43 protein-coding genes and 1 pseudogene (1 of these 44 running past the window's edge) are annotated in these 57,671 nt (G+C 69.4%); 21 read left to right on the plus strand and 23 right to left on the minus strand.

Annotated elements, in window-relative coordinates; genetic code table 11:
• Nucleotides 1-100: 100 nt before the first annotated feature.
• Both AB0N03_RS44630 and AB0N03_RS44635 read right to left on the minus strand, forming a co-directional pair.
• Nucleotides 101-391, minus strand: coding sequence for a transposase (locus AB0N03_RS44630; protein ID WP_364386192.1), 291 nt, complete (start codon nt 389-391; stop codon nt 101-103).
• An 89-nt stretch (nt 392-480) separates the two neighbouring features.
• Nucleotides 481-4,377 carry a hypothetical protein gene (locus AB0N03_RS44635; RefSeq protein WP_364386194.1) on the minus strand — a complete coding sequence of 1,299 codons (3,897 nt, stop codon included), beginning with the start codon at nt 4,375-4,377 and terminating at the stop codon, nt 481-483.
• A 476-nt stretch (nt 4,378-4,853) separates the two neighbouring features.
• On the opposite strand from AB0N03_RS44635, the gene AB0N03_RS44640 reads away from it, so the two are divergent.
• Nucleotides 4,854-9,647: a hypothetical protein gene (locus tag AB0N03_RS44640; RefSeq protein WP_364386196.1), complete on the plus strand. Its 4,794-nt coding sequence runs from the start codon at nt 4,854-4,856 to the stop codon at nt 9,645-9,647.
• On the plus strand, nt 9,648-11,312 hold the full coding sequence (locus AB0N03_RS44645) for a phosphotransferase (RefSeq protein WP_364386198.1): 1,665 nt from the start codon (nt 9,648-9,650) through the stop codon (nt 11,310-11,312).
• A gap of 27 nt (nt 11,313-11,339) precedes the next feature.
• Here the strand turns inward: AB0N03_RS44645 and AB0N03_RS44650 are convergent, their stop codons facing one another.
• On the minus strand, nt 11,340-12,044 hold the full coding sequence (locus tag AB0N03_RS44650; RefSeq protein WP_364386200.1) for a hypothetical protein: 705 nt from the start codon (nt 12,042-12,044) through the stop codon (nt 11,340-11,342).
• A gap of 199 nt (nt 12,045-12,243) precedes the next feature.
• Here AB0N03_RS44650 and AB0N03_RS44655 point away from each other — a divergent pair, with 199 nt between their 5' ends.
• On the plus strand, nt 12,244-14,019 hold the full coding sequence (locus AB0N03_RS44655) for a trehalose-6-phosphate synthase (protein ID WP_364386202.1): 1,776 nt from the start codon (nt 12,244-12,246) through the stop codon (nt 14,017-14,019).
• A 125-nt stretch (nt 14,020-14,144) separates the two neighbouring features.
• Here AB0N03_RS44655 and AB0N03_RS44660 read toward each other — a convergent pair whose 3' ends face one another.
• Complete coding sequence (locus AB0N03_RS44660; protein ID WP_364386204.1) at nt 14,145-14,510, minus strand: hypothetical protein; 366 nt, start codon at nt 14,508-14,510, stop codon at nt 14,145-14,147.
• A gap of 797 nt (nt 14,511-15,307) precedes the next feature.
• Between AB0N03_RS44660 and AB0N03_RS44665 the strand changes: the two genes are divergently transcribed.
• A complete protein-coding gene (locus AB0N03_RS44665; RefSeq protein ID WP_364386206.1) occupies nt 15,308-19,903 on the plus strand; it encodes an RHS repeat-associated core domain-containing protein in 4,596 nt (1,531 codons plus the stop codon).
• A 222-nt stretch (nt 19,904-20,125) separates the two neighbouring features.
• Nucleotides 20,126-20,293 carry a hypothetical protein gene (locus AB0N03_RS44670; protein WP_364386208.1) on the plus strand — a complete coding sequence of 56 codons (168 nt, stop codon included), beginning with the start codon at nt 20,126-20,128 and terminating at the stop codon, nt 20,291-20,293.
• Between the two features lie 292 nt (nt 20,294-20,585).
• Here the strand turns inward: AB0N03_RS44670 and AB0N03_RS44675 are convergent, their stop codons facing one another.
• From AB0N03_RS44675 to AB0N03_RS44705, 7 genes are read right to left on the minus strand one after another with little or no spacing between them, the layout of a single operon-like run.
• A complete protein-coding gene (locus AB0N03_RS44675) occupies nt 20,586-21,731 on the minus strand; it encodes a lactonase family protein (RefSeq protein ID WP_364386210.1) in 1,146 nt (381 codons plus the stop codon).
• 30 nt (nt 21,732-21,761) lie between these two features.
• Nucleotides 21,762-22,619: an ABC transporter permease gene (locus AB0N03_RS44680; RefSeq protein ID WP_364386212.1), complete on the minus strand. Its 858-nt coding sequence runs from the start codon at nt 22,617-22,619 to the stop codon at nt 21,762-21,764.
• A 29-nt stretch (nt 22,620-22,648) separates the two neighbouring features.
• Nucleotides 22,649-23,677 carry an ABC transporter substrate-binding protein gene (locus AB0N03_RS44685; protein ID WP_364386214.1) on the minus strand — a complete coding sequence of 343 codons (1,029 nt, stop codon included), beginning with the start codon at nt 23,675-23,677 and terminating at the stop codon, nt 22,649-22,651.
• A gap of 11 nt (nt 23,678-23,688) precedes the next feature.
• Entirely contained in the window at nt 23,689-25,248 is a 1,560-nt protein-coding gene (locus tag AB0N03_RS44690; protein ID WP_364386216.1) for a carboxylesterase family protein, read from the minus strand.
• Between the two features lie 27 nt (nt 25,249-25,275).
• Nucleotides 25,276-25,941, minus strand: coding sequence for a GntR family transcriptional regulator (locus AB0N03_RS44695; protein WP_364386218.1), 666 nt, complete (start codon nt 25,939-25,941; stop codon nt 25,276-25,278).
• Entirely contained in the window at nt 25,938-27,101 is a 1,164-nt protein-coding gene (locus AB0N03_RS44700; RefSeq protein ID WP_364386220.1) for a DUF3500 domain-containing protein, read from the minus strand. Before AB0N03_RS44700 ends, AB0N03_RS44695 begins: the two co-directional genes overlap by 4 nt.
• Nucleotides 27,098-27,901 (minus strand): ABC transporter ATP-binding protein, encoded by an 804-nt coding sequence (locus tag AB0N03_RS44705; protein ID WP_364386222.1) that lies wholly within the window; start codon nt 27,899-27,901, stop codon nt 27,098-27,100. Before AB0N03_RS44705 ends, AB0N03_RS44700 begins: the two co-directional genes overlap by 4 nt.
• Before the next feature lie 409 nt (nt 27,902-28,310).
• Between AB0N03_RS44705 and AB0N03_RS44710 the strand changes: the two genes are divergently transcribed.
• A complete protein-coding gene (locus AB0N03_RS44710; RefSeq protein ID WP_364386224.1) occupies nt 28,311-30,227 on the plus strand; it encodes a hypothetical protein in 1,917 nt (638 codons plus the stop codon).
• Between the two features lie 88 nt (nt 30,228-30,315).
• Here the strand turns inward: AB0N03_RS44710 and AB0N03_RS44715 are convergent, their stop codons facing one another.
• The 8 genes from AB0N03_RS44715 to AB0N03_RS44750 are packed head-to-tail and all read right to left on the minus strand — an operon-like array spanning nt 30,316 to nt 37,762.
• Nucleotides 30,316-30,996: a GntR family transcriptional regulator gene (locus AB0N03_RS44715; protein WP_364386226.1), complete on the minus strand. Its 681-nt coding sequence runs from the start codon at nt 30,994-30,996 to the stop codon at nt 30,316-30,318.
• A complete protein-coding gene (locus AB0N03_RS44720; RefSeq protein WP_364386228.1) occupies nt 30,997-31,848 on the minus strand; it encodes an amidohydrolase family protein in 852 nt (283 codons plus the stop codon). It lies immediately after the preceding gene.
• A gap of 10 nt (nt 31,849-31,858) precedes the next feature.
• Nucleotides 31,859-32,827 (minus strand): hypothetical protein, encoded by a 969-nt coding sequence (locus AB0N03_RS44725; RefSeq protein WP_364386229.1) that lies wholly within the window; start codon nt 32,825-32,827, stop codon nt 31,859-31,861.
• 14 nt (nt 32,828-32,841) lie between these two features.
• A complete protein-coding gene (locus AB0N03_RS44730) occupies nt 32,842-33,657 on the minus strand; it encodes a hypothetical protein (protein WP_364386231.1) in 816 nt (271 codons plus the stop codon).
• 2 nt (nt 33,658-33,659) lie between these two features.
• The gene (locus tag AB0N03_RS44735; protein ID WP_364386233.1) at nt 33,660-35,303 is read right to left on the minus strand and encodes a thiamine pyrophosphate-binding protein; all 1,644 of its coding nucleotides are present in this window, start codon (nt 35,301-35,303) and stop codon (nt 33,660-33,662) included.
• Nucleotides 35,300-36,355 (minus strand): amidohydrolase family protein, encoded by a 1,056-nt coding sequence (locus AB0N03_RS44740; protein WP_364386235.1) that lies wholly within the window; start codon nt 36,353-36,355, stop codon nt 35,300-35,302. Before AB0N03_RS44740 ends, AB0N03_RS44735 begins: the two co-directional genes overlap by 4 nt.
• Nucleotides 36,352-37,194 carry an aldolase/citrate lyase family protein gene (locus AB0N03_RS44745; protein ID WP_364386237.1) on the minus strand — a complete coding sequence of 281 codons (843 nt, stop codon included), beginning with the start codon at nt 37,192-37,194 and terminating at the stop codon, nt 36,352-36,354. Before AB0N03_RS44745 ends, AB0N03_RS44740 begins: the two co-directional genes overlap by 4 nt.
• Before the next feature lies 1 nt (nt 37,195).
• Entirely contained in the window at nt 37,196-37,762 is a 567-nt protein-coding gene (locus AB0N03_RS44750) for an SRPBCC family protein (RefSeq protein WP_364386239.1), read from the minus strand.
• Nucleotides 37,763-37,998: 236 nt separating this feature from the next.
• Between AB0N03_RS44750 and AB0N03_RS44755 the strand changes: the two genes are divergently transcribed.
• The 5 genes from AB0N03_RS44755 to AB0N03_RS44775 are packed head-to-tail and all read left to right on the plus strand — an operon-like array spanning nt 37,999 to nt 43,755.
• A complete protein-coding gene (locus tag AB0N03_RS44755) occupies nt 37,999-38,892 on the plus strand; it encodes a hypothetical protein (protein WP_364386241.1) in 894 nt (297 codons plus the stop codon).
• A 32-nt stretch (nt 38,893-38,924) separates the two neighbouring features.
• Nucleotides 38,925-39,776 (plus strand): amidohydrolase family protein, encoded by an 852-nt coding sequence (locus AB0N03_RS44760; protein ID WP_364386243.1) that lies wholly within the window; start codon nt 38,925-38,927, stop codon nt 39,774-39,776.
• A gap of 5 nt (nt 39,777-39,781) precedes the next feature.
• Nucleotides 39,782-40,843: an extracellular solute-binding protein gene (locus AB0N03_RS44765; RefSeq protein WP_364386245.1), complete on the plus strand. Its 1,062-nt coding sequence runs from the start codon at nt 39,782-39,784 to the stop codon at nt 40,841-40,843.
• A gap of 32 nt (nt 40,844-40,875) precedes the next feature.
• On the plus strand, nt 40,876-42,627 hold the full coding sequence (locus AB0N03_RS44770) for an iron ABC transporter permease (protein ID WP_364386247.1): 1,752 nt from the start codon (nt 40,876-40,878) through the stop codon (nt 42,625-42,627).
• Between the two features lie 12 nt (nt 42,628-42,639).
• Nucleotides 42,640-43,755, plus strand: a complete 1,116-nt coding sequence (locus AB0N03_RS44775) for an ABC transporter ATP-binding protein (RefSeq protein WP_364386249.1) — start codon at nt 42,640-42,642, stop codon at nt 43,753-43,755.
• A gap of 1 nt (nt 43,756) precedes the next feature.
• Here the strand turns inward: AB0N03_RS44775 and AB0N03_RS44780 are convergent, their stop codons facing one another.
• Together AB0N03_RS44780 and AB0N03_RS44785 are read right to left on the minus strand one after the other, a co-directional pair.
• The gene (locus tag AB0N03_RS44780) at nt 43,757-44,446 is read right to left on the minus strand and encodes a GntR family transcriptional regulator (RefSeq protein WP_364386251.1); all 690 of its coding nucleotides are present in this window, start codon (nt 44,444-44,446) and stop codon (nt 43,757-43,759) included.
• A 175-nt stretch (nt 44,447-44,621) separates the two neighbouring features.
• Nucleotides 44,622-44,744, minus strand: coding sequence for a hypothetical protein (locus tag AB0N03_RS44785; protein ID WP_364386253.1), 123 nt, complete (start codon nt 44,742-44,744; stop codon nt 44,622-44,624).
• Nucleotides 44,745-44,840: 96 nt separating this feature from the next.
• Between AB0N03_RS44785 and AB0N03_RS44790 the strand changes: the two genes are divergently transcribed.
• Complete coding sequence (locus AB0N03_RS44790) at nt 44,841-45,587, plus strand: GAF and ANTAR domain-containing protein (protein WP_364386255.1); 747 nt, start codon at nt 44,841-44,843, stop codon at nt 45,585-45,587.
• A gap of 160 nt (nt 45,588-45,747) precedes the next feature.
• Here the strand turns inward: AB0N03_RS44790 and AB0N03_RS44795 are convergent.
• A pseudogene (locus AB0N03_RS44795) lies at nt 45,748-45,933 on the minus strand (GntR family transcriptional regulator); the annotation flags it as partial.
• Nucleotides 45,934-46,116: 183 nt separating this feature from the next.
• On the opposite strand from AB0N03_RS44795, the gene AB0N03_RS44800 reads away from it, so the two are divergent.
• The 3 genes from AB0N03_RS44800 to AB0N03_RS44810 all read left to right on the plus strand — a co-directional run bounded on the left by AB0N03_RS44800 (nt 46,117) and on the right by AB0N03_RS44810 (nt 48,400).
• On the plus strand, nt 46,117-46,833 hold the full coding sequence (locus tag AB0N03_RS44800) for a tetratricopeptide repeat protein (protein WP_364386257.1): 717 nt from the start codon (nt 46,117-46,119) through the stop codon (nt 46,831-46,833).
• Between the two features lie 750 nt (nt 46,834-47,583).
• The gene (locus tag AB0N03_RS44805; RefSeq protein WP_364386259.1) at nt 47,584-48,228 is read left to right on the plus strand and encodes a DUF6338 family protein; all 645 of its coding nucleotides are present in this window, start codon (nt 47,584-47,586) and stop codon (nt 48,226-48,228) included.
• A complete protein-coding gene (locus tag AB0N03_RS44810; RefSeq protein ID WP_364386261.1) occupies nt 48,200-48,400 on the plus strand; it encodes a hypothetical protein in 201 nt (66 codons plus the stop codon). Before AB0N03_RS44805 ends, AB0N03_RS44810 begins: the two co-directional genes overlap by 29 nt.
• On the opposite strand, the gene AB0N03_RS44815 is transcribed toward AB0N03_RS44810, so the two are convergent.
• Nucleotides 48,397-51,924 (minus strand): CHAT domain-containing protein, encoded by a 3,528-nt coding sequence (locus AB0N03_RS44815; protein WP_364386263.1) that lies wholly within the window; start codon nt 51,922-51,924, stop codon nt 48,397-48,399. The two genes, AB0N03_RS44810 and AB0N03_RS44815, sit on opposite strands and share 4 nt — an antisense overlap.
• Nucleotides 51,925-52,570: 646 nt before the next feature.
• On the opposite strand from AB0N03_RS44815, the gene AB0N03_RS44820 reads away from it, so the two are divergent.
• The 6 genes from AB0N03_RS44820 to AB0N03_RS44845 form a co-directional block, all read left to right on the plus strand.
• Nucleotides 52,571-53,224: a response regulator transcription factor gene (locus tag AB0N03_RS44820; protein ID WP_364386265.1), complete on the plus strand. Its 654-nt coding sequence runs from the start codon at nt 52,571-52,573 to the stop codon at nt 53,222-53,224.
• 17 nt (nt 53,225-53,241) lie between these two features.
• The gene (locus AB0N03_RS44825; protein ID WP_364386267.1) at nt 53,242-54,462 is read left to right on the plus strand and encodes an ATP-binding protein; all 1,221 of its coding nucleotides are present in this window, start codon (nt 53,242-53,244) and stop codon (nt 54,460-54,462) included.
• Nucleotides 54,463-54,611: 149 nt separating this feature from the next.
• Nucleotides 54,612-55,055 (plus strand): hypothetical protein, encoded by a 444-nt coding sequence (locus AB0N03_RS44830; RefSeq protein ID WP_364386269.1) that lies wholly within the window; start codon nt 54,612-54,614, stop codon nt 55,053-55,055.
• Nucleotides 55,055-56,107, plus strand: a complete 1,053-nt coding sequence (locus AB0N03_RS44835) for a peptidoglycan-binding protein (protein WP_364386271.1) — start codon at nt 55,055-55,057, stop codon at nt 56,105-56,107. Before AB0N03_RS44830 ends, AB0N03_RS44835 begins: the two co-directional genes overlap by 1 nt.
• Nucleotides 56,104-56,799: an ABC transporter ATP-binding protein gene (locus AB0N03_RS44840; protein ID WP_364386273.1), complete on the plus strand. Its 696-nt coding sequence runs from the start codon at nt 56,104-56,106 to the stop codon at nt 56,797-56,799. The genes AB0N03_RS44835 and AB0N03_RS44840 overlap by 4 nt, the downstream gene beginning before the upstream one ends.
• Before the next feature lies 1 nt (nt 56,800).
• Nucleotides 56,801-57,671, plus strand: partial view of an ABC transporter permease gene (locus AB0N03_RS44845; protein ID WP_364386275.1) — the 5' portion only. Its footprint extends 311 nt past the window's final position; only the first 871 of its 1,182 coding nucleotides appear in the window; it begins with the start codon at nt 56,801-56,803; the stop codon falls past the right edge of the window.

A 57,671-nucleotide genomic window follows, 5' to 3' on the forward strand; every position in this document is an offset into this window, starting at 1 on the left:
CGCCACTCGTAGTAGCCCGAGGTCGACACGTTCAGCCAGGCGCACATCTTGCTGATCGGGAAACGGTCCTTCTCGCCGTCGATGAACGCAAACTTGGCGCTCACCGATACTCCTGGGCGAAGAAGGCCGCAGCTTTTCCCAAGAACTCGTTCCGTACTTTGAGTTCCTGGTTTTCCCGCTCGAGTTCCCGCAGTCGGGCGCGCTCGGAAACCGACAACGGTTCCTCCTTCACTGGGTGCGCCGTGCGATACTGTGCGACCCAGTTGCCGAGCGTGCCCGGGTTGATCCCCAACTCCCGAGCTATCTGCGCGACCGGATGATTTCCGTCGATCACCATCTTGACAGCTTCATCCCGAAACTCGGGAGAAAACTTTCGACGCCGTTCCGGCATTGATCATCCTCCATTCCAGACTGGACCTTATTAGGTCCACTGTCCGGAAAGCAGGAGGCGCGCCACTCTCCGCCGCCGCGCGGGCTTGATCAGCACTGCGGGTCGTAGGGGCGGTCGGGTACGTAGCGCCACCACTCCTGCTCGGTGATCCGCTGGCCGACGGCCGCGCAGATCCGGGCGGCTGCCCGGTCCGGATCGGTTTCCCAGAGCCGGATGGCCTTTTCCGAGGTGCCGGCGGTGAGGGTGTGCCCGTCGGGGGCGAACTCGACGACGAAGACCGAGTCCTGGGCCGCTGTCAGCGTCGCGAGCCACCGCGGAGACCGCGGATCGCTGATGTCCCACGTCCAGATCGTGTGGTCGTAGCCGCCCGCGGCGAGGGTGGCGCCATCGGGGCTGAAAGCCACCGAGTAGACGTAGTTCGTCGCGCCGACGAAGGGGTTGCCCAGCGCTTCGGGGGCGGCGGGATCCTTCAGGTCCCACAGCCGGACTGTCTTGTCCGCACTGCCTCCCGCGAGGAGCCGGCCTTTCGGGGAGAACACGACGGAGTGGACGTAGCCGGCGAACCCTTCCAACGGCTGGAGACGGTGCGGCGAGGCCGGGCGGCTGATGTCCCAGAGCCAGACCTTGCTGTCGAGACTGCCTGCCGCCAGTAGGGTGTCGTCGGCGCTGAAGGTCAGCGAGTACACGCTATTGCCCGGGCCGTCCAGGGTGGCCACCTTGTTGATCGACCTGAGGTCGGTCAAGTCCCAGAGCGATACGGCGTGTTCGTCGGTGCCGACCGCGATGAGGTGGCCGTCGCGACTGAACTCCAGGGTTTCCACCAGGCTGTCGCTCGCGTGCAGCGGCGGGCCGAGTACCACGGGCGCGGCCGGGTTCGACACGTCGAACAGGACCACGAGCCCGTCGTCGAGGCCGGTCGCGGCGGTCCGCCCGTCCGGACTCAGGGCCACCGAGCCGGAGAAGTTGTCACCTGCGTGGGGGTTCGACAGAGCCGCACCGCGCTGCACCGGGTGTGCCGGTTCGGTGGTGTCCCACAGTTCCGTCGTGCTCGATGTGAAGCCCGCGCTCGTGATCAGGGTGTTGTGGTTGACGGCGTACTCCAGCGACAGGACGCTGTTCGCCCGGTTTCCGATCCGCTGTCCCGGCACCGGCCACAGCCGCGTGACGCCGTCGGCCGCCACCGTGGCGAGCACGGTCCCGCCGTCGAGGAACTCCAGGCCGGTCACCGGGCCGGGGTGCGGCAGGGACACGACCACGCGGCCGGTCGTCCGGTCCCAGACCCGGACCGAGCTGTCGGAACTGCCCGCCGCGAGGGTGACGCCGTCCGGTCCGAAGGCGATCGCGTTGACCCGTCCGGTCGCGCCGGTCAGCGTGGGGGCCGGGGCCGGACGGCGGACGTCGCTGGTGTCCCACAAGTAGACGTTCTTGTCGCCGCTCGCCGCCGCGAGCACGTGGCCTTTCGCGGCGAACGCGACGGCCAGGACTTTGCCTCCCGATCCGCTCAGCGGTTCGCCGAGCGGGACGGGACGGCTCGGGTTACCCAGATCCCAGAGGCGCACGGAATGATCCGCACTGCCTGCGGCGAGCGTGTGGCCGTCCGGGGCGAACGCCACTGTCTGGACGAAGCCGGTGAAGCCGGTCAACGTCGCCACGAGCGCGGGGCGTGCCGGATCGGTCATGGAGAAGAGCCCGACCGTGTTGTCCGCCGATCCCACCGCGAGGAGCGTGCCGTCCGGGCTGAACGCGGCCGCGTAGATCGTGTTGCCGAAACCGGCGACCGGGTCGCCGAGCGGTACGGGTCGCGCCGGCTCTTTGACATCCCACAAGTGGATTCGGCGATCACCGCCGCCTGCCACGAGGACGTCTCCACGCGGGTTGAGGGCCAGCGTGAAGATGGTGTCACCCGCCCCGGTCAGGGGCGGGCCCGCCTGGGCCGGTGGTTCACCGGGGCGACGGGTCCACAACTGGACCTGCTTGCTGGTACCGGCGGTCGCCAGCAAGGAGCCGTTTCCGGTCGCGGCGACGGCCTGCAGAACCTGCAGCGGACCGAGGAGCCGGGCCGCGAGCGGGCTCGCGGTGGAATCGAGGAGGCTCGCCCTCGCTTGCGGCGTCGGCGAGATCCGGTACGCGGCGAGGCTCAGTTGCGCGGCCAGTGACACGTCGCTCGTGCGGAACCGATCGGCCTGCGAAGCGAGTTCTCGCGACTGGCTCAAGTCCTGCTGCCGCGCCGACGCTGCAGACTGGGTGACCGCGTAGGTGACCATGGCACTCGCCAGCAGCACGCAGACGGCGATGATCGAGATGAGGCCACGGCGGATTCGGCTCCGGGTGCGCAGGTCCCGCTGCTCCTCGCCGTGGCGGACGTTCGACGCGGTCAGGAACTCGCGTTCGGTGACGTTGAGCAGGTTCCGGTGGCTCGTCTTCTCCGCCCATTCGTTCGCCGCCGCGAGCAGGCCGCCGCGGTAGAGCAGATCCACGTCGGCATCGGCTTCCTGCCAGGCTCGTGCGGCCAGCCCGAGCTTGCGGTGCAAAGCGTGGCCCTCCCGGTCGTCGTCCAGCCAGAGCCGAAGCCGGGGCCACGCGAGGATGAGTGCCTCGTGCGCGATTTCGACGCCGTCCTCGGCGATGCTGAGCAACCGTCCCTGGACGAACCGGTCCAGCACCTCGGCCGAGACCTCGTCGGCCGAACCGTCCTCGATCTCGACGGTGGGTATCCGGCGGCGAGTGTCCGGCAGCGCATCGCCGGTGTGGACGAGGCGCAGGAAGATGCTGCGCGCTCGCGCGCGGGCAGCGGGCTCGAGCTGCTCGTGGATGGCGTCGGCGGTCTGCGCGACCGCCTGCCGGATTCCGCCACAGTCCCGGTACCCGGCCACGGTCAGACTGCCGTTCTCGCGGCGCTCCCATGTCATGCGCAAAGCGTGGGCGAGCAGCGGCAGCGCACCGGAATCACAGGCCGCGGCCGAGCCGGCCGGAGCGAGGTCACGCAGGATTAGGTCGACCAAACCGGGCTCGAGGGACAGCTTCGCCTTGGCGGCCGGGCCGGCGATGACGTCCGAGAGTTCCTCACGGGACATCGGTCCGATGACGATCTGGTCGTCACCGAGTGCCTTGGCGAGCATGGGATCGTCCGTCGCCTGCGGGAAGAAGTCCGCGCGCATGCCCAGCACCACGACCGTCGACGCGGAACCACTGGCGTGCCGGTCGGCGAGGTAGGCGATCGTGCGCAGGAAGGCTTGGCGGTCGGTGTCCCCGACCTCGGCACTGAACAGTTCTTCGAACTGGTCGACGATCAGCACCGCGCCGTCACGGCCGTCGTCTTCGATGCGTTGCCGCAGGGCCGGATGCAGGAGCAACCAGGCCAGGTCCGCCGGTTCCGTCTCGAGTTGCCTTACGACATCACCCTGTTCGGCTCCCAGCAGAGCCGCGAGTCGTACACACGGGTTCGTGCCGGGTGTCATGAACATGGCCAGCCGGTTGCCCTCGCCCGGGGTAGCGAGGGCCGGCATCACGCCGGCCTTCAGCACCGAGGACTTGCCGGCACCGGAAGAGCCCACGACGAACAGCGGGCGGCCACGCGAGGACCGGCTGCGGATTCTGCTCAGGATGAGGTCCGTGATCTTGGCCCGCCCGAAGAACCACTCCGTGTCGTGCTCGCCGAACGCCTCCAGGCCACGGTAGGGGACGGGACCGCCTGCGGGTTCCGGGCCGGGGCGCCTGCGGAGCCGTTCGATAGCGTCGAACCACCTCTCGCAGAGCTTTTCGTCGTGCACCCCCAATACGTCCAAGAGCTTGGCGAAGCTGGCTCCGCCACCGCTTTGGGGGAGATTGCGCCCGCGCACGTAGCCGTTCAGGGTGGCTACCGGAATCCCGGCCCGGCGTGCGGCCTCGCGTCCGCTCAGCCTGGCCCGGCCGCAGAGCTCATCGAGGGCTTTGCCGAATTCCGCGCGGTTGTTGAACCGGCTCGGTTCGATCTCCGGATCGGGCACGAGTCGGAGCTCCTTTCGCCTCGGGCATGATCTTTCCGTACAGATGCGCTGTGTGTAATCAGGAATAATCGAGAAGAGGAACCGGGAGAATTCGCCCGAACGGCCGAACGAGGGTCTGTTTCCGCCCGTACGAGAACGTTCGAGCAACTGTGCCGGGCCCGTACGAAGATGTCCGGGTGTTTCGTGAGACGTCCTGTGAGGCGGTAGATCGCGCTTGACTGGGGGCAACGTCCGGCGAAACGCCAAGACCGAGAGCTGCGGTGTCAGGCGGGCCAGCGGGCATGGGAAACCTTTCGGAATCAGGACCCACCACCAAACCTCGGTGTGCGGGTCTCAGTCAAGGACAGACTCTGGACAACAGGCCGCGTAAACGGACGGGGTGGCGACTTCGTGATCGAATGGGGAAGACGACGATCTTTCAAAGACTCTTCCACGTCACGGGAAACGGTGACCTGCGCATCGAGGGGGTATCGAGAATGATCGTTTACCGGCTGCCCTGTCTGTTGACGGTCGCCGCCTGGGAGAACTGTCTGGGCGGCACCGACCGGCCCTTCACCGACCACGGTGCCTGGCGTCGTCCGGTGGCCGCGGACGGAATCCGCCTCGACTTCTCGTCGGTCGAGTTCGTTCACTTCGAAGTGCTGGCTCGCGCTTTGGTGCTCTTGGACGGGGCCGTCCGCGATCACGTTCCGGCGACCGTGGTCCTGCCCACCGGGGCCCTCCCCGTCACCGGCACGTGCGAGATGGGGGAGCCCACAGGTCACGGGGCCGCCTTGGAATCGATCGAGCGGCAGGCGGCTTGGCAGGCGCGGGCACGGGAAGACGCCCGGGCGTTCATGCGAGACGTCGGTTTCTTCGATGCGTTGCGACCCGCTCATTGGGCCGACGGCGCGGTGTGCGTCGAAGACTCCGCAGCCCCGCAGGCCGACCGGCTTCGGACCGACAGTGCTCCGGGCGCGGGGGCCGAGCCGCTCGCCGAGGCGAAACTGCTCCGCCATCGCCGCATCCTGCCGTTCCGCTGGGTACCGGTCGACGAGCACGGGGTTGCGGGACCTGACGTCGTCAGTGAGGTCCTGCGGCGGTTCACCGGCATGGGCCTGTCACGGTCGGACGCCCGAGCGATCACCCAAGCAGTGCTCGCGGAACTCGTCGAAAACGTCGGCGTGCATTCCCGGGCGGGCTCGGCGGGGCCGGCGCACGCCCTGTTCGCGGCTGTGCTGGTGGACGACGACCTCTACGTCAGCCGCCGAGACGACCTGCCGCGGTCGGCGGGCAGCCTCGTCAGCGCATTGCAGCCAGGAGGCTCCGGCGGTCAGGTGCTGCAACTGGTGGTCGCCGACTCCGGGTGCGGCCTGCTCCGCCGGTTGGGGCAGGACCGCGGCGCCGAAGCATCCCGTCTGGCCGCCCATGATCTCGTGCTGAGCGCGTTCGACCGGTACACCGCCGGCAGCGGGTCGGACGGAAGAGGTGCGACGGCCGGGCTGTGGCGGGTCGCGCGTGTCGTCGGCAGCTACCACGGCAGTGTGATGACGCGGTCCGCCGACGTCGTCGTCGGCAAGGTATACGCGGGCACCGAAACCGAAGACTTCGGCGAACGCCTGACCGCGTGGACACTAGGCACACTTGTCGAGGTCACCCTGGTCATCCGCGACCACCTCACCCGTGCGTTGTCCGTGCCGTGGGCGTGGCGCTCGAGTGCGCACGCCGACGCACTCTGGCAGGTCGTCGCGTGCGAGTTCGACCCGGAACACGGGATCGGGGACGACGACCGCGCCCGTCTCGACGAGGCGGCACTGCTCGCTCAGGACGGCCGCCGCCCGGCTGGCGTGGTGGCAACGACGGCGGTTCGGCAGTCGGGCGCGGGCGCCACCGACATCGCCGTGCAGACCGCGTTGTCCCGCGCTATCGACGTGGCTAGCCTGACGCCTGACCAGGCCGCGGTCGTTCTGGTCTTCCCGAACGCCGACCCCCGGCTCCTCGACCTCAGCGTCGCCGGCCTCAACGCGGACGAGGAGCGTGGCGGCGACCAGATCCAGCGCAACCGGACCCAGAGCCCTATCCTCGTGCTGGGCGCGTCCGGCACCCCGCTGTGGTGCGGGGGTTCGATCTGCCTGCGCGCGGTGCTCGAAGGCTTGACCGCGGCCGGAGGCGCGCTGCCCGTCACCGAGGTCATGCGGCTGTGGGCCGCGGCGGGCCGGGCGGCCGAGGCGTTGTTGCCGACTCTTGGTGCCCATCCGAACCTGGTCACGGTCACCGCGTCCGAGGTCGTCCTGCACGTCTCTGCGGGCGACGCGGTCCGGGCGCTCGGCGAGTACGCCCGGGCCCACCTCGCCGAAGCGATCGAACGGGGTGGCCCTGGTGTGTTCACGGGGTTCTTCCGCACGCCCATGCTGCGCCTGGCCGACCGCTGGATCGACGTCGACCAGCTGGTGGCCGGGACTGTGGGGTACGACCTGGTGGCCTTCCTGCAGGCGCGGGCCGTCGAAGAGGCCGCTCTCCCGGGCCAGGAGCGCGACCGCTCCCTCGTGGTCGCCAGGGCGTCGACGACCTCCACGCCGCTCGCGGCGCAATTGAGTGAATGCCTCTATCGCGACGGCCGCTACTACGACCTGCCCGGAGAGCTCGACCTGGACGGGATCCCGGTCAGCGAGGAGGTGCCACGTCGAGCCAACGTCGTCATCAGCGCCGACATCCTTTCGACCGAGAACACGGCTCGGCGCGCCGCGGCGGCGCTCGTGGGCAAGAGCGCGGTTCCGGTCGCGGTGGCCTGCGTGGTGGACGCCAGGTCGCACTCCGGGCCGATCCGGATCTTCAACCGCGACATCGCTGTGGTGTCCCTGGTCACCGTGGACCTCGGGGGGCACCCGCGGACCAGAGGTACGCCGGTGGACATCGACCCGATACACCGTAGGCCGGTGGCGGCCGGCGAAGTGCCGACGCCGCACCGGACCCCGATAGCCGAGGAGACGTTCCTCGACTGGTGTGCGAGAAATGACGACTCCTTGCGGCTCGGCCACGTGGAAACCATGCCGCGCGCCCGCCACTTCAGCGCTTACCCGCAGATGGATCGTCTGCTGCGCGACGAAAACGTCGGAGACGAGGTGCGCGCCGCGATCCACCGCACCGTGTGCGAGGTCGCGCAGCAGTGGAAATCGGAGACCCCGGGAGTGGCTGACCGGCTCGCTCGTTGCCGGATCTGGCACCCGGGCGTTCCGGACGACTACGCGGGGAGGCTCGCCGGCCTGGTCCGGGAGGTGCTCGTCGCGGACGGAGCGACCGTGACGGCCGTGGAGTCGATCCCCAGAGCCGTGGCCGGCAACCGGTGGACGTTCCCCGCGAGCCTGCCGGCACCTCAGGAACTGGGCACAGTGGTGGTGGTCGACTGGGGCGCGCTGAGCTCCACGTCGGTCCACCAGATGATGCGGCTCGCGGCGGAGGCCGGAGCGTCCGCGATCATGGCGATCGTCCTGCTCGACCAGCTGGGAGTGGAGGATTCGGACGCGCTGCGTGCGGTCAGTGCGCTGCGAGCTCGCCGGAACGGCCGATCCGGTCCGGCCGTGCCGACCGAAGTGCGGTTCCTGGTGACCAGCAGCCTGGGTCGCATGGCCGTCCCCGATTGCTCGCTTTGTGAGATCAGGGACCTGTACGAGGAGTACGCCGAATCGGCTCCGCGTTCCTTGCGCGGCCACGCGAAGAGGCTCAGGGAACGTACTCGGGTGCGGACCCGTGGCGAGATCTTCGGCGAGGTGGCGGTGGACGTCTTCAAGGTGCCGATCCGGGGTGAAGAGATGGCCGACTACCTGCGATGGCGAGGGCTGCTGCTTCGGGCGTTGCGGGAAACATCCGCACGACAGGAGGTACTGGACCGGATCACCGAGCTCGACGAGGTCGATCCGGAAGGAGAACCGCGCACCAAGTGGACGAGGGACGGTCTCTTGCGGCTCACCGCCGCTGAGCAGACCTGGTTGAAACTGCCTCCCCTTCGGTTCGCCGTCGCGCGGGAGCGGCTGGCTGCGATCTGCGAGACCGCGTTGAGCCGATCGCAGATCGGCCACCCGTGGTTCCGGACCCAGGCAGTCATGGTGATGGCCGCGGCCGAGGCTCCGACGTTCGTCGAGCTCCTGCCCAAGCTGGTTTCCCGGGCCGTCGCCCTCGACGAGCGGGAGTTCAGCGATCAGCTTTTCCTCGAATGCCATCGCCTGCTCCGCCGGCCGCTGGAAGACGCGCCGATCGATCACGCCTCGCTGCGGCTGGCGCTCAGCCGATGCCGTGACCGGCTCGAGGGCCTGCTCGGTCCTGGCGAAACCTCGGTCGTCCGCAGAGCCGTGGGGGTTGTGAACGAACTGCACGCGGTGGTCGAGGTGAAGGCGAGGCCGCGCCCTCGCAATCCCCAGCACGGCTGGTGGTTGCTGAAGGAGGACCTCAGCCGGTACGTGCAGGCCCATCGGATGGAAGCTGCCCTCATCCGGGTCCGGGATTTCGTGGAAGACCTCGTCTTCGCTCGGCCGCCCAGCACGCGGATCGGGGAGGCGTTGTCCGATTGGGAGCAATGCAGCAATCAGCTCGGCCAGCGTGCGCTCGTCCACATGACCGTGTTGACCGACATCCTCGCCGGCGACTACGTGTCCGACCGTCTCGGTCAACGGGACCAGCGGCTCCTGCTGGCTGCCATCTCCTCCCCGGACTTTCCCGAGCTCCGGTCGGTGCACGACAGGCTGAAGGACCTGATCGAGCGGAGCTGGTCCCCGGACGACCCAATCTGGCGTCAGGAGCACGCGGAACTACTGGCCCGCCTTCGCTGGTGGCACCGGATGTTCACCGCCACCCACCTCGAAACCTCTCGTACGGCGCTCTTCGTCGAGCTGGTGGATTCCGCGCCGGTCGTGCTCGCCTCCCGCGTCGACCGGACCATGCAGGGGTCGGGAATGGAATTCACCGCCCTGGGGCGCGAGGTCGGTGAACGTACTGAGGCCTTCTGCCCCGGGCCGCTGCTGGAAGAGGCTGTCGCGCACCTGATCGCGAACATCCGGCAGCACGCGATCCCGGGTGCCACACCCCGGGTGGAGGTCGAATACAGCTTGGCCAAGGGGCGGCGAGTGCAGCTGGTCGTCCGCAACACGGCTACGCGACAGAGTGATCACCTCGGGCACGGTCTCCGCTCACTCGACGACAAGCTTCGGCCGTTCGGTGGCTCCATCACCGGAAGGCGCCTCGACGGCGAGTGGACATTTGCGACGGAGATCTCCCTGTCTGTCTGGCAAGGAGCTTGAATGAAATACATTCGCGGACTGATGGTCGACGACCTCGAAAAGAACCGTAACTCGATCAGCCTCCGGCTGAACCAGCAGCTCGAAGCGAAGGGCTGGTCGGTCACCTGGACGATGGTCGGAGACCCGAACGAAGCACTCCGGTTGATCGTCGACGAACCGGCGTTCGACCTGTTCGTGATCGATCTGCTCTTCAACCGAGAGGATCTGGACGACGACGAGCCCCGGGGACTGGAACTGGTCGAGCGGGCGTGCGCGGTCGCGCCCCTCGCCTACGTCTTCGTGATCAGCAATGGCGACAACCACCGTCGCGATCTCTTTTCGCGCGCTGCGGAGCTGGGAGCCCACAAGGTACTGCGGCGGGCGGAGTTCACCACGGAGTCGATGAGCGACAGCCCTCCCGCGGTGGCCGCTGCGATCCGGGACCATCTGCTCGGCAATGGCAGTGTGGTCGAGGTCGACGTGTGCGCCGACGGGACCGACCCGGCGGTCCAAGCCCTTCTCTTCGACGTCGGCAAAGCGACCTTGACCCAGTTGCATCGGCTGATCTTGGAGGTGACAGACGACGTCACGGACACCGTCCGGGTCAAGTGCCTGATACCGGGAGCGTCCGGTGCCAGCGTCTGCACCACGACCGCGCAGGTGCGGCGCGGTCCGACGGTGCATCACGTACTGAAGGTGAGCCGCACCCCCGAAGCGCTGTATCGCGAGACACGCGGCGTCCTGCGGGCGCGTCAGCAGTTGCCGCAGCGGTTCGTCGTGCCGATTCAGCCGGAGTGGCCGGTCGGCCCGGTGAACGGCTGGTACGCGACGGGCGCGCACCTGGACCGGGACGCGTTGCCGCTGCGGCGATGGCTCGGCGGCGGGCCGGCCACGGAGTCGGTGTGCGACCTGTTAGATCTGCTGTTCTCCGATTGCCTCGGCACGTTGTACGACGCGACCGTCGAAGTCTGCAGCTCGACCGCGCTCTCCCTGCTCGCTCTCCGGTATCAGAGGCAGTGCTTCGTGCTGCAGGCGCTGGAGGAACTCGAACCGCTCCTGGTCCATCCCCGAGGAGCTGGGCTCGACGACGTTGCCCAGGTGCTGGCGGACGTCAGCTCGTTCGTCACCGAGCGACGGCTGCCGGGTGTCCAGGAGCGGAACGTGCCGCGGACGAGCCAGGTCTGCGTCGGTCACGGTGACCTGCACGGCGGCAACGTGCTCGTTTACCCGGGGCGGCGGCCGTCTCCCGCGCTCATCGACTTCAGCGAGTTCGGCAAGGCCCATTGGGCCCTGGATCCCGCTCGGCTCGTTGTCGACTTCCTGATGTACGGGATCGACGCGGGTGCGGAGTCCGCGTTCTTCCAGGGATTTCCGGTGTGGCGGCGGCTGGTGGCGGACGTCGGTGGCCTGTCCACCGATCTGCGCGCCGTGTCCTGCGACGCGGCGACGATCGCGTGCCTGGGCGGACTCGGCTGGCTCACCTCCCAGCTGCGGCAGATCTGCTACCAGCTGCGCGATGACGCCGACTTCCGGCGGAACCGCTGGGAGTGGCATCTCGCCCTGGCCAGCCAGCTGCTGCGGATGTGCTACCACGGCGACATGCCGCCACCGAAGAAGGTGGCAGGCTTGGTCGCGGCGCACGATCAGCTGCTCGCCGCCGCGGCCGCCTTGCCCGCGCGGGAGTGACGACGTCGGCCGCGACGGTGTGCGTCTTCATGCGAAAACCGGGTGCTGTCGCAGCAGGGAGCGGACGTTCTCCCCGGGGGTGTGGATCCACGCGCGTGTTGTGACTTCCTTCGCAGCCACACGTACTTCCTGGTACGAGAACGCGTCGGTTCCGCGGTGGCCGTGCCGCACGACGGCTTGGTGGATCACGTCGGAGACGGCGACCGTCAGGTCCGCGCGTGGCCGGCGGACGAGCTCCTCGCGGAGGACGGCCGAGTCGACCAGCCGGCACGTGAGGTTGAGGTCCGTGCCGATCCAGCCGTGCGGGCCGTGGACCACTTCTCCGGCGTGGACGGCGACACGGACTCGGATCCGGTGATCCGCGCGCACCGACTGGTTGTGCACGCGCAACCGGGTACTCAGCGCGGGAACGAACGGTTGCAGCAGTACCGCCTTGGACACGGTTGCCGGGAGGAAGATGATCATTCCGTCGCCTCGGTTCTCGAACAGGAGCCGGGACCGGGGAACGCCTGACGCGCGCAAGGCCGCGTGGACGACGGTGTCGAGGTCGGCCCGGGCCCGGAGCTGGAGCAGATCGGTGCGTGTGCCGAAGCCGGCCAGGTCGATGACGATGATCGACCGGTGCTGCGGATCCCCGTACCGGTCGTGCTGCGGGCCGCGGAAACGCGCCGACAGGGCCGCTGCCGCTGCCGCTGCCGCCACGAACCGGGTACGCGCCATCCGTGGTGCCATGATGAGCCTGCCTTTCGCCGCGGGTGCTGCCGACTCGATCGTGGCGAGACCGCCCGCGAGGTTGACGCGCTGTGGAGCGGACGTGACCGCGGTACACGGACGTGAACGAAACTGGACGTGTTGGGTGCTCCGTTCCCGCTGGTCCTGGTGATCAGGTGACGCTTTTGACAGGCTTGAACGCCGGAGCTGAGGAGGCGCCGTGGCACTGAAGCGCGAGCCGGCACCTGCCGGGGCGATCACCGAGCTGTTCGACCGCCTGCACGACCTGCACCTCGATGCCGGAGAACCCGGGGTCCGCGAGATAGCCACGGGAATCGGCCGGGGAGTCCTGAGTTACACCACGGTGCACAATGTGTTCCGTGGCCCGAAGGTGCCCAAGTGGGGCCATCTGGAGTTGATTGTCGAGCAGCTCGGTGGCGACACCGAAGCATTCCGCCTGCTTTGGCGGACCGCACGCCTCGTAGAACTCGCTTTGCCGGGGCGCCGGGTAACGGAAGACCCTCGGCCACCTGAATCCGCCGGTACGGACCAAGCCGACGCGACCGCAGTGGTGCCGTCCCAACCGGTCGGCGGAGGCGTGGATCGGCAGTTCGACTTCGTCCTGGTCACGAGCAGAATCCCGTTCAGCAACCACAGCAACGGACAGGCGGGCGCGGCGGGAGGCGTCTACGGAGCGGGGCTCGACCAGGTTCTCCGCGATCTCGTGGTCGAGCGGCAGGGAGCTTGGGTCGGCTGGGCCCGTCAGCACGGTGCCGGCGACCCCGAATTGCCGGACGACCTCCCGTGGCTGCCCGTGTCGTTGTCCGGCCGCGAAGTCGAACGGCACCTCGAAGGGCACTGCAACTCGACGCTGTGGCCGCTCTACCACTACGCGATCGAACGTCCCGAATTCCACCGAGCGTGGCGGGACGCCTATCGCGTGGTGAACGAGCGCTACGCCGACACGGTGGCCCGCGCCGCCGCTCCCGGCGCCACCGTCTGGGTCCACGACTACCAGCTTCAACTGGTCCCCGAACTGCTCCGCGCGCGAAGACCCGATCTGCGGATCGGATTCTTCCTGCACGTCCCGTTGCCGCCGCCGGAACTCTTCACCCGGTTGCCGGGACGTGACGAGACCTTGCAGGGCCTGCTCGGCGCCGACGTCGTCGGGTTCCAGGTACCCAGGAGCGTCGGGAACTTTCTCCGGCTGTGCCAGGAACTCCTGCATCTGCGGACGTCGGACGGTTCGGTGGAAGTGGACGGCCGCACGGTGCTGGTCGGCGCCTATCCCGCGTCGATCGACGTCGGCGCGATCGAAAAGGTGGTCGGGCAGTCCCGGATCAGACGACGCGCGCAGCAGATCCGGGCCGAGGTCGGCAACCCCGGGGTGCTGATCGCCGGGATCGACCGTCTCGACTACACGAAGGGCATCGAGCAGCGCCTGATGGCCTACGGCGAGATCCTCAACGACATGCGGTCCGTGGCCGATCCGCCGGTCTTCATCCAGGTCGCGACCCTGAGCAGGGAACGCGTCGCGAGGTACGCGAGCCTGCGCGAACGAGTGGATCGGCTGGCCGGGCACCTCAACGGCAGTTATGGCCGGATGGGCGGGCCGGCGCTGCGGTACACGAACACCGTGCTCGGCTTCGGTGAAGTCGTGGCTCTGTGCCGAGCCGCCGACATCCTGGTGGCGACCCCGTTGAGCGACGGCATGAACCTCGTGGCCAAGGAGTACGTCGCGAGCCGCCTCGACGACCGAGGGGTCCTCGTGCTGAGTGAATTCGCCGGGGCCGCGGCCGAACTCGGCGAAGCCGTCCTGGTGAACCCGAACGACACCGACGACCTGAAAGACGCGATCCTCCGTGCCATCGCCATGAGACCTGCCGAACAGAGTCGGCGGATGAAAGCGATGAGGAAGCGGTTGCGGGTGCACGACGGTCGAGCATGGGTCACTTCGTTTATCACCGCCCTCGAAGGCGTCTCCCGACCGGTCTGACGGACGACGATGAGGGGCCAGATGCGTCGGGGCCGATGTTTCTGTCGTCCGCACCGTGTAGTACGCCGACAGGCGCGGTCACTCGACCTGCAGGACGGTGGCGAACTTGAGTGTGGGGTTATAGATCAACTCGGCCCTCGGACACACGCACTATCTACACCCGGGCTGGTCGTCGCGTAGACGGCCAGCTCTTTTGGTTCGTAGCGTAGCTCCAGGTTCAGGGCTCGGTACAGGCGGCTCATGCCAGCGGTCGTCGCGTCGGCCAGTGTCCCGCAGACGTCGCCGAGTCCGTCAATCCTGGCGTAGATCTCGGCGGCCGTGACGCTCGTCCCGGCCCGAACGCTCTCGATCTGCGCTTTCGCGGCGGCACGTTCCGCCTGTGCCTGGTTCATCGGGTCGACGAGCGCCTCGGGCTCGACGCCGGCCGCGATCGCGGCCTGATACCGCTGTAGCCGTGCCTCCGCGTCCGCCAGCCGGTTTCTCAACCCCACCGGCTTTGGTCAAGCCCAGGATGGGTGATCGTCATGACCGACCTGATGGAGGACGCACGACGGGAATTGTTGAGCATCGTGTGGCCGTCGTTCGCGGAGCAACGACAGTCCCCCGTGTACCGCTAGGTTGAGATCCGCATGAGGAAGTTGGGTCTGGATGCTGCTGAAGTGCTCGACTCGGCGTCCCCTCTGCCCGGTGGCCCCCGTCGGGCAACCGGCTACCGTTCGCGGACGAGGCGAGGAGAAAATTACCGGAAACGGACGTGTGAGGCGGCGTACCTGACGTGCATGGTTCCTTTCGGGAATCAATTGTCCTTGTGGGTAACCACCTCTCTTTTGGTACCTTAGCCTAGATGACGCCCGGGTTGAACAGGCAGCAATCACAGTGGCGAGGTGAATATGGATACCGGCTCAGGGACATTCGACGCCCCGTTCAAATGCTCTCAGGCTACCACGGTAGAACTGCCGACGTCGCTGCCCGGACTGTCGAGCGCATGTCGATGTCAGCAGCGGCGTACAGGCACGCCAGTGACCGGGCGGTGAGCATGCAGCCGGCCGGTCACGCGCGATGCTGCTCAACGTCTGTTTCCGTGTACGCCGAGTACGCATCAGGTGCGGCGCCGACGGAACGCCCGCCGGCGACCTTGAGTTTCAGTCGAATCGGCACTTCGGTTGCGGCGACGTGCCGTTGTCCAATGGGATGTCTCAGCTGTATGTCTTGAGTTAGGGAAAGGCGCTGATCTGGGTTGCGGCCCGGCCGGTCGGGGTTGCCCGAGGCGGGCACTCGGGCAGGTTCGATGTCCTTCGGTACATCATTATCGAGGCTGCAGTGTATGGCCAAAGGTCTGTTGTTAGCGTCGGCCCCAGAGACGTTGAGAGTGTGGGGGAATTTCGCGATGTCCAATCCGTTGGTTGCGCCGGTGAAGGATTCGACGACGGCGGTGTCCGGTGTGCCGCTGCTCGAAGACGCCACCAGCCTCAAGTCGGCGATCGAGAGCGGCGACTGGGCATCGGTCGCGGTGGGGGCCGTCGGCACCGCGCTGGACGCCCTGACCGCCGTCTTGGACCCTTTCGGTGCCGTCTTCGCCGCCGGGGTCGGCTGGCTGATCGAGCACGTCGGCCCGCTCAAGGAAGCCCTCGACGCCCTCGCCGGCAACGTGGACGAGATCACTGCGCAGTCGCAGACCTGGACGAACGTCGCCAAGGAGCTCGAAGGTGTGTCCACCGAACTGGTCGACCTGGTCAAAAAGGATCTCGGTGTGTGGACGGGAACGGCCGCCGACGCCTACCGCGAGCGCGCTGAGGACACTTCGATACTGATCGCCAGCGCGCAGAAGGGTTGCGAGGGTGCGGCGAGTGGCGTCAAAACGGCCGGCGAGGTCGTCGCTGCGGTGCGGACCCTCGTGCGCGACGTCATTGCCGATCTGGTCGGGCACCTGATCTCCTGGGCGCTGCAGGTGGTGTTCACCCTCGGCATCGGCATGACCTGGGTCGTGCCGCAGGTGGTCGCCGCGGTTGCGAAGACCGCGTCGAAGATCGCCGGCCTCACCACCAAACTGGTCAAAGCGCTCAAAGGGCTGGTCCCGCTGCTGAAGAAGGCCGGCACGCTGTTCGAAGACGCCGGCAAGGCGTTGAAGAACATCAAGCCCGGCAACGTCAAACCAGCCGGAAAACCCAAGGACATCACCGCGAGGTCGTCTCCCGAGCCAAATCCCGGTGGCAAGGGTGGCGACTCCACGACGGCCGCCGGCGACCATGGCGGCGGCGGAAACACCCACACGTCCGGCGACCACGGCGGCGACCACAAACCGCCGGCCAAGCACGACCCGCCGGAAAACGAGAGCAGCCGCAGCGGGCCGGACGGCCACACGTCGACGTCGGGCAGCAGCGGCGGGAACGGCAAGAGTGGCACCGGTGACGCAGGCCGCCCGCGCGGCAACCCGGGCGACGGCGAGCGCGGCGGCGGACTGCGCGGACACAACAACGAGCCCGTGTCGAACTCGACGCCGAGCGGCTGCCGCCCGGGCAGCGGCGATCCGATCGACATGACCACTGGCCGGATGATGCTGGCCCAGACCGACGTCGAGATCGACGGCCTGCTCCCGCTGTTGCTGGAACGCGCGCATTTTTCCGGTTACCGCAGCGGGGTGCACTTCGGCGCCGCATGGGCGTCCACCGTGGACCAGAGAATCGAGGTGTCCGACGACCGAGTCGACTTCGCGGCCGAAGACGGGACGCTGCTGGTTTTCCCGCCGCCGGGGGAGGATCGGGTTTTGCCGGTCAACGGACCCGGCTGGTGGCTCTCCGGTTCGGACGCGGAATTCCGGCTGGACCAACCGGATCTGGAACGTACCCTGCATTTCGTGCGGCAGAGCGGCGGGGTGCGCTGGCTCTCGGCTGTTTCGGACCGGTCCGGCAATCTCATCACGTTCGAGCGGAACTCCGAAGGCGTTCCCACCGGGATCCGGCATTCCGCCGGGCACCGGCTGACGGTGGCCTCCGCCGGGGGGCGGATCACCGACCTGGCCTCCGCCGAAGGCGGGCTGCTGGTCCGGTTCGGGTATGACAAGCAGGCCCGGCTGATCTCCGTCGTCAACTCATCGGGCCTCGCCTACCGGTTCGACTACGACGAAGCGAGCCGCATCACGGCGTGGCTCGACCGCAATGGCTGGGGCTACAAGTTCGATTACGACGACCATGACCGGTGCGTGCGGGGCGCCGGCCCAGGTGGCGCTCTGGATTACACCTTCGCTTACGACCCGCAGAACCGGGTCAACCGGGCCACCGATTCCCTTGGTCACACCACGACGTACGAGCTGACCGACGACTTCCGCCTCGCCCGGCAGATCGACCCGCTCGGCGGCGTCGTCGAATTCGCCTGGGACGCTTGCGACCGGCTGCTCGCTCGGACCGATCAGCTGGGCCGCGTCACCCGGTACGGCTACGACGAATCCGGCCTGCTCGTCTCGGAAACCCGGCCGGACGGCTCGGGCCGGGAGATCCGGCGCGACGAGCACGGCCGCATCGTCACCCGGATGGAACCGGACGGCGCCGTCACCTCCTACGGCTATGACGAGGCCGGGCGGCTGGCGTCGGTGACGGATCCGCTCGGCGGGGTGCGCCGGCGCTTCTACGACGACACCGGCCGGCTCGCTGCGGTGGTCGACGAGGAGGGTCGCCGCACCGAAATCACCTGCGATGAGCTCGGCAAACCGCTGCTGCTCAAGGATCCGGCGGGCGGCGTCACCCGCTACAGCTACGACCCGCTCGGCAACCTCGCCGCGGAAACCGACCCGCTCGGCGCAGTCACCCGGTACGAATGGACGGCCGAAGGTGAGCTGTGGCGGCGGATTTCGCCGGACGGTTCGACGGTTCGCTACAGCTACGATGGCGAGCTGAACGCACGGGAGGAAATCGACGGCACCGGCGCGGTCACGCGCACCGACTACGGCCCCTTTGACTTGCCGGTGTGCGAAATTGCCCCGGACGGCAGCCGCGTCCGGTTCGCCTACGACACGGAAATGCGGCTCACATCCGTGGTGAACGAGGCGGGCGCGGAGTGGCGGATCGGCTACGACGCTGCCGGGCACGTCGTGCGGGAAACCGACTTCGACGGGTGCACGGTTTCCTACGTCCGCGACGCCGCCGGGCAGCCGGTGGAGATCCACAATGGCGGCCTGGTCACGCATAGCTCATTCGACCAGCTTGGCCGGCTCGTCCGGAAGCACACCGGGGACGCGATCACCTCCTACACCTACGACCCGGCGGACCGGCTGGTGCGCGCCCGCAACGGCGAGACGGACCTGACGCTGTCTTACGACCGGCTCGGCCGGGTAGTCGCCGAAAGCTGCGACGGCCGGGAAATTCGTTCCGTGCTCGATCGCACCGGCCTGCGCACCGGCCGTCGCACCCCATCCGGGACGGAGTCCGCCTGGACCTACGACGCCGCCGGTGCGCCCGCGCGGCTGCGCACGGCGAGGCGGACCATCGAGTTCGCGCGCGACCGGGCGGGCCGGGAGACCGGCCGGACGCTGGGCGCGGCCCGGCTCGCCCAGACCTGGGACGTCAACGGGCGCCTGGCTGGGCAGGCACTGACCATCGGGTCTGAAGTGCTGGCCCAGCGGCGGGCCTACTCGTACCGGGCGGACGACGTGCTGACCGGGATCGACGATCTGCGCGCCGGGCGGGTGGACTTCGACCCCGACCGGCTGGGCCGGATCACCGCTGTGCGCGGGCAGTCCCGCACCGAGCATTACGGATACGACCGCGTCGGCAACGTCCAGGCCGCCGAGTGGGGTGCGCATCCGGCCGTCGGGCAACGGACGTTCGACGGCGGGCTGCTGACTCGCGCGGGTGCGGCGGGCTACGAGTACGACGAACGGAACAGGGTGATCCGGCGGGGCGGGATGCGGTTCACCTGGAACGCCGACGACCACCTGGTGCGCGTGGACGCGTCCGGTGACGGGCACTGGTCTTACACCTATGACGCGCTCGGCCGGCGTCGGACGAAGCGGTTTGTGAGCTCGGCAGGTGTGGCATTGCAGGAAACGGTGTTCGTGTGGGACGGGATGCTCCTCGCCGAGGAAAGCACCCGGGAATTGGACGGCCGGGTCGTCACGACGGTCTGGGAGTGGCTCCCGGGCGAGGTCACGCCGGTATCCCGCCTGCTCCGCCCGGGTGCCGCCGACGAGCAGTTCCACGCGGTCGTCGCGGACGTCGTCGGCAGCCCCGTCGAGCTGGTCGACGAGGACGGCCGGATCGCATGGAAGGCCGATTGGTCGCTGTGGGGCGTCGGGCAGTCCGAGGGGGACGGGATGCCGTTGCGTTTCCCCGGCCAGTACTTCGACGCCGAGACGGGTCTGCACTACAACCTGTACAGATACTACGAACCGGAAACCGGCCGCTACCTCTCGCCCGATCCGCTCGGCCTCGGCGGCGGCCTCAAGCAGCACGCTTATGTGGCCAACCCGACCGGCTGGCTGGACCCGGCCGGGCTGGCCGCTGCCAAGTGCAAGGGCGGCAAGGCGCACAACCCGACCTTGAACACCAACGCCACGAACGGGAAGAAGGTGGGACAGTCGTACTTCTCCGGCGGCGCCGACACTCCGGTCACCCGGATCAACGACAAACGGTTCGTCGGTCTCCTCGAGAATCTCGCCAAAGGCCGCGGCGAGGAGGCCCGGAGGGCCCAGGAGCTGCTCCGGCAGATGCAGGAAAAGGGCTGGCAGCAAACGGCAGGCATCCACCACGGCGGCCTCGGCGGCGCAGCAGGCGGCGCCGACCCGAGATCGCACATCACGGTCAACGTCGGCAAGAAGGGCTACCACGTCCACGTCGGCGAGAGCCACGGCAAGCTGTTCGGGCAGGACATCACGCCGGATCCGTTCCGGTAGCGGGGTGCGCGGCGGAGTCCGAGCGTCCTTTCCCGGCCCGAAACGGCCGGTCCGGGCATCGGGTACACGTAAGCCAGCTCAGAGCCGCGAGACTGCGGGGAACGGGCTGATGTTCGCTGTGGTAACCCGGAGACGTGCAGCCTCGGGGCAATTCGGTCCCGAGGCTCCTCGACCGGCAAGACCAGGAACATCATCGGTGGAAATCGGCCCGGGCGAGTGAAGGTGTGGCTGACCAGGATCTCGCCGCATCTCATCGGCGCGGTGGCTGGTGAACCGGACGCGGAACACCCCGGCAACTTCGTCGAGGTGGAGCAGGAGGCCGCAAAAGTCATTGTGATCTCGCCTGCGGACGCCCGAGTGTTGCGACAACACGCTGATCGTTGCCGCTGAGGTTGTCGACCTTGGGCTCCTTTTCCGCGGAGGGAAGGTTGGCGTGACGCCGAGACCAATGTCGGTATCAGGTGGCCGGCGCCTCGGTCGGTGACAGCCGCGACGCACGCACCGCCGGATGAATTCCCTGTACCGTGCCACAACTCGACCTAGGGATGGATGCTGCAGGCCGAGCCGGTGATCGGTGATCCACGCGTGGCGTTCCGGCGGGCGGCCGTTACCGGCACGCGCGCCGTCCGCGCCGGACGGTGCCGGCGGGCTTCCAATAGGTCCGGGGAGGCGGCGGCCTGGTTCAGCTGCGGCAGTACGTGATCGAGTCCGGGTTGGGAATCGAGATGAGCTTGCCCGTGTCCGTCAGCGTTCCGGAGCGCTGGTTGACCGCGAAGACGTTGACCGTGCCGCTCGCTTCGTTCGCGACCAGCAGCCACCGGCCGGTGGGGTGAACCGTGAAGCTCCACGGCGTGACGCCGCCGCAGGGCACTCGCTGGATCGGTTCGAGCAGCTTGGTGCGTGGGTCGACGGCGTGGACGACCAGAGAGTTCTCGCCGCGATTGCCGGTGTAGACGAACCGGCCGTCGCGGCTCATCGCCAGGTCTGAGGCGCTCTTCGTGACCGAGGAGCCGGGTGTACCGGTGGACAGGGTCTGACGGCGGGTCAGCGTTCCGTCCCGAGGGTCCCAGCCGAGGGTCTGAACGTCCGCCGTCAACTCGTTCAAGAGGTACACGTTCCGGCCGTCGAGGTGAAAAACGACACGTCGCGGGCCTGAACCCGGCTCCGTGGCGTAAGGCTGCGGGCCGGCTGACAGGGTGCGTGTCGCGCGATCGAAGCGCCGGACGAAGACCCGGTCGGCACCGAAGTCCGCGACCAGGGCGAAGCGGCCGGTCGGATCGAGCACCACGTGGTGCGGGTGCGGGCGGCCCTGCCGGGGGTTGGGGCCGGAGCCGGTGTCCTGCGCGATCGACACCGGCCGCCCCAGCTCGCCCGTCCTCGAGATCGGGAGCGCCGCGGCGAAGCCACCTTCGAAGTTGGCGACCAGAAGCGTGTTCGACGGCCGATCCACCCCGAGGTACGACACCCCGCCGCCGCCCAGGCCCGCGCCGCCGGTGGCCACCTCACTGAGCTTCGTCAGGGCGCCGCTCGCCCGGTCGATCCGGAAGGTGCCGACGACTCCGTCTTCTTCCAGCGTGGCCACGTACAGCAGCGGCAACGTCGGGTGCGGCACCGACCAGTCGGCGTTGGCCTCCCCGACCGGCCCGATCGGCGTCAAGTCGCCGCGAACGGGATCGAACCAGGCCCCGTGGACGAACTGACCTTTCCACGTGCCGATGCAGACGAGGTCCGGCCTGGGCGCCGCCTTGGCCGTCCGCGCGCCGCCCAGACCGACCGCGGACGCAGTCAGGGCGCCGAGAACCGTTCTTCGGGAGAAATTCGACTCCATAGTGGACAGCTCCGTTTCGGGAAACGCGAGTCAGGCCCGCGCCCGGCGCGGGCGACGGGTGGCGAGGCCGAGGCGTTTGAGGGCGTACTTGTCGAGCTGCGTCAGCAGCCCGTTGAGCACCAGCGTGATCGCCATCAGCACGATCAAACCGGCGAACTCGGTCGCGGCGTCGAGGTTCATGGCCGAGGTGAACAGCTCATGTCCCACCCCCTCGGCCGAGGCGATGAACTCCCCGCCGATCACGCCCAGGATGGCCAGCGGGCCGCCGGCCTTGAGCGCGGCGAAGAACGGGGCAGCCAGCGTCGGGATCGTCACGTAGCTGAGGACGTGGTGCCGCCGGCCGCCCATCACCTCGATGATCTCGACGAGTTCGCGGTCCCGCAGCCGCAGTCCCAGGTAGATGTTGTAGAAGACCACGAACGCCACCCCGGTCGCGGCGATGTAGATCTTCGACCAGGAGCCGATCCCGAAGAACAGCACGAACAGCGGCGCGAGCGCGATCTTCGGAACGCCGTTGACCGCCGCGACGAGCGGCTCCATCACCCGGCCCGCCAACGCGAAGGACCCGAGCAGCAGGCCCAGCACCGTGCCCGCCACCACGCCGATGCCGAACCCCGCCGCCACCTCGGTCGACGTCGTCCGGATGTCGATCCACCCCGACTCCGAGCCGAGCAGCGTCCAGAGCGCCTGCCACACCTCGGTAGGCTTGCTGACCGCGTATTCCGGGATCACCGGCCCGCTCATCACCTGCCACAGCACCAGGCAGAGCGCGATCACCGCGAGGCGCAGCAGGACCACCGCGGCCCCTCCCCGCCGGCGGCCGGCGTTCTTCCCCGGGGCGGCCGGGGCCTCGGTCTTCGGCACCGCGGTGTCGGTAGCAGTCACCATCGTCTGCTCCTTTCCTCGTCAGCCACGTCTCACGACAGGTACTTGTTGGTCCAGTTGTCGGCGGTGACCGCGGCGGGCTGCGGCAGCGCTCCCAGCGAGTTGATGAACTTCAGGGTCTTGTCCCAGTCCGCGGTGCTCATCGCGCCGCTCTTCGGCCAGTCGACCTGGTGGAGGCTGGCCTTGACGACGTCGGCCGGGACGCCGGCCAGTGCCTTCTGGGCCGCGGCCTGCACCGCCTCGGAGTCGAGGTTGGCGTTCAGGTAGGCGGTCGCCTGCTGTACGGCGGTGGCGACCTTCTTGGCGACGTCGGCGTGCTCGCTGAGGTAGCTGGTGCGGGCGACCAGGAGTTCGCCGTACCCCGCCTCGGCCGCGGACCACGCGGGAACCTTCACCGGGTCGGCCACCACGATGCCGTCGCCGGAGTGCTGGATGTCCAAAGGCGTCGGCTCCGAGGTGACGAACCAGTCGATCTGGTCGCTCTTCAGCGCGGTCTTGTCGGCGGCCGGGCTCGGCAGGGAAACCCATTTCAGCTTGGTCGGGTCGACCCCGTGGGCCTTGAGGAACAGCCCCGCCTCGGCCTTGGTGTTGGCCGAGCTCGCGCCGCCGGTCGAGCCGGCCAGTGCCTGGGCGACCTGGGCCGCCGGGCTGGCCGCGGTCAGCCCGTGCGCGCTCGCGAACTTCGTGCTGACGACCAGGCCCAGGGGATTCCCGCCGCCGTCCACCGCGATCGCCGTCTCCGGGATGTGCTTGCCGAGGGCGGAGAGGAAACCGGTCGGGCTGTCGTTGAGGAACTGCACGGACCCCGACTCGAGGGCGGAGGCGCCGGTGGACGCGGTCAGCGTCACGTACTTCACCTTCACTCCCTGCTGGGTGAAGAAGCCCTGGGCTTCCGCCACCTGGAACGGGATGTCGAAGATGTTGCCGCCGATGCCGATGGTGACCGTGTCGCCCGAGCCGCCGGCGCTGTCGCCGCAGGCGGTCAGCAACGCCGAGCCGAGCGCGGCGACCGTCAGCGCGGTGAGCGCACGCGTGAACTTCCTTGTTCCGCTGTGGGTCATCAGAACTCCTGTCACCAAGCCTGCTGGGTGGGGAAAAAGCGGGTCCAGAAATCGAGCCGGGCCGGGTCCGCCACCGGAATGGGCCCGAAGTGGGCGCCGAGCTCCATCACGGTCGCCGAGTCCGCCGCGTGGGCCGGCCAGTGCGGCAGGCCGGAGCCGTTGGGATCGCCGGTGGCGGCGAAGTTGGCCCAGTACGCCGACATGATCGCCGCGATTTCGCGGTCTTCACCGGTCCACGAAGCGCCGCCGGGGTCGAGGTTGCCGAAGACGAACTCGATCTCGGAGCTGTGCGACGCCCGGCGGGGATCCTGTCCCTGGGCGGGCGAACGGTGCGTCCAGAAGTAGGTGTAGACGGGCCGGCCGGCGTGCTCGGCCCAGCGGGTGCCCCACAGGTGGGTGGAGATCCGGGCGTTGTCGCGCACGGCGGCGCAGTGGGACCGGGCGGCGTCGTCGTCCGAGGCAGCCGGGTAGAGCAGGAGGAACTCCTCCGCCATCGCCCCGAACTTCCGCCGGGCCGCGGCGACGTGCGCTTCGCGTGTGACGTGCACCGGTGGCGCGCCCGGCCGCAGGACCGGCCCGCGAGCCCGGTGGTCGTCGAAAGCGGACTCGGGGATCGCCCCGCCCTCGTCCAGATTGTTGCCGGCCAGGTAGCCGACGTCGTTCTGCCGCCCACCGGCGTAGGTCTCGTCGTAGCCGGCGGGGAGCACCCAGCCGTCGACGACCGGGCGGAACAGGGGCGGCTTGGCGGTGCTGCCGGTGTCGACGTCGGTGTCGGTGTCGGCCGGTTCGTCGTCGATCAGCTGCTGCCAAGGCAGGGCGCGCAGTTGCGCGAGAGACCGCGCTCCCGCGTACCGGGCGCCGGCCGCTTCGGCGCCGGCCAGGGTCCGGTACGACGTGGCCAGGTAGCGCAGTTCGGGGTCGCGGGCGTAGCGGGCGTGGCTCTGCGCGACGGCCCGGTGGAACAGCCCGGCCGCCAACGGCGACATCGCGAGGAAGTTCACCGAACCGGCACCGGCCGACTGCCCGGCGATGGTCACCCGGTCCGGGTCGCCGCCGAAGGCCGCGATGTTCGCCTGGACCCACCGCAGGACCGCGACGCAGTCGAGCAGCCCGTAGTTGCCGGAGCCGCCGTGCCCGGACTCCTCGCTCAACTCGGGCGTTGCCAGGAAACCCCAGGCGCCCAGGCGGTAGTTGAAGGTCACGACCACCAAGCCCCGGCGAGCGAGGTGCTCGCCGTCGAACCGGGGGTCCGCTCCCGAACCGGTCCGGAAGCCGCCGCCGTGGATCCAGACGAGCACCGGACACGGCTGTGCGTCGGTGGCCGGCGCCCAGACGTTGAGGTACAGGCAGTCCTCGCTCATCGCCGGGTCGTGCGGCGGCTGCGGACACCTCGGCCCGAAGACGTCGGCCGGGCGCACTCCGGACCACCGGACCGGTGGCGCCGGCGGCCGCCAGCGCAGGTTCCCGACCGGCGGCGCGGCATAGGGAACACCTTTGTAGACGGTGACCGAACGGTCGCGCCCCGGTGTTCCCGACACGAAACCGGATTCGGTCTTCACCGGTTCGCGCATGGTGTTCACCTCCCTTCAACAGCCTTTTCAGCCGAGCACGAGTGCATGCCGGGCGGCACCGACGTGATGGCGCATCACGGCGACGGCCGCTTCGGGGTTGCGGGTGAAGATGGCGTGGAAAATGGCTTGGTGTTCCTCGAACGAGCCGGCCCTCGGGTGCTGCGCCGAGACGTTGCGGTACTGGCGCATGACGAGCGGGTAGAGCAAGGTGTCGTACGTCCGGGCCAGGGTGTGCTGATGGGCGGCCGTTTTCACCTGCTGGTGAAAGCGGCGGTTTCCGTGCGAATACGCCGCCTGGTCGCCGCGGGCCCGAGCGTCCGCCATGGTGTCCAAAGTGGCGCGCAGTTCGGCGATCTCGTCTTCCGTGGCCCGTTCGGCCGCCTTTCCGGCCAAGGCGGCTTCCAGCGTTTCGCGCGCTTCCAGGATGTCCTTCGCCTCTTCGGGTGAGAAGCTGCGGGTCCGGACTCCGCGGTTGACCTCACTGGTGACGTAGCCCTCCTGCGTCAGCCGCACGAGGACCGCGCGCATCGTGCTGCGCGAGACGGTGAACCTGGTGGTCAGGTCGGCTTCGGTGAGCCGCGTGTTCGGCTCGAGGGTGCCCGACAGCAGCAGCGAGCGCAGTTCCTCGTACGCCTGGCTGTACCGGGTGGCGGAACTCTTGTGCTCGCTCGTGGTGCTGCTGGTGTCCGTCATGCCGTCATGCCGGGGTGCCGGTGGAACCGCTCGTGGTGCTGACGCAGCAGATCGGCGCCGTAGTCGTTGCCGTTCGGGGTGCGGACGACGGTGTGGATGTGCCGCCGCGACGGCACGTCGTTGTCGAACATCACCCCGGCCTGGTGCTCGAACTCGACGAGGAGCACCGGGCTGTGCAGGCGGTAGTAGAAGACCGCGCCGGGCTTTCCGTCGCCGGCCCACGCGAAGTACGTCTCCCGCTCGTGGGCGAGGACCTCGTCCATCCGGACGCGGGCGTGCGCGTCACCGGCGCGGCCGACGTACAGGCCGAGCAGCTCGGCCGCGGTCGCGCGCTGCGCGGGCTTGAGATCGCCGAACGGCAGGCCTTCGTAGTTCAGCTTGAAGTTGTCGCGGAAGGCGCCGACGAACAGATCCGGCGGCAGCTCGTCGGCGATCATGGCCCGGCCGCGCTGGTGTCCGGTCAGGCTGGTGAACAGCTCCTGGCCGACGGCCTCCTCGCGCCGGAAAGCCGTGGTACCGGCGTACTTCCCCGATTCGGCGACGACCGGTTCGGCGCCGAGGAACGTCGGGGTGAGCACCATCCGGTCACCGACGAAGACGCAGTTGACGTTCACGTGGTGGCCGTCGAGCTGCCAGCCCCACGGGCCGCCCCGCTCGGGCTCGCCGTAGAGGCTGAACCAGTACAGCCATTCGTTGAGCAGGTCCTCCTCGCCGCGCAGCTCACCGATCGTCAGGTTGAGGTGCATCAGGTCGACGACCTGCGCGAAGCCGGCGTCGCTGAGGCTGGCGCGGACGATGTCCAGGGCCAGCTGCCGCTTGGTGTCGTCGAGTTCCTCCAGGCAGAGGCCGTGGCGCAGGAAGTACCGGGCGCCGTTGGCCCAGTGCCGCCAGGTCACGTCGTCCATCGGGAGCCGGCCGTCGGCCAGTTCGCGCGGGGTCAGCGCGGCCAGGTAGTCCTCGGCCGCGGTGCGCACGCCGCTGACGTCGATGCCGGTGCTGTGCACCGGAAACAGGCCGGGCCGGAGGCCGTCGGAGGTGGCGACACCGCGGAACGGCTCGTCCGCCGCCTTCCGGCGCCACTCGATCTTTTCGAGCAGCTCCGGCGTCCACCGCTCGGGTCGCCGCGTCGGGGCGCTGGGGCGGTACCGCAGCCCGGTCACGGCCGTCCTGCCTGCACGTCGATCTCCGACTTGAACTGGCTCCACAGGTCGTTGTAGATCTCCGAAAACTCGCGCGACTCGACGAGAGTGCCGATGTTGCGGGGCCGTTCGAAGGGGACCTGCAGGACGCGGCGGATCCGGCCCGGCCCGCTCGACATCACGACGACCTCGTCGGCGAGGTAGATCGCCTCGTTGAGGTCGTGGGTGACGAAGACGAGCGTGCCCTGCTGCTCTTCCCACAGGTTGAGCAGCTCCTGCTGGAGCTTGAGCCGGGTGATCGCGTCCAGCGGCCCGAACGGCTCGTCCATGAGCACGATCGACGGGTCGTAGATCAGCGCCCGCGCGATCGCGACGCGCTTCTGCATCCCCCCGGACAGCTCCCGGGGGTAGTGGTCCTCGAAGCCGGTGAGGCCCACGACCTTGATCCAGTGGGCGATGCGCTCGGTGCGCTCGTCCCTGGGCAGGTTGCGGAACTTCAGCGCCAAGCCGATGTTCGCCTTCACACTGAGCCACGGCAACAGGTTCGCCTTCTGGGTCACGTAGGCCGCGTGGGAGTTGACGCCGGTGACGGGCTCGCCGTCGAAGTGGACCTCGCCTTGGGTCGGGGCCAGCAGTCCGGCCGCCAGGTTCAGGATCGTGCTCTTGCCGCAGCCGCTCGGCCCGATCACGGCGACGAACTTCCGCCGCGCGACCCGGAGGGAGACGTCCTCGATGGCCGGTTGGTGTCCCCCCGGGAATTCCAGGGTGACGTTCTCGAAGCGGAGTGCTTCCACGCTGGGGTCACGCTGGTTCGTCGACAACTCTGTCTCCTTGACCGGCTACGGGTGAGGCGATCCGGCACGCGACGGCCGAACGGCGCCGTCACCGGCGTCTCAGCTCGCACCCGTCTCTGGATTGTCCGACAACTTGCGCCGTGAAGGTAACACCACCGGCGCGAGCCCCACAAGAACTCACAGGGAACTCAAAGATCCACGCCAGCTCAACTCGGTCACGCGGTCATGATTGCCGGACAATCCTGCTTGCCGCGAAGATTGGCCGGTGCTACCGTCACTCAAAGTTGTTTGACAATCTGCGCATCCGCAGGTTCGAACTACCGCACCCCGACCGGGGTCAGACCACGCGCCGGCCGCGGCTTGACGACCGCGTCGAGCGCCGCCGGCTCCCGGTGCGCGACTGCGTCCTCCAACGGCGAAGGGTTCAGGTACAACGATGTCACCCGATATGCAGCGCCGAACGTTCCTGGCCGCCGGCGCGGCGGCTGCCGCAGCGACCTTCCTGTCCCGGCCCTTCGCCGTGGCAGCAGCCTCGCCGGGCAAGAAGGGCGTGCTGCTGATGAACCGCATCGGCCCCTCCTCGGCCACTTTGTACATCGCCGACGCCGACGGCTCGAACGAGCGAAAGCTTTGGCAAGGCACGACTTACGACCGCCACGCCAGCTTCTCCGCCGACGGCCGGACCCTGTTCTTCACCTCGGAACGCGGCGGCGACGGCAACTCCTGCCTCTACCAGGCCGGCCTCAACGGATCGGGCCAGGGCGTCGGCGTCCAGGCCCTGGTGACGGGCCCGGCGGTGGACGACGGCGCCGTCCTGTCCCCGGACGGGTCGAAGCTGGCCTTCGTGTCCACGCGCTCGGCCGACCACAAAGCCCAGATTTGGTTGCTGGACATGCAAACCCGGAAACTGACCACCCTGACCGGCACCGCCGCGCTCGCCGGCGACCCGGGCAGCCCCGACGGCCACTTCAAACCGGCGTGGTCCCCCGACGGCCGGTGGATCGCCTTCTCCAGCGACCGCGACACAGCCTGGCGCGGCCACGACGACGGTCACGGCTGGGAGCACACCCAGGAACTGAGCATCTACGTGATCAGACCGGACGGCACCGGCTTCCGCCGGGTCGCGACCAAACCGGGGTACTGCCTGGGCTCGCCGAAGTGGTCACCGGACGGCAGCCGGATCGTCTACTACGAGATCACCACCGAAGGCACCTGGGGCGCCCACCGCCCGGAGGCCATCGGGGTCGTCGAATCCCAGATCGTCTCGGTCGACGTCGCGACCGGCACCCACCGCGTCGAGCACACTTCCGGCCCGCACTTGAAGGTCGCGCCGCAGTACGTCAGCGCCACCGAGATCGGCTACCTGATCAAGGGCGGCCCCGACGAGGGACTGGCCTACGTGTCGGGCACCCGCCCGCCGGTCAAGCGGTCGTTGCGCTCACCGGTCTGGTCGCCGGACGGGAAGTCGGTGGTCTACGAGAAGGTCGGCTTCACCACGCGCGCGCTCGACGCGCCGCTCTACAGCTGGGACCCCGACTGGGAATGCCGGTTCTGCGACGTCTTCCCGGTGCTGTCGCGGCAAGGCCGCCTCGCCATCACGCAGAAGCAGACCGGGTCCGCGCGATCCTCGATCGTCACCATGAAACCGGACGGCTCGGACCAGAAGGTCGTCTTCGACACCTCGGCGAGCGGTCTCGACCCGACGCTGGTCGCGAAGGGCCTGGCCGGCGCGTTCCGGCCCGCGTGGTCACCGGACGGCCAGTGGCTGGCGTTCGGCCTGGGCGGCTGGTTCCAGGAACGCGCGGTGCTGACGGCCGCGGTGATGCGGGTACGCAGCGACGGATCGGGCTTGCAGGCGCTCACGGACAACACGACCAACGCCGGCTTCCCGAGCTACTCCCCGGACGGCAACCAGCTCGTCTACCGCGTGTGGGGCGCGGCGAACGGCCTGCGCGTCCTCGACCTGACCACCGGAGCGACGCGCGTTCTCACCACCGAGTCCGACAACCTGCCCGACTGGTCCCCGGACGGCACGCTGATCCTCTTCACCCGCAAGACGAGCGCGACCAACTTCGACGTGTGCACCATCCGCCCCGGCGGAAGCGACCTGCGCACCCTGACCAGCAGCGGCGCGAACGACGGCCACGCCGTCTGGAACTACGACGGACGCATCCTCTACAACAGCGGCATGTACGGTTTCCGGGAAGAAGCCGCCCTGTACGACAACACCTTCCAGCCTTACGGCCAGATCTTCAGCATGAACGCGGACGGCTCCGGCAAGAAGCTGCTGACGGACAGCCAGTGGGAGGACTCCATGCCGCTCTACCTCACGCAAGACATCCTTTCCTTCTGACCGGTCCGGCCACCTTGTCCTCCTTCGCGCCCCGGCGGCGACAAGGAGATCAAGGGGGCCGCGTCCAGGGCGCCCCACCAGGACTGCCCTACGACCGCCCACCGCTGTCCGAGGCGCGACGTCGCTGGTCGAGCAGCAACGCCCGCCGCGCGGAGCCGACGTGGAGGCGCATCGCGGCCGACGCCGCTTCCGGGTTGCGGGTCACGATGGCCAGCAGGATCGCCCGGTGCTCGGCCAGGGAACCGGCGCGCGGGTGGCGTGCCGAGATGTTCCGGTACTGGCGCATCACCAGCGGGTAGAGGAGCGTGTCGTAGGTGCGTGCCAGCGTGGCCTGGTGCGCGGCTGCTTTCACCTGCTGGTGGAACGCCCGGTTACCCCGGGTGTAGGCGGCCTGGTCACCGCGTTCCTGCGCCTGCTCCATCGCCTCCAGGGTCCGGCGCAGCTCGGCGATCTCCCGGTCGGTCGCGCGCTCGGCGGCCTTGGCCGCCAGCGCCGCTTCCAGGGTTTCGCGGGCCTCGAGGATGTCCGCCGCCTCCTCGATGGTGAAGCTCCTGGTGCGGACACCCCGATTGACTTCGCTGGTGACGTAACCCTCCTGGGCCAGCCGGATCAGCACCGAGCGGATCGTCCCGCGCGACGCGCCGAACCTGCTCGTCAGATCCGCTTCGGTCAGCCGGGTGTTCGGCTCGTAGCCGCCCGAAACCAGCAGCGTGCGCAGCTCCTCGTACACCTGGCCGTAGCGCGTGGTCGTGGCCTTGACGTCGCTCACCTAACCGGACAGTCCCGGGTACAGCCGTCGCGCGGTACCGGCGAAGATTTCGCGCTGCTCGGACTCCGGGACCTCGGCCAGGACCTCCTGGGCGAGGGTGACGAGCTCGGGCAGGGACTGTTCGGCGGCGGGCAGATTCGACCCCCACGCGATCCGGTTCGCGCCGAAGGACGCCAGGACGGGGTCGAGGAACGCACCGGCTTCCTTGCCGGCGGCGTGCAGGGGTTCGAGGGTGCGGTGGGTCAGCTTGAGGTGCAGGTTCGGGTGGACGGCCAGCTTCGCCACCTCCGCCCCGGCGTCCGCGGGCGACTCCGCGACCGCGGGGTAACCCAGGTGGTCCAAGAGGATCCGCGCGGCGGGGAACCGGTCCAGCAGCGCGACCAGCTGCGCGGTCGCCGGGCCGAGCCGCATCTGCAGGCACACCGTGACGCCCAGCTCGGACGCCCGCTCCCAGAACGGGTAGCTCTCCGGTGCCGCGAACCATTCTCCCTGGGTGGGCACGGTGCTGCCGCTGGTGAACAGCCGCACGCCGGACAGGCCGCCCTCGCCCGTCGCGGCCGTGAGGTGCTCGGCGGCGTCGAGTCGCAGCGGGTCCACCGTCCCGACCGCGAGGAACCGGTCCGGTCGCCGCGCGCGGCTGTCGAGGACGTAGGAGTTGTCGTAGCCGTAGGCGGTAGTGGCCTGCACCAGCACGGCCTGGGCGATGCCCGCTTCGGCCATGCGCGCGGCTATCCCGTCGGCGTCGACCGGCCGGGTCGCGGCCCAGCTCGACTGCTTGCCGCCGAGCGGAGCGCGCGGATACTTCGCGAGGTCACCGGAGATGATGTGGCAGTGGGTGTCGATGATGTCCATGGGTTTCCTCTCAGGCGTCGGGGTAGTCGCCGTCGGCGAACAGCTGCTGCGGCTCCGCGTCGAGCAGGCCTTGCTCGCGCGAAAACGCGACCAGTGCCCGCAGGCTGCGGTCGTTGGCGGCCAGGCCGTACGGGATCGGGTCGGTACCGAGCTGCCGGGCCTGCTTGCCCAGCCGGGGCAGCGCCGACCACTCCGGGTCCGCCGCGACCTGACGCCGCTTGCTTTCGGCGAACGCGGCGTACAACGCGCTGGGCAGCCCGGGATCCCGCTCGACGACTTCGTGGCGCAGCGCGATCACCGAGTGCAGGGGGTAGATCCCGGTGCGCAGGTACCAGTCGGTGGCCAGGACGTCGTGGTCGGGGAACAGCGGGTACGGCCCGGTGTCGGCGGCGGGCTGCTCCGGCGAAGACGACCACCCGGCCCGCGGCGCGCCGGCGCGTCCCGTGCCGGCGTTGCCGCTCAGCGCGGCGTCGATCTCTCCCGCGCGCAGCAACTCACCGAGCGACCGGCCGTCGGTGACCCGCTCGACGTTCGCCGGGGCGCGGCCCTCGATGTGGTCCTCGTCGTCGACGACCCACGTGACCGAGCCGAGGTCGAGGCCGTATTCGTTCTGGAGGATGCCGCGCACCCACACCCCGGTGGTGACGGTGTAGGCGCGCACGCCGATCCGCTTGCCCGCCAGGTCGCCGGGGACGCTGATCCCGGACGCCGCCGCGCACTGGACGTCGGCATGGTGGAACCGGCGGTTGAGGAAGACCGGGATGGCCGTCAGTGGCACGCCCGCCTGCAGCGCCATCAGGTAGGACGTCGGCGCGAGCTCGCAGACGTCGAACTCGAGGTCGCGGATCATCCGCCGGTACGCCCCGATCACCGGGGAGACCTCGACCGGTTCCACCAGGTGGCCCGGGACTTCGACGTCGCCGCTCAGCAGGGCGCGGCCGTGTGCGTAGTCGCCCAGGACCATCGAAAGCTTTTCCATGTCGTGCCTTTCTTTCAGCCGAGACGGGAAGCGCTTACCCCGAGCGCCGAGCAGGTGCGGTCCACCAGTTCGTCGAACGAGACGTCGCGGGGCAGCACCTGCTGCTCCCGCGCGTAGCGGGCGACTTCGGTGACCGGCCCGCGCAGGGCCTCGAAGCCGGCCGGGGCACGCGCCGCGAGCGCGTCGTAGACCGCGAGGACGGCCTTGGCGTCCGCCTTCCGGTTGATCGCGACGACGTGGTTGACCGGCGTGAATCCCTTGCGGGCAGCCCACTTCTCCGCGACGGCGAGCGCGTCGGGAATGGCGGTGCGGATCCGGTCGTCGGAGGGCAGCTCGTTGCCGAGGATCCCGTAGCCGACCCCGCCGGCGAGGAACTCCGCGGGCAGCTTCGCGCCTTCCGGCGCCCTCCGCGCCCATGCCGGGTCGGTGTACTCGGGCAGGTGGCCGTCCTCGTAGGTGATCCAGTCCACTTCGGCCAGATCGATCCCGTACTGCTCGGTGAGGAAGCCCCGCACCCACACGCCGGTGGTCTGGCTCCACGAACGCACGCCGACGGTGCGCCCGCGGACGGCCTCGATCCCTGGCTCGGTCAAGGTCACCAGCGTCTGGTGCTGGTGCCGGCCGAGCGCGATGACCGGGAGCAGCGCCACCGGCTTGTCGTACGCGACCGCCTGCAACAGCGTCACGATCGCCAGCTCGCAGACGTCCGCGGTGCCGTCGTCGACGAACCCGCGCGACGCCTTGTGCACGGGACGGACGTCGAGGCGTTCGCCGCCGGCGGCTTCGACCGCCGCGGTCGCGAGGTCGTCGTTGCCCAGGATGATTTTCACGATCACACGTCCTCGCCGTACTGGATTCGCCGATAGGGCACGCTGAGCACGTCGCGCGTGATGCGGACGTCGATGACCGTCGGACGCGGGGCCCGCACGTACTCGACCAACGCGGCCCGCAGTTCGTCGACAGTCCGCACGGTCGCCCCGCCGCCGCCGAGAGCCTGGGCCACCGTGCCCAGCTCGGGCGTCGGGATCACCGCGAGGGCCGGGTCGAGGCCCTTGGCGGCGGCCTTGTGGTACTCCGCGCCGAGCCCTTCGTCGTTCATGACGACGACCAGCACGGGCAGGCGGTAGCGGCAGGCCGTCTCGAACTCCGGCAGGTGCATGAGGAAACTCGCGTCGCCCTCGACCACGAACATCGGCTCACCCTTCGCCACCACGGCGCCGATGGTCAGCAGCGGGGCCTGGCCGATGGCGCCGAACATGCCGTAGTTCGAGGTGACCTCGCGGGAGCGCTGGAACAGCATGGTGCCGAAGTCCGTCTGGTGCCCGCTGCCGAGCACCAGTCCGATCTCGCCCGGCAGCTCTTCGTCGACCACGGCGATCGCCTCGCGCGGGTCGAGCAGGCCGGGCTCGCGCCGGTACTCGGCCGGGTCGACCAGGGGCGCGGTGAGCCGGCGGTGCACGTCGGGGGTGTGGAAGCCTTCCGCCTCGACGCCGTCGAGAGCGCCGGTCAACGCGGTGAGCCCGGTGATCGCGTCCGCCTGGACGTAGCAGTCGGCGACCCGGCCGTTGCCCATCACCACGTTCGGCGCGGTGTCGATTTGCACGAACTTCGCGTCGGGGAACAGGTAGCCGCTTTCGATGGTGTAGTGGTTGAGGCTCGCGCCCACCGCCACCACGCAGTCGGCCTCCTGCAGCAGTTCCATCGCGACCTTGCTGCCGAACAGCCCGGCGATCCCGACGTGGTAGTCGCTCCGGCCGTACAGCCAGTTCTTGGCCTGCAAGGTCGTCGCGAGCAAAGCGCCGGTCCGCTGCTGGAGGGCGAGGACCTGCTCGGCCGCGCCCGCCTGCCGCGCGCCGCGCCCGGCGATGATCACCGGGCGCTTGCTCGCCGCGATCAGCTCGCGGGCCTGCTCGATCCGGTCCGGGTGTGGGAGCAGCCTCGGGGCCCGGAGCAGCTCGGTGGACGGCGAGTAGGGCATGACGTCCTCGAACTCCTGCAACTGGACGTCGATCGGCGCGCTGAGCATGACGGGCCGGGATTCGGTGCGGGTGAGGTGGAAAGCGCGCCGCACCACCTCTTCGGCGGAATCGGCCTTGGTCACCTGGAGGAATGCACACTCGATCGCGGCGGCGAAGCGGCGCTGGTCGAGGTACTGCACGGCGGAGTCGTCCCCCAGCGGGGTCTCGCCGCAGAACGCGACGAGCGGGATGCGGGCGCGGGCGGCCACGAGCATCGAGGTGGCGAGCTGCGCGACCCCCGGCCCGCTCGTGGTCGTCACGACGCCGGGCCGGCCCGAGGCGCGGGCGAACCCGTGCGCCATGCTGAGCCCCGCCCCCTCGTGCCGCACCTCGTAGAGGCGGGTGCCATGCCCGGACAGCGCGTTCATCCAGTGCATGTTGGCGTCGCCCATCATGCCGAACACGTCCGTCGTGCCCTCGGCGGCGAACGCTGCGGCCAGTGCTTCGTAGACCTTCACCGCGTGACCTCCTGCTCTTCGTGGTGGGGGAGCCAGGCCGCGAGGCGGGGGAACACGCGCAGCGCGTTGCCGCCGTAGATGGCACGCCGGTCCTCGGGGGTGATGGCAGGAATGGCCTCCAGCAGGGCCAAGGTGTCGTCGAAGCGGTGCCCGGTCTCGGGATCGACCGCGCGGACGGCGCCGATCATCTCCGAGGCGAACAGCACGTTGGCGGCGGGAACGACGTCGGTCAGCAGTTCCAGGCCGCGCTTGTGGTAGACGCAGGTGTCGAAGAAGACGTTGCCCAGCAACGACTCCTCCAGCGGCGGCCGGCCCCGGTCCAGCATCATCCCGCGGTAGCGGCCCCAGTGATAGGGCACGGCGCCGCCGCCGTGCGGCAGGATCAGCCGCAACGTCGGGAAGTCGCGGAACAGGTCCGACTCGCACAGCTGCATGAACGCGGTGGTGTCGCCGTTGAGGTAGTGCGCGCAGGTGCCCTGCACCGCGTCGTTGCGTGACATCGCGACGTGCACCATGGCGGGGACGTCCAGCTCCACCAGCTTCTCGTAGAGCGGGTAGTGGACCCGGTCGGTCAGCGGCGGGGCCTGCCAGTACCCGTCGGACGGGTCGGGGTTGAGCAGGCACCCGACGAACCCCAGTCCGGTGACGCAGCGCTCCAGCTCGGCCACGGAGTTGCGGACGGAGGCCGCCAGCGCGTCGCCGGGTGACTGCGGGAGCTGGCAGACGGGCGCGAACCGGTCCGGGAACAGGCCGCAGACGCGGGCGATGAGGTCGTTGCTCACGCGGGACCAGACGAGGCTGGTTTCGGCGTCGCCGTAGTGGTGCGCCATCTTCCCCGCGCCCGGCGAGAACAGGGTGAGGTCGGTGCCGCGCTCGCGCTGCAGCTTCAGCTGGCCGCCCTCGATCGCGGCGCGGATCTCGTCGTCGCCGATGTGCAGCTCGTCGGGCGAGACGCGCTCTCCCGCGTCCTCGAACGCCCGGATCTGACGTTCGCGCCACTCGCCGAGCGCGCGCGGCGCCGTGGTGAAGTGACCGTGGCAGTCGATGATCATGAAGGGTTCCTCCCGGTGAGTTCCCGGCCCCGCTCGAGACCGGGGTAGCTGCGCACCGGTGCGGTCATGAGAAAGCGGTAGCCCTCGTCGAGGACCTGCTCGACGTTGCGGGTGGTGACGTGCGGGTGCCCGACCACGACGTCGTGCTCCAGGCACGTCTTCACGATCCGGGCCCTGGCCTCGACCATCAGCGGGTGCTCGAGCTGCCGCGGCACGCCCAGCTCCTGGCTCAGGTCGCCCTCGCCGATGAGGATCAGGCCGATGCCGGGCACCTCGTCGAGGATCGCGGGCAGGTTCTCGATGCCGAGCTGGTCCTCGATCTGGATCACGGCCAGGATCTCGCCGTCCGGGTCGAGCGGCCACACGTCGGCCTTGGCGTAGTAGTCCTGCGTGGACAGCCCCCAGTACCGCGCGGCCGCGGCGGGCGCGTCACCGCGCAGTCCGGCCGGTTCGTAGCGGGCCACGTCGGGCAGCCGGGGGTAGCGGCACGCCGCGACGGCGTTGCGCGCCTCCTCGACGCGTGAGATGTGCGGCCAGACGATGCCGTACGCGCCGAGGTCGAGGGCCTGTTTCGCGTGCCACTGGCCGTGTTCCGCGCCGTTGACGGGAACCCGGACGAAAGGCGTGGGCGACGGGGCGAGGGTGCCCGCTTCGAAGATGCGGCGCCGGTCGAGCAGGTACTGGAGGCTGTCCCGCAGGTTCGCGGCGTCCCACGGCTTGTGCTCGGCTTCGAAGACCAGGCCGTCGTAGTCCGTGGCCGCGAAGTCGAGGGCCGCCGCAGGTTCGGGAGCGGCGAAGGCCGCGAAGGCGTGTTGCCCCGTTTCCAGGGCGGCGATCACGCTATTGAGCCTGGCCACTGCGCACCTCGCTCGGGTCGATCTGTCGCTTGTGGACGATCCGCAGCCACCAGGCCCGCAGCCGCGTCCACCCGGACGAGCGGCGCGGCTGGACCACCTCGGCGGTGCCGGCGCAGCGGCGGACCAGTTCGTCCGCGAAATCCCTGGTCATCCGGGAAACCACGGCGCCGGCGCCGGCTTCGATCAGCGAGGCCAGCTTGCCCGCGAGGGTGACTTCTCCCGTGACGTGGACCCAGGCACCACCGGCGTCTTCCCGGACGCGGAACGTGGCGTGCGCGGAGAAGCGCGTGGCGCCCTGCCCGTCCCGGCCCTTCGCCGAGAGGCATCCTTCCCGTTCGGGTTCGTCCAGGTCCAGCGACACCCGGGCGCCGAAGCGCACCCGGACGGCGCCGAACTTCACGACCAGCGTGCCGTCGAAGGAACCGTCCTCGTGCGACTGGCCGAGCTCGGCGCCGCTGATGCACGACACCACTTCACCGGGGTCGGATACGACCTCCCACACCCGTCCCGGCAGCGCGGGGACGGGGATCTCCTCGTCGATTTCGATCAAAGCTGGGACCTCGCTTGGCGGCCGTCGGATTGTTTAACAACTTGCCGAGCGACCGTAGCAGTCGCCGCGCGGGTCCGGCAATGAGATTGTTTAACGATCTGAGTGACCAGAGCTTGAAAACCCGAGATTGGCCGCGTACGGTCACCGATACTGTTCGACATTATGGTCGTTCGCTCGGCAGCTGAGGCGCCGGGACGCCACCCCTCTCGACCCCTGCACAACAGAGGAGTTGTCTCATGGCCAGGTCCCTGTCCGTCGCGGTGAAGTCCTACCCGCACACGGCGTTCCTCACCGATCCGGCGTTCACCGCGGGTGGGCACCCGGTCACGCTCGAGGCGGCCGACCCGATCTACCGCGCGTTCGCCCCGATGGTGCGTGAGCTGCGCTACGACGTCAGCGAGCTGGCCATCGCCACCTTCCTGCAGGCCCACGAGGCCGGAGCGCCGATCTCCCTGCTGCCGGTGGTGCTCAGCGGCGACTTCCACCACCACTCGCTGACCCGCTGGCCCGGTTCGGCGGCGCTCGCCCCGGCGGACCTGGCCGGCCGGCGGGTCGGGGTGCGCGCCTACAGTCAGACCACTGGCCTGTGGGTTCGCGGCATCCTGCACGAGGAGTACGGCGTCGATGCCAAGGACGTCACCTGGGTGACGACCGAGGAGCCGCACGTCGCCGAGTACGTCGAGCCGCCGAACGTCGAGCGCACGAGCGGGAAGGTGCTCGACATCCTGGGGCGCGGCGACGTCGCGGCCGCTGTCCTCGGGCCGCCCGCGCTCGACAGCGCCGAGGGTCCGCTGGTGCCGGTGATCCCGGACTGGCGAGCGGCTGAGGAGGCGTGGGGCGTCCGGCACGCGACGGTGCCGATCAACCACATGCTCACCGTCCGGCAGGACTTCCTGGAGGCCGAACCCGGCGCGGTGGCCGACCTGTACACCGCGTTCGGTGCCCGGATCGAGGAACGCAAGGCCGAACCGGACCCTGGTCCGCGCGTGCGCGCTCTACGGTTCGGCGTCACCGACGAACTCGTCGCCGGGCTCCAGGTAGCGATCGACTACGCGCTGCAGCAGAACGTCATCCGCACGCCGGTGACGGTCGCCGAGCTGCTCGCCGACTTCACTCGCCACCTCGGCTGAACCCCGCCCGCCCGTCCCCGATCAGAGGTGCCATGTTCAGCGTCGACACGCACACCCACATCATCTCCTCCGACACCACCGCCTACCCCGCCGCGCCGCTCGGCGGTCACCGTTCCGAGTGGTCGCGCGAGCGTCCGGCCGGCATCGACGGCCTGCTACGCGAGGCCGACGTCGCCGGCGTGGACCACCTCGTGGTGGTCCAGGCCTCGACGGTGTACGGGTTCGACAACAGCTACGTCGCCGACGAGCTCGCCCGGCACCCGGGCCGCCTCAGCGGCGTCTGCTCGGTCGACTTCCTCTCCCCGAAAGCCGTCGACGACCTGGGGCACTGGATCGACGAGCGCGGCTTCTCCGGCGTGCGCATCCGCGCCGCGGACGGCACCACCGCTGTGCCGACCCCGGGCCGCGGCCTGGACGACGAGCGCATGACGCCGGTGTGGGAGTTCCTGTCCGAGCGCCGGGTCCCGGTCTGCGTCCAGATGCACGCCCAGCACGCCCCGATCCTTTCCGGGCTCCTCCAGCGCTACGAAGGGTTGACCGTGGTCCTCGACCACGCCGCCCGCCCCCAGCTGGACAGTGCCGCCCCGTACCCTTCTCCGCTCAGCGGGACCGGCCGGGTCTACGTCAAGCTCACCCCGCCCGTCGTCCTGCGTGCCCAGCGTGAGGCCGGCTCCGCGGCGCCACTGGTCGAAACGCTGGTCAAGGAGTTCGGCGCGGACCACGTGCTGTGGGGCTCCAACTTCCCCGCTTCCGCCGGATCACTGTCCGAACTGTCCGATCTCGTAGGTCGCCAGTTGCCGGCGCTCGACGAGGACGAACTCGCCCTGATCACCGGGGGCACCGCCGCTCGGCTTTACGGCGTCACCGTCGCGGAGGGACAGTGAGTCCCATGCGCCACCGCCGCCTGCGCAGGTTGACTGCCATCGCCGTCCTCACGGCGCTGCTCGGCACGGCCTGCAGTGAACCACCGCCGGTGCCCGACGCCAAGAACCTGGCCGAGCTGTACCAGGCCGCCAAGGCGGAGGGACAGGTCGTCTGGTTCGCCCCGAAACCCGAGGCGCAGATGCGGAAAGCCATCCAGGCTTTCCAGAAGAAGTACCCCGGGATCGCCGTCAAGTACACCAACAAGAAGGCCCCGGACCTCGTCACGCAGCTGAACGTGGAGCAGGCCGCGGGCCGCGTCAGCTTCGACGTCTCCAACGCCGGCGGCCTCACCGTGCTGCCCTCGCTGGACATGGCGGCCCCGGTGGACTGGGCCCGCTACCAAGTGCCCGGTGCGCAGATCTTCGACGGGAACTTCGTCTACGTCTGGGCCGTGCCGAAGGTCTGGGCGTACAACACGAACGCCGTGCCCGCCGCTTCGGCGCCCCGCAGCTGGGACGACCTGCTGTCCCCGCGGTGGAACGACGGCAAGCTGACCGTGGAGTCACGTGGCTCGTTCATGACGGTGTGGGCGCAGGACCCGGCGCTGGGCACGGACGCCGGCCGCGACTACGCCTCCCGCCTGGCGCAGCTGCACCCCCACTTCACCGACAACACCACGCAGGCGCACACGAACATCGTCTCCGGCCAGACCCCGGCCGGCACCGACCTGATCAACCTCGTGCTGGACGACCGCGCCAAGGGCGCGCCGATCGCCGTGGCCCCGGTCGGCCCGACCAACGCCAACAAGGCGTACCTGTTCGTGCCCGAAGGGTCACCGCACCCGGCGGCAGGCCGGCTGCTCACCGCGTTCCTCGCCTCGGCCGAGGGCCAGGCCGCGCTGGCCGGCAGCTACAACTCGATCCTCCCGACCCGCACCGACTGTTCGCAGGCAAGCCGCAACCGTGTCGTCGCCGCCTTGTGCGCGGCCGGTGTCCAGTGGTTCAGCGAGACCGACATCAAGCAGTACGAGCGGTTCTCCGGCTTCTTCCCCCAGATCGAGCAGGCCATGGGCACCGACGTGAACTGACCGGCCCGCCGTCCACTTTGGAGACTCCAACGATGCAGTCCGTCACCCGGGTCGCCCCCGCCGCGCCCCCTCGCCGACCCGACGAGGCCCGCCCCCACCGCCGCGACCGCGTGCTCACCGCCGTCAACATCGCCATCGGCGTCCTGCTGGCCTACCTCGTGCTGTTCCCGCTGGGCATGCTGATCTACAGCAGCCTCAAGGACAGCGAGCTGAAGCTGCCGTTCCAGATCCCCGGCTTCACTATCGGCAACTTCACCAAGATCTTCTCCTCGCCGCGGGTGCTCGAGGTCGCCGTCAACTCGCTGGTGTTCGTGGTCGGCACCGTGGCACTGGCGCTGGTCATCAGCGTCAGCCTGGCCTACCTGTTCGAGCGGACCGACATCCCCGGCCGCCGGTTCCTCGCGCCGAGCGCGCTGGCGCCGATGGCCGTGCCGGCGACGGTGATGGCGGTGGCCTGGGTGCTGGCGGCCAACCCGGCGAACGGGCCCGTCGCCCTGCTCGTCCGGCGGGTCTTCGGCCTGTCGGTCGACATCTACTCGCTGCCCGGGATGATCCTGGTCGCCGGCATCTTCGGCGTCCCGGGGATGTACCTCATGCTCGCGCCGGCCTTCGCCCGGCTCAACGTCGAGTTCGAGGAAGCCGCCGCGGCTTCGGGCGCCGGCTGGTTCACCCGCACCCGGAAGGTGGTCCTGCCGCTCACCCTGCCCGCCATGAGCGCCGCCGCGATGCTGCTGGCCGTCATCGCGCTCGAAGAGTTCGCGATCCCGTCCATCCTCGGCACCCCGGACCAGATCTTCGTGTTCAGCAGCCTGGTCCAGGCGGCCCTGCAGCCGCCGTCGGGCCTGTCGGACTACGGTCGGGCCAGCGCCTACGGCGTGCTGCTCGTCCTGCTGTCGCTGGTGCTGATCGCCGTCTACCGGCGGCAGACGCGGGAGTCGCACCGGTTCCAGGTGGTGAGCGGCAAGGGCTACCGGGTCACACCGGTCCGGCTCGGCCGGTGGCGGGTTCCGGTGGCCGCCGCCGTGACGCTGTACGTGCTCGTCGCGATCGTCATCCCCATCCTCACCCTGGTGTGGACGAGCCTGACGCCGTTCCTGCAGCCCATCAACCTGCACAGCCTGGGCGATCTCGGTTTCGGCAACTACGGCGCGATCTTCAGCAACCCCAGCCTGACCCACGCGGTGGTCAACACCCTGGTGATCAGCCTGGTGACGGCGACACTCACCGCGGGCCTCGGCCTGTGGCTGGCGCTGGCCTCGACCCGGGGCGGGCGCGTCGGCCGGGCGCTGTTCGACCTGACGTTCCTGGTCTTCGCCGTCCCCAGCGTCGTGCTGGGCGTCGCGGTCCTGTTCCTGTACCTGTTCCTGCCGATCCCGGTCTACGGCACGATCTGGATCATCGTCATCGCGCTCACCACGCGGTACGCCCCGCGCGCGTCACGGATGATCCAGACCGCCCTGCTGCAGCTCGACGGCGGCCTCGAAGAGGTCGGCCGCGTCTCCGGTGCCCGCCGCGGCACCGTGCTGCGCCGCGTCGTGCTCCCGCTCGCCGCTCCCTCGGTGACCCGGACCTGGCTGTGGGTCTTCGCCAACGCGCTGGGCGAGCTCCCCATCGCGCTCCTGCTGTCCAGCTCCGACAACCGCACCGTCGTGGTGCTGCTGTGGGACATGATCGGCGAGAGCGCGAACTACCCCGAGGCCAGCGCCCTCGCGGTCCTGCTGCTCGCGCTTTCCGCCGGCTCCGTCTGGTGGGTCAACCGCCGTGGCTCCCAACAACACATGTGAGGTGTGGTTCCCATGCAGAACGCGGTTGTGATCTCCGGGCTGGAGAAGCGCTTCACCCGCAAGCAGGACGACGCGGTGAGTCTGGCGGTCGACAACGTCGGCTTCACCGTCCCGCCCGGCAGCTTCTACACCCTCTTGGGCCCCAGCGGGTGCGGCAAGACCACCACCCTGCGCTGTCTCGCGGGGCTGGAAAGCGCCGACCGCGGGGAAATCTCGATGAACGGCAAGTCCGTCTTCTCCGCCGACGACCGGCGTGACGTGCCACCCGAGGATCGGCCGATCGCGATGGTGCCGCAGTCCTACGGGATCTGGCCGCACATGAAGGTCTTCGACAACGCTGCTTTCCCCCTCCGGTACGGCCGCAAGACCTGCTCCCGCACCGAAGTGCGGACCCGGGTGCTCGCGATGCTGGAGCAGGTGGGGCTGGCGGAGTACGTGGACCGGTGGTCGACGCAGCTCAGCGGCGGCCAGCAGCAGCGGCTCGCGCTGGCGCGGGCTCTGCTCTGCGAGCCGGAGGTCCTGCTCCTGGACGAGCCGCTGTCCAACCTGGACGCCAAGCTGCGCGCGCAGCTGCGTGCCGAGCTGCGCTCCTTCCAGCAGAGGTTCGGCGTCACGACCCTCTACGTGACGCACGACCAGGGCGAGGCGCTGGCCATGTCCGACACGATCGTCGTGATGAACAAGGGCCGCATCGAGCAGATCGGTTCCCCGGCGGAGATCTACGACTCGCCCGCGTCCCGGTTCGTGGCCGACTTCGTCGGCAGCGCCAACCTGATCCCGGGAGTGCTCGACGGGACGGCGGGCGCCCGCGTGGTCGAGGCCAAGACGTCCATCGGGGTCCTTCGGTGCGAACGGTTCACCACCCCGCCCGCGGCCGGCCGCGAAGTCCACGTCTGCATCCGCCCCGAGCACATCCGCGTCGTCGACGAGATCCCGGAAACCGGGGCGGCCAACCGGTTCCCGGCGCGGATCACGGCGACCGAATACCTCGGCGACCGCCGGGAGGTGGTCGTCGCCGTGGACGACGTGGAGCTGCGTGCGCACGCCGACGCGCACCTGGCCGCCCGCCCGGGTGACGACGTCGGTGTCGTGCTCGATCCGGCGTGGACGGTGGCGCTCTGGTCCTGACCTACGGCGTGGTGAACTTCAGCTGGAGCGCCCGCCGGACGGCGGACAGGTGGTGACGCATGGCCGCGGCGGCCGCCTCGGGGTTGTGGGTGACGATCGAGGCGAGAATGGCCTCGTGCTCCTGGAAGACCGTCGACCTGGGACGCGAGCGTTCCAGGTCGCGGTACTGCCGCAGCACCAGCGGGTAGAGCAGGCTGTCGACGAACCGGGTCAGCGTCACCTGACGCGCGGCGCGGCGGACCTGCTCGTGGAACTCGCGGTTGAGGGCCGAGTACTCGTCCCGGCCGTTCAGCTCCCGGCCGGCCCGCATGCGCTCGCAGGTGGCGGTCATCGCGGTGATGTCGTCCTCGGTGGCCCGCTCCGCCGCCTTCGCGGCCAAGGCCGCTTCCAGCACTTCGCGGGTCTCGAGGATCTCGATCGCCTCGTCTTCGGAGAACGACCGGGTGCGGGCGCTGCGGTTCGCCTCCGCGGAGACGTACCCTTCCTGCGCGAGGCGGGCGAGCACGGATCGGACGGTGCCGCGGGAGACCTGGAGCTTGACGGTGAGTTCCGTCTCGGTCAGGCGGGAGTCGGGGGCGTAGGTACCCGACAGGATCAGCCCGCGGAGGTCGAAGTACGCCTGCGAAGTCCGGTTGGCACCTGGATCGGGGTTGTCCGTGCGAAACGCACTCTTGCCCGTGTCCACACCCATGAGGGGCATACCTCCAGCACCATTCCGACCAGGGACGTCCGGTCGATCCTACGACGAACGACCGGGCTGCCCTGTTCGGACGCTCGGCGAGCACCAGGGCGTGGTGCTCGCCGCAACAGCCATGGGTGACCAGGCCGGATGGCTCGCCCGGCCACCAGCAACGCCGGCCCGCAGGTCAGCTCGTCACGATGAGGTCCTCGCGCCGGGACGCGGTCGTGCCGGACTTCGACGCCTGGATGACCACCCGGGGGACCGGGCCGCCCGCGATATCGAGTCCGCTGCAGAATCTGCCGGGCATCCCGGGGACGCCTACTGTGGCCATCAGAAACCGGCCGACCATGGTCTACGCCCGATCGGCGGCGACGCCGAGCACACCCACCCCCGGGAGCAGCACGTGGAGGAGAACCTGCTTGACGAGCGGGACGCCGCGCGGCGAGTGGACGACGTCACCGCCGCGTTGGATCGGCTGGCCGGCGCGTTCCAGGAGGAAGAGGAGCTGGCGGTGGTCCTGCAGCGGGTGTGCCGGCAGGTCGTGCACGCGGTGGCGGACGCCGAGATCGCCAGCATCACGCTGCTGCGCGACGGTGACCCGTATACGGCGACCGCGACCGGCGACCGTGCGCACCGCATCGACCAGGCCCAGTACGCCGCCGGTCGGGGGCCCTGCCTGGAGGCCGCCCGGACCGGCGAACTCCAGCGGGTCGAGGTGGCCGATGCGGCGCAGCGGTGGCCCGAGTTCGCCGCGGCCGCGCGCGAGGCAGCGGTCGTCGGCCATCTGTCCGCACCGCTGTTCGTCGACCACCAGTACCACGGTTCGCTCAACCTGTACGACACCGGCGGCAACCGCTTCGGCGCTCTCGACGCCGCGCTGCTGGAGCTCTACACCTCCGCCGCCGAAGCCGCACTGCGCAGCACCCGCCGGCACCAGGCCGCCCGCGAGACCATGAGACAGCTGCGCACCGCGTTGACCTCCCGTGCGGTGATCGACCAGGCGAAGGGCATCCTCATGGCCCTGCACTGTATCCCGTCCGGCGAGGCATTCGAAATGCTCGTCAAGGCGTCGCAAGAGCAGAACGTCAAATTACGCGAAGTCGCTCAAGATTTCGTGACCGCTGCCACAGCCGCCTCGAAGCAGCAATGACGTACTACGGCAAGACCCATGCGGCACGACGAAGACGCCGGCTCGCTGCTGAACCGACGTCGTCGCCGAATCCCCGCCAAGCACGGAAAGGGATTCACGGTGGCGTCTACCCGGATCGCCGGCCCTCTGAACACAGATCATGGTCCGACACGTGAACGCGCCAGCCCTCGTTGATGAGTTCGGAGTAGACCCGGACGACGGTGTTGCGGGCCACCTGCAGGTCGGCGGCCAGGGCACGGCTCGACGGCAGCCGGGTCCCGGGCGCGAGCCGGCCGGCTCGGATCGCCTCGCGGACGGCGTCCATGAGGCCGGCCCGCACGTTCCCGTCGAGCCGCCCCAGGTGCAGGTCGAGGCCCGTCGTCCGGGGTCGGCGCTCGGCCGTTCGGTCGCTCACGGGTCAACGATAGTGGCTGGTCACGATGCCGCTAGGCCAAGCTCGGGTCCAGCCACGGGCCTTCGGGCAGCGCCGGGAGCGCGAACTGCTCGTCGAAGGAGCAGAGGGGGAGCCGTTCGCCGAGGAACACTCACGGTGTGGCTGGCCGCATTGGATGCGTCGGAGCAGATGGCCCTGGCCGATGCCACTATCCACATCCGTACGTTTCGGCTTCTCGGCTACGCCTACTGCGAGCTGGGGTGTCACGATGAGGGCGTCGGCTATCTGGAGCGGGCGCTTGAACTCGCAGAACGCCACCGCGATGCGACCGAACAGGCTCACGTCCACCGGCTCTTGACCAGGGTGTGGGGCTATCGCGGCGACTTTCGGCGCGCGCTCGACCACGCAGAAAAGGCGCTCGATCATTTTCAAGCCATCGAGGATCCGGGCCCGGAGGCGGAAGCACTCAACGCAGCCGGCTGGTGCAACGCCGTACTGGGCGAGTACGACACCGCACATGCTCGCTGTCAAGCTGCCCTCGACCTATTCCGGCGCCTCCGGGACACCGATGGCGAAGCAGCCACCTTGGACAGTCTCGGATACATCGAACACCACAGCGGCCGCCACGATTGTGCCGTCAGCAACTACACGCGCGCCATTGCGCTGCAACGTGAACTCGGCGATCCGCGAAATGAAGCCGAGACATTGGAAAACCTAGGCCATTCCCAAGCTGCTCTCGGACAGTACCAGGATTCTGGTGAAACCTTCCGACGAGCTCACGAGCTGTACCTTGCGCAGGAACGTGACGAAGAAGCACGACGGATTCAACAGCAGATCGATATGTTGCATCACACTCATCACGGAACGGGCTGAGCGGCGAACAAGGTGCTTGGTCAAATAGCCGGTCGTTCCAGCGTTGCCTATTACAAGTGATGGAAGACGTCGCCCCGTCATCTGCCTGACACGACATCAGTCCCTCCCGTGACCTTCTGCCCATTGAGCGCGTCGGTACGCACGCACATCGGCTGATGAGAGCGCGTCTGGAGCGCGAGAATCGCTCTGTCGGCGGTAGTTTCGCAGCCCAAGCTCCTGTCGATGCTCCTGATCGATGCCGCCGACAAACGCCACGGCCAACCGCTGGGCAATCGACGTCGGCCTCGCCGCCCGGCTCGACCTCGAGCAGCTGGACTACCTCGCTGTTCGCGGCATGAGCGGGCGTTTGTTCAAAGATGCGGGCCGGCGGGGAGAGGGCGACTGCGTGACGGGGCTTCTGGGACGTGGCCGGGGTCAGCGGGTGCTGACCGTCCGGTGGTGTTGCGGGATGCGAGGTCGGCGGAGATGTCCTGGAACCATCGCAGCGCCGGGGGGAGGTGTTCCACGTCGGTAGCTTTGCGCAATGCAGGATCGCGCGTTGATCGGCGGCCCCGTAGGCATCCACGAAAAGGTGGAGCCGTCTGGGCACGTCGGACACGGGATCGAGTTTCGCGGTCAGTCGTCACCGCGGTATCCCGGACGTCGTCCGCCGCCTACGCTGCTGCTTGGCGGCCATGATCGGCAGCGGTGTGGGCAGGCCGGGCGGGGAGCATGAGTAAGGTCGCGTGAGAGTGGCCGAGCATCAGGGAGGTGGTCACCGCGATTCCGTCAACGATGCAGCAGGTCGGCATTCTTGTGATTCTGGTGCTTCCCGGTGTCTTCTATCAGGCAGTCCGCGACCGGTTGAAGGGCCCGGTGGCCGCGGAGCGGGAGCCGGGTAACCGGCTGCTGCGGGTGATGGCCGCCAGCGCGCTCCTCGACGTGTGCTACGCCCTCGTTGCCGGCCCCTGGCTGGTCGAAATGATCGTCGGTAACGGCCCGGGCCCGCTTTCCGGCGTGGTCCGATATCCCCGCACGGTAGGGCTGATCGCGCTGCTGCTGGTGGTAGCCGTCCCGGCGGGACTGGCCTGGGCCGAGGCGGCGCTGGTACGGCGCCGGGGCCGACCTGTCTACGACCCTGTGCCCACGGCTTGGGACGCGTTGTTCCGGCGGCGGAGCAGTTGCTTCGTGCGGGTGCGTACGAAATCCGGGGCCTGGGTAGGGGGTTGGTACGGGAGAAAATCCTTTGCCGCCGCATACCCGCAAACTGCCGACCTGTTCCTGGAGTCCCAATATCGATTGACGGCGGACGGTACTTTCCTGGAGAAGATGCCCGCGACCGGCGGGGTTTACATCAGCGGCGCCGAGGTGGAGGTGCTCGAGATCCTTGAACGAGAACAAGTTCACGACGAATGAAAATGCGGACGCTGAAACGTTGGCGGAGAAGCTGCTGGCCACGGCGGAGGGTGACGGCCTCCGCGGTTATCACCCCGTCGACGCGGTGGAGGAACCCGCCACACCGCCCTCCGGCCCCGGCGGGGTCAGCCTCCCTGATAGGTCAGACGAGGCGCCGGCCGAGGCGGACTAGGGGCCGAAGTGGCAATGTGCAGCCCACAGCCAGGGCTCCTCGGGCCTTCTCTGCCGGGCCCAGATCGTTGCCTCGCGCACGGCATGTGCCGGTCCATCGCCCCGCGTGCGCAGGATGTCGTACGTGCGCACGGTGAGCGCAGCGGCAGCGCGGTCCGGGGTCGGCCACATCGTGGCGATGACCTGCCGGTATCCGGCGAGCTGGAAGGCGGCCGCCACATGCAGCGACTCGTCCGCGAGCGGCATGCTGCCGCGGGCCGTGTCACAGGCCGCCAGGAACGCCAACTCCGCGCCGTGGAGCCGCAGGTCGGACACGTCGCGCAGGACCAACTCCCCGTCGTGCAGCAACAGGTGGGCGCCCAGTGGCGAGCCGCCACCCGCGGCTTGTGCATGACACGCCAGGTGGACCCAGGGTGCCGACTTCAGCGCGTTCAGCACGGCCTTCTTGGTCGCAGCCTCGCCCGATAGTCCGCGCGTCTTCGGGAACAGTGTGCGCAGCAGGTGCTCCTCCTGGGCCGCCGCGGGCAGATCCGGGTGGCCGGGTGTCCGCGGCATCGCGACCACCAGCAGTTCCTCGGGGACGGGACGCCCCGGACCGCTGTGCCGCAGCAGTGCGTGCACCAACGGCGTATAGGACGAGACCACCCGGTCCAGCACGGTGTCGCCGGTGCCGCGCCGGTGGTGTCCCGCCGCGTGCAACGGAAGAAAGGCCAGGAGCCCGGTGGGACACCACCACATGCGCGGCCGCCCCGCAGCTGCCGGGCCCAACGCGTCGAGCACCGGTCCGGTCACGTGGTCCCACAGCCAGGAGAGGACGCCGTGCACGGCTTCGCTCGCCTCGCTCGGCCGCCCTCCGGCGTGGGCGGTGACGATCGCTTCTTGTAGCGCGACCACCTGGCCGGCGACGGATTCCGGCGTCAGCCCGGACAACGGCACGGTCATGAGCTTGTCCGCCGTGAGCAGGAGCGCGTCCGAGCCGACCGAACTCACGTTCACCACGACCACCGGACCCCGCCGGGCGGCGTGCAGCAGCCGCCGCACGGGAAGCGGCCGGAGAAAATCGTGGAACCCGGGGAGCGTCCGGATCTCGCCGAGGACGTCACCGCCCTCCCGCGCCACCGCGTGCCGCATCTCGTAGGGGACGACCATATGGGGTTCGGCGGAGTCCATACGCGCGGCAAAGCGGTGTACCCACTGCCTGAGGTTCCACGCCAAGAACCGTTCCCACACCTCGGGATGACGGCGCTGTAGCTCGTGGACCTCGTCGTGATCCGCGAGCGCACCACCGTTTTCCAGTGCATCGCCCAGCAGGATGCCGCGGCCGTGTTCGAGCAGGCGGAGTGCGCCTTCGGGGTCTGCATTGCGGAGCGCATAGGCTGCCGCGTCCGACGCGACCGAGGGATGTCGGGTCAGCAGCCGCATCCGGTGGGGCTCGGTGAGTTCATGGCGCCCCGCCGCAGCCAGCGACTCGACCGCGAACGCGCCGGCTTCGGCCGCTTCTGCCGGCCTTCCGGCCTCCCAGGCGGCCGCCGCCCACGTGATCGCGCCTCGGACACGAACGTTCGGATAGGCGATTTCCATGCGGGCCAGGCGTCGTCCGGAGCCGACGGCATCGCGCAAGGAGTCGGTGCTGCCCGTGCGTTGGTAGTGGCGGAACTTGACGCGCGCCGCAGCCTCCAGGACCACGGGATCATCCCCGCCGGCTCCGCCTCGATGGTCGAGAGCGTGATGCACCGTCGCGATCGCCGCGTCGAGATCTTCGCGTGCCGCCCGGTCGTCGTATCGTTGCAGGAGAAGATCGGCCAGTTGGGCCAGCCGTGATCCCCGGCGCGGGTCCTCGGCCGCAGTATGGTGGACTGCTTCGCGGTGCAGCGCAATGGCCTCGTCCAAGGAGCCGGGCTCCCCGTCTTGTCGAAGACGGGGCCTCACCGCGGCAGCCAGCTCGGTCAGGAGCATCGCCCGCTCAGGGTGGTGGGGCGGTGCTGTCTCCACCGCCTCGCGCAGGAGCCCCAAGCTCTCGTCGGCGGACTGCGCGGAACCGGTGAGCTCGTAGCTCGTCTGCAGCAGCATGCCGAGCCCTGCGAGGTGGACGGCACGCTGCTCGGGGTCATCGACGGGGACCTCGGCCAAGCCCAGGCGGCGCATCGTGATCGCCTCTTCGAGGACGGCTGGATCAAGGGTCCGGGCATACCGCTCTGCGAGTTCCGAGCCGAGGTTGTAGTGAATCTTGGCGCGCAGGCCCGGGTCGGTGTCGGCCCGGGCCGCGGTGCGCTGCAGCTCGATCGCCTCGTCCAACGCGCCGTGCGACCCCTGATGACCGCTCTGGGCACCCAGCGCCTGAGACAGCACCGCCTGCCGATGGGCGAGCCGCGGGTCGTCCCGCGGAGTGGCGTCCACGGCGGCGCGGGCCGCGTCCACGGCGGCAGCGGCGCCCTCCGGCGAACGACTCAGCTGGTGCAGGTCGATCAGGGTATTCGCCAGGTTGGACAGGCACAGCGGGAGCCACGGGTCGTCAGGCGGCAGCAAGTCGGCCGCGGTGCGGTAGGCGTCCGCGGCCTCGCGCAGGTCAGCGGGATCGAGCGTGCCGCCGGCTGCGGAGAGGTGAGCCCGCAGCGCGTAGGCGAACCGGAACGCCAAGTCGCCGCGCCCCGCGGCCGGGACGTGGTCGGCGAGGTTGCGCAGCGCCGAGCGGTACAACTCGACGGCTTCCCCCAGCAGGGCCGGGTCCGCCCGGGTCCGCCGCCACTCTTGGAAGCACAGCTCGGCGGTGTCGGAAGCGCGCTGCGCATACAGCGGATGGTCGTGCGGTGTCCGCGCCACGGCTTGCCGGCCCGCGGTTACGGCCTCCGCGGCCAAGGCGGGATCACCGGTGGCCCGGTGCAGCGACACCAGCGCCGACGCGAGCACGGCCAGGACGCGAGGCGCGTCGATCGCCCCCGTGTCGGCCAGCGCCGCCTCCCGCAGCGAGGCCACGGCGTCGGCAGCCGCGTCGAGGTCGCCCGTCTCCAGATGCAGGTGCCATGAGACGGTGCCCAGATTGAACAGACGCTCGTAGCGTTCAGCTCCCGAGGTCGGAAAAGCCTCCCGCGCTGCCCGCATCGACCGGGTGGCCTCGACAAGACATTGCCGGTTGCCCGTGCGCTCGAAGCACGTGAACTGCGACAGGCCGCGTTCGTAGTGATAGCGCGGCAACCGCTCCAACGCCGTGTCCAGGTCTCCGTCGGAATCGGCGTAGAGCTCCTCGATCGCCGAGGGCACCCGGCCGCCGGAATGGCGATAGTGCACGAGCAGTTTCGTCGCCAAGGTCAACTCATCCGGATCCGGTCCGTCGGGTGCCACCATGCAGCGGTACCACAACAACCAGCCCGCGAGTTGGAACGCCTCCGCAGGCTTCCACGCCATGCTCAGCGAGTGGACCAACTCGCGTGCCTCCCCGGCGGCCTCCGGAACCATGACGTCATCGACGTTGCCCGCGTCAAAGCGGCGCAACCGGCTCCGCAGCGCGTCGAGGAGTGCCTCGGCCAACGCTCGGTCGTCGCTCCCACGACCACTCAAAATCCGAACTCCCAGTCTCGACGCACTCCTTTTCCAGGAGCCATCGCATTCGGGGCAGCTTCACGATTGTCACCGCATGACGCGGCGTTGCCAACGCTCCCCGTCCCCAATGATGATTACGCTGGCAGAACGCCTTGCTGGTGCGGAAACACCGCCCACGATCGCGCCCGCCCGCACCAAGCCGCCGTCCACATCAGCGAAGGCAGCGTTGCCCCTTCGCAAGGGAGAACACCACTACCGGAACTGCCCGTCACAGGTACAGTATGGCGCCGTTCTCGTGATCAATGAGCTCCACTCATCGATCACCGCCTGAACGGCCCACTCGGGTCTTCCCATCGGCATGACCGGACGTGAGCGCACGACCAGCGGCATGTGAGTGTGTTCGGCCAAGCCTCCGGTGTTGCTGACAAGCTGGGGCCTCGGCTGCCGCGGACCACGAATGCGGCATTCCGCGGCGCGAGCGACCTTCGCGTGAACACGCAAGCTGGCTACTGGGGAAGGGGGAGAACCGGCGTGTCAACGGATCCGGTCAAGCCGCTGTGACGTCTGTGTGACCGTCTCACCCGTACGCTGGCGTTTTCGGTTCGAAGTCGGGCGGAGGGCGGAGGGGCGACGGGTGAGGGTCCTGGTGGTCGAGGATCACGTGCGGCTCGCTCAGTCCGTGGCGCGCGTGCTGCGGCGCGAGGGCATGGCGGTCGACGTCGCGTTCGACGGGGCGGTGGCGCTCGACCGGACCGTCGAGGTGGACTACGACGTGGTGGTCCTGGACCGGGATCTGCCGGGTGTGCCCGGCGACGAGGTGTGCCGCCGGCTGATGCGGGAGCCGCTGCGTACGCGGGTGCTCATGCTGACCGCCGCCGGCACCGTCGCCGACCGCGTGGCGGGGCTGTCCCTCGGCGCGGACGACTACCTGCCGAAGCCGTTCGCGTATCCCGAGCTGGTGGCGCGCATCCGGGCTCTCGGCCGGCGGGCCCAGCCTGCCGTACCGCCGATCCTGGTGCGCGGGGACCTGGCGCTGGACCCGGCCCGGCGGGTCGCCACCCGGGCCGGGACGCGGCTGGCGCTCAACCCCAAGGAGCTGGGTGTTCTCGAATGCCTGCTGGCCGCCCAGGGCCGGGTCGTCTCCGCCGAGGAGCTCCTGGAACGGGTGTGGGACGAGGCCGCTGATCCCTTCACGACGACGGTGAAGGCCACCATGAACCGCCTGCGCTCGAAGATCGGCGAGCCGCCCCTCATCGAGACCGTTCCCCGGGCCGGCTACCGGATCTGAGCTGAAAAGGAGTTCCCGTGGGGTTGATTTCCCGCATCTCCGGCATGCGGGTCCGGCTGCGGCTCACCCTCCTGTACGGCGTGCTCTTCCTGCTCTCCGGTGCCGTGCTGCTGACCATCACCTACCTGCTCGTCGAACACGGCGGGTCGAACGTCGCGCTGTCCACGCACAACACGACGTCCGCCGGCGATGAAAGCGTCAGCATCATCCTGGGCGAGACCTTGCCGGCGGACGCCCGGCTGACCGAGGCGGAGCGGCGCATCGCCGAGGCGGTCCAGGAACAGGCCGTCCAGCAGCACGCGGAGACCATGCACCAGTTGCTCGTGAAGTCGGGTGTGGCGCTCGCCGTCATGTCGGTCATCGCGGTCGTGCTCGGCTGGCTGGTGGCCGGGCGGGTGCTGCGGCCGCTGCGCACCATGACCGACACCATTCAGCTCATCTCGGCCCGGAACGTGCACGAACGGCTGGCCGTCACCGGTCCGCGTGACGAGGTGAAGAGTCTCGCGGACACCGTCGACGGGCTGCTCGGCCGGCTGGAGTCCGCGCTCGACTCGCACAAGCGGTTCGTCGCCAACGCCGCGCACGAACTGCGTACGCCGCTGACGCTGGAGCACGCCCTGCTGGAGGAAACCGTCCTCGACACCGAGGCGACAGCGGACGGGTTCCGCGCCCAGTTCAAGGAACTGATGGTCGTCAGTGACCAGCAGGCCCGGCTCCTCGACTCGCTGCTCGTCCTGGCGACCAGCGAGCGCGGCCTGGACCGCCGGGAGAGCGTCGACCTGTCCGGACTGACCGGCGACGTGCTCCAAGCCGCCGAGCCGAAGGCACGACACCACGACCTGGCCGTCGACGCGGACGTCCGGCCCGCGCACGTCACCGGCGACCCCGCGCTCGTCGCGCGGATGGTGGCCAACCTGGTCGACAACGCGCTGACCTACAACGTCGCGGGCGGGCGGGTGGAGGTGGCGACGGGCACGGAGGACGGTCGTGCCTTCCTGTGGGTGGCCAATACGGGGCCGGTCGTCCCGCCGGAGACGGTGGAGTTGCTGCTCAGCCCGTTCGAACGGCTCGACCGCGCAGCCGCCGACGACGGCCATCACGGCCTCGGGCTGTCCATCGTCGACTCGATCGCCGCGGCCCACTCGGCGGACCTGACCCTGTGCGCTCGGCCGGCCGGTGGTCTCGCGATCAGGGTTCTGTTTCCTCGTGCGGAAAGCCGACTCGAGAAAGCCGGGTAAGCGCGTTCTTGTGCCCGTGCTGTGACCGGCCGGAGTGTAGAACTTCACGCATGGCGAACAACAAACGTCCACTGTGGATTACCTCCGCGTCCTTCCTGCTGCTTGCCGTGGCGTCAACCGGTTGCGCCACGGAGCAGGACCCGAAAGTCGTGACCGCGAACCCCGGCGCCACAAGCAGTGCCGGTCCGGCGGGCAGCGGAGAGGCTTCGCTGGTGAAGTTCTCGCAGTGCGTGCGCGATCAGGGCTTCTCGTGGTACCCCGACCCGCAGCCCGACGGCGGTTTGGTGGTGCACAACCCCGACGGCGTCGACCAGAGCAAGCTGGCCAAGGCCGAGGAGGCGTGCAAGAAGTACCAGCCCGGCCAGGGCCGGCAGGGTCCGCTTCCCGCCGAGGACCTCAAAAAGATCCAGCAGGTGTCGCAGTGCATGCGGGATCACGGATTCGCGAAGTATCCGGACCCCGACGCGAACGGTTCCCTCACGATCGACTCCCAGACGCTCGGTGTCGAGCCCGGCGACCCGGCCTTCCAGAAGACGATGCGGGAGTGCCAGAAGTTCATGCCGGCCCCGAAGAGCAGCAAGGGAAACTCTTGATGGGTGCGCGACGGACCACGGGCGTGGTCGCCGGCGTGGTCTCGGCCGGGGCCGTGGTCGCCGCGATCACGGCCGTCAACCTGCCGGACGCCGGCAGCAGCCCCGCCTCGGCCGAGGCCAGGCCGGTGACCACCACCGAGATCACCGAACAGACACTCACCGACCGGGAGAACCACGGCGGCACGCTCGGCCACGGCGACACCGCGACGATCTCCTCGCGGGCCGACGGCACCGTCACCGGACTGCCCGCGGAAGGCGCGATCGTCACCCGCGGCGCGGCGCTCTTCCGCCTCGACAACAAGCCGGTCACCCTGCTCTACGGCTCGCTTCCCGCCTATCGCCCGCTCTCGACGGGTGCCAAGGGCGCCGATGTCCGGCAGTTCGAGCAGAATCTTTGGGCACTGGGCTACCGGGGCTTCACCGTCGATGAGACGTACAACGCCTCGACCGCCTCCGCGGTCGGACACTGGCAGCAAGACTTCGGTCTCACCAAGACCGGCTCGGTCGACCCCGGCCAGATCGTCTACGCCCCCGGCGACGTGCGCGTGGACTCGCTCATCCTGCAGGTGGGGGCCGTGGTCGGGCCCGGCGCCGCGGTGGAGAAGGTCGCCGACACCACGCCGCTGGTCACGGTCGAGCTGGAGATGACCTCGGCGCGCCTGGCCAAGCAGGGCGCTCCGGTGCAGATCACGCCGTCCGACGGCAAGCCCGTGCCGGGCCGGATCAGCAAGGTCGTCACGGTCGTGAGCCCTGGCGAGAAAGGTGACGGGTACACCACCAAGATCCACGTGACGATCGGCTTCACCGCGCCGGTCCAGAGCCCGAACCCGGCCACTGTCACCGTCGCCTTCACCGCCGGCGAGCGACCCGATGTCCTCGCCGTTCCGGTGGTCGCGCTGCTCGCGCTCGCCGAGGGCGGGTACGGGGTGCAGGTCGCCGACGGAGGCACGACGCGGATCGTGGCCGTGGAGACCGGGCTCTTCGCCGACGGCAAGGTGGAGATCACCGGGACCGGGTTGCGGGCCGGCCTGAAGGTGACGGTGCCGTCGTGAACTCCCTCGCCACCGCCGTGCCCGCCGTCGCCGGCCACCCGGTGATCGAGCTCGCCGGCGTCGCCAAGACCTACTCCGGTGGGGTCACCGCGCTCCGCTCGGTCGACCTCGTCGTCGGCTATGGCGAACTGCTGGCGATCGTCGGGCCGTCGGGCTCGGGCAAGTCCACGATGCTGCACCTGATCGGCACGCTGGACCGGCCGTCGCAGGGCACCGTCCGGATCGACGGGCACGACGTGACGGCACTGTCCGACCGGCAGCTCTCCGCGTTGCGTGCCGGGCGCATCGGCTTCGTCTTCCAGCAGTTCCACCTCGCACCGGGGGCCGACGCGCTCGGCAACGTCGCCGACGGCCTGCTCTACACCGGAGCCGGCAAACGGGACCGCGAACGGCGCGCCGAGGCCGCGCTGGTGCGGGTCGGCCTGGGCGACCGGCTCACCCACCGCCCGCACCAGCTCTCCGGCGGCGAACGCCAACGGGTCGCCATCGCCCGCGCGGTCGTCGGCGACCCGCCACTTCTCCTTGCGGACGAGCCGACCGGAAACCTCGACTCCGCCTCCGGCGCCGCGGTGATGGAGCTGCTGCGCGAACTACACACGACCGGCACGACGGTCCTGGTCATCACGCACGACCGCGACATCGCCGACAGCCTGCCGCGCCAGGTGTCCATGCGCGACGGACGGGTGATCTGAGATGCCCCTCAAACCCATCCGGCTGCGCCCTTCGGACCTGGCCCGGCTCGGCGGATACGGCCTGCGCTCGCGCCCCCTGCGTGCCGTGCTGTCGGCGCTGGGCATCGCGATCGGCATCGCGGCGATGACCGCGGTGGTCGGCATCTCCGCCTCCAGCCGCGCCGGCCTCGACGAGGAGCTCGCCACGCTCGGCACCAACCTGCTGACCGTGTCGCCCGGCACCACGATGTTCGGCGAACGGGCCACGCTGCCCGACGAGTCGATCACCATGATCAACCGGATCGGGCCGGTGCGGTCGGCCACCGCGACCGGCGTGCTCAACGGCACCTACGTCTACCGCAACGACCGGATCCCGGCGGCGCAATCGGGCGGCCTGTCCGTGGTGGCGGCCCGGCTCGACCTGCTGGACGCGGTCGGCGGCGTGCTCGATCACGGCTCCTGGCTCAACGCGGCGACCGACCGGTACCCGGCGGTGGTGCTCGGCGCGGCGGCGGCCGAGCGGCTCGGGAACGTGCCGGCCGTCTACATCGGCGGCCGCTGGTGGGTCGTGGCCGGGGTGCTGCGGACGCTGCCCCTCGCGCCCGATCTCGACTCGGCGGTGCTCATGGGATGGCCGGCGGCCACGACCTACCTGGGCTTCGACGGGCATCCGACGAAGGTCTACACACGGTCGGTGGAGTCGCAGGTCGAGGCGGTACGCGCGGTGCTCGCACCCACGGCCGACCCGCAGGCACCGGGGGAGGTGCAGGTGTCGAAGCCCTCCGACGCGCTGGTGGCGCGACGCGCCACGAACGCGACGTTCACCGCGCTGCTGCTCGGGCTGGGCGCGGTCGCGCTGCTCGTGGGCGGGATCGGGGTCGCCAACACGATGG

This window comes from Amycolatopsis sp. NPDC051061 (assembly GCF_040682935.1).
Taxonomy (GTDB): Bacteria; Actinomycetota; Actinomycetes; order Mycobacteriales; family Pseudonocardiaceae; genus Amycolatopsis.

Excerpts from the sequence above, each read along its gene's own strand:
- AB0N03_RS44775 (WP_364386249.1), top strand. The coding sequence starts at position 42,640 with ATGCAGAACGCGGTTGTGATCTCCGGGCTGGAGAAGCGCTTCACCCGC.
- AB0N03_RS44770 (WP_364386247.1), top strand. The coding sequence starts at position 40,876 with ATGCAGTCCGTCACCCGGGTCGCCCCCGCCGCGCCCCCTCGCCGACCC.
- AB0N03_RS44675 (WP_364386210.1), bottom strand. The coding sequence starts at position 21,731 with ATGGAGTCGAATTTCTCCCGAAGAACGGTTCTCGGCGCCCTGACTGCG.
- AB0N03_RS44680 (WP_364386212.1), bottom strand. The coding sequence starts at position 22,619 with ATGGTGACTGCTACCGACACCGCGGTGCCGAAGACCGAGGCCCCGGCC.
- AB0N03_RS44665 (WP_364386206.1), top strand. The coding sequence starts at position 15,308 with ATGTCCTTCGGTACATCATTATCGAGGCTGCAGTGTATGGCCAAAGGT.
- AB0N03_RS44630 (WP_364386192.1), bottom strand. The coding sequence starts at position 391 with ATGCCGGAACGGCGTCGAAAGTTTTCTCCCGAGTTTCGGGATGAAGCT.
- AB0N03_RS44725 (WP_364386229.1), bottom strand. The coding sequence starts at position 32,827 with ATGGAAAAGCTTTCGATGGTCCTGGGCGACTACGCACACGGCCGCGCC.
- AB0N03_RS44645 (WP_364386198.1), top strand. The coding sequence starts at position 9,648 with ATGAAATACATTCGCGGACTGATGGTCGACGACCTCGAAAAGAACCGT.
- AB0N03_RS44710 (WP_364386224.1), top strand. The coding sequence starts at position 28,311 with ATGTCACCCGATATGCAGCGCCGAACGTTCCTGGCCGCCGGCGCGGCG.
- AB0N03_RS44690 (WP_364386216.1), bottom strand. The coding sequence starts at position 25,248 with ATGCGCGAACCGGTGAAGACCGAATCCGGTTTCGTGTCGGGAACACCG.
- AB0N03_RS44755 (WP_364386241.1), top strand. The coding sequence starts at position 37,999 with ATGGCCAGGTCCCTGTCCGTCGCGGTGAAGTCCTACCCGCACACGGCG.
- AB0N03_RS44720 (WP_364386228.1), bottom strand. The coding sequence starts at position 31,848 with ATGGACATCATCGACACCCACTGCCACATCATCTCCGGTGACCTCGCG.
- AB0N03_RS44640 (WP_364386196.1), top strand. The coding sequence starts at position 4,854 with ATGATCGTTTACCGGCTGCCCTGTCTGTTGACGGTCGCCGCCTGGGAG.
- AB0N03_RS44695 (WP_364386218.1), bottom strand. The coding sequence starts at position 25,941 with ATGACGGACACCAGCAGCACCACGAGCGAGCACAAGAGTTCCGCCACC.
- AB0N03_RS44760 (WP_364386243.1), top strand. The coding sequence starts at position 38,925 with ATGTTCAGCGTCGACACGCACACCCACATCATCTCCTCCGACACCACC.
- AB0N03_RS44765 (WP_364386245.1), top strand. The coding sequence starts at position 39,782 with ATGCGCCACCGCCGCCTGCGCAGGTTGACTGCCATCGCCGTCCTCACG.
- AB0N03_RS44650 (WP_364386200.1), bottom strand. The coding sequence starts at position 12,044 with ATGGCACCACGGATGGCGCGTACCCGGTTCGTGGCGGCAGCGGCAGCG.
- AB0N03_RS44740 (WP_364386235.1), bottom strand. The coding sequence starts at position 36,355 with ATGATCATCGACTGCCACGGTCACTTCACCACGGCGCCGCGCGCGCTC.
- AB0N03_RS44785 (WP_364386253.1), bottom strand. The coding sequence starts at position 44,744 with ATGCCCGGCAGATTCTGCAGCGGACTCGATATCGCGGGCGGCCCGGTC.
- AB0N03_RS44685 (WP_364386214.1), bottom strand. The coding sequence starts at position 23,677 with ATGACCCACAGCGGAACAAGGAAGTTCACGCGTGCGCTCACCGCGCTG.
- AB0N03_RS44835 (WP_364386271.1), top strand. The coding sequence starts at position 55,055 with ATGGGTGCGCGACGGACCACGGGCGTGGTCGCCGGCGTGGTCTCGGCC.
- AB0N03_RS44780 (WP_364386251.1), bottom strand. The coding sequence starts at position 44,446 with ATGGGTGTGGACACGGGCAAGAGTGCGTTTCGCACGGACAACCCCGAT.